Here is a 55,524-nt window from a genome sequence, read left to right as displayed (position 1 = left end):
CCATTCGTCCATCATTTCTGTTGCAGTTCCTCCGGGCATCAGACCGTTGACACGGATACCCTCAGGGGCCCAGGTGACCGCTGCGGTTTCGGTGATGCTGTTGAGCGCCCGCTTCATCGCCCCGTATGCCGGAAGCGGCGGAACGGCACGGCGGCTGCCGATGCTCGAGGTGTTCACGATGGCACCGCCGCCACTCCGACGCATAAGGGTGGCTTCGGCATTCATCGCGGTCCAGTGGGCACGGAAGTTGACGGTGAACTGCTCGTCGAGGTCGTCTTCAGTGGTGGTGTCGAGGGGACCTATTTGCTGCTGATTGACGCCACCGTTGTTGAACGCGCCGTCGAGTCGTCCGTGCAGCTGCTCGACGCGGTTGACGGCGGCGCGGATGCTGTCGGAGTCGGCGAGGTCCATGACGACGGCGTCGGCATTGCCCCCGGTCACTCGGATCGTCGTGACGAGCTGGTCGAGCGCGTCGACGTTGCGGGCGCTGAGCACAACAGCCGCCCCCTCAGCGGAGAAGAGGTGAGCCGCAGCAGCACCGATTCCTCTACTTGCGCCGGTGATGAAAATGACTTTGCCGGACAGGAGGCCGGCTTTACGGGATGCTGATTTGTTGGTCATGGTGCAAGCATCGATGCTCCTCGGCACCGGAGACAGGCACAAGTGGTACCAGGATCCGACGGTCTACCTGCGGCACAATCGAACTCATGGACAAGCAGGAACTCGGGGCGTTTCTCCGTAGCCGCCGCGTAAAGCTTCAACCGCAGGATGTGGGTCTTCCGTCCGGCCCTCGCCGCCGGACCCCGGGTCTTCGCCGTGAAGAAGTTGCCGTGCTCGCGCATATTTCGACGGAGTACTACGTGCGCCTCGAACAAGGCCGCGCACCACGCCCGTCGGCAGAGGTGCTGGCGGGGATCGCGGCTGCCCTGTGCCTTGACGACACCGAGTCGGAACATCTGCACGCGCTGGCGGGCACCGCACCCGCGAGATCAGGTCTGCACCGGCGCGATGTTCGGCCCAGCATTCTGGCGCTCCTGGAACGACTCCCTCAGACCGCCGCAATTGTCATGTCGGCTGCGTTCGAGGTTCTTGCCTGGAACGATCTCGCCGCAGCGCTCATGGAAGACTTCGGCAGCCTGACCCCTCGTGATCGCAACCTTGCCCGCAAAGCTTTCCTCGGCACCGAGCAGGCAGGTGAGCGGCTCTACGGCATCTCCGACGACGTCCACTTTCGCCGCAGTGCGGTCAACGAACTCCGCACAGCACTCACCCGCTATCCCACCGATGAGACTGTGCGCGAGCTCGTCGCCGAACTTCGCGAGGGCAGCCCCGAGTTCGCTCGGCTGTGGGAACGACACGACGTCGCAGTCTCCCCTGCCCTGCGAAAGACGTTTCGGAACACAGCCGTTGGAGAGATCACGGTGGACTGCGATTCGCTGAAACTCGTCGAAGTCGACCAGCACCTGATCCTGTACACCGCTGCTCCCGGCACCCCTGATGCCGACAAATTGGCGCTACTGGCAATGATCGGGCACGAGAAATCTGATCACCACGACAGACCAGCCGGCACCCGCTCCGAGTGACAGCAGCCCTCGATCTGTCGGTACCCGATGCTTCGATTGCGGTATGTCACGACTCGACGAGGGGTTCTCGCCACCGGAGGCCTGTGTGCAGTGGTGTCGGCACCGAACCTACGACCTGCACGTCCTCGACGACGGTGTGTTGGTGGACCTGGATTGGTGGAACGGCCACCTCGACAGGGCAGGGCACGATCTACGCCTGCGCGGGCGCAATCTCGACGGAGAAGTCGTCGAGTACGGCAATGCCACAATCCAACGCAACGATCTTCGCACCAGCACTGATTTGGCTGTAGGAGAACATGATTCACTCGGTCTGCTGTTTCTGTGCGCCGCCTGGCAGGGTAGTCACAAACATCGCCGAGCGGCGCGGCGATTCCCCGACGTCATGAACCCGCATCTCACACACCCCGATGAGAATCCCGTCGCCAAGACTCTCGCAGTGCTCGACTACTGCGTCCGAAACCGCGAGGTGCCCGAGCATCCGAGTGAAACTCGCTCGGGATGGCCGGACGCTCCGGGCGTCGGTGTCTCACTGATGGCCACATTTCTGTGGGCGGTGAACGCCTCGGTCTACGGCGGCCCGGCCCAACTGATCGACCAATACGGAGTCTCGACTCTCATACACGAAGGATGGCTCGAGGACCCGTCCGTCACCGGCTTCACCCGGCGCCGCTACGACCGCTACATCGACCTCATCACGAGCTGGGCCAACGAGATCGACACCAGTCCCGAACTCGTCGAGATGTGGCTCGTGCAGCGCTGGAGCGCCCGACTCGACGACGCACGATTCGGCAGCTGCAACGCACCCACCTTGTTCTGAAAAGTCCACCACAATCGCGTTGGTAGCTTCAGCGGATGATCGAACTACCGACTCCGCCGTCGTTGACCACGCCGCACACTCGGGTCAAGACGTCGTATCTGGTCGGTGAACTCGCCGACTCGATTCATCGCGGTCGGAGCACCGACTGGCTGCGAGCCGCGAGTATCGACTTCGAGAGCTTTGCCGCCGATCGCGTCGGAGTCCGCGAACGCTGGGGTGTTCCCTCCCAAGTCTTTTGGTACACCTCGGGCGAGTACTACATCGGCTCTCTCGTGCTGCGTCACCGCCTCACCGAGGACGAAGGCGGTGGTCACATCGGCTACCACGTCGTGTATCCCTGGCAGCGCAACGGCCACGCCACCCGAATGCTGCGACTGGCCCTGGACGCGTGCGCAGACCTGGGAATCCCGCGCGCACTGCTGACGGTCTCACCCGACAACCCAGCGTCCGTCATAGTCGTCGAACGCAACGGAGGCATCCCCGATGGCCTGAACCACGAGGGCGAACTGCGCTTCTGGATCGACACAACCAAGCACTGACGGGCACGGCTCGTGCGAGAGCGAACATTCGAGGGTTGTGAGATCACGATACCTCTTCTATGGTTATCCGTAATTACGGAATAACGGATGGGAGAACTCGATGCGACGCTCGACCTGGATCTCGACCGCCTGCACAGCCGTCCTGCTGGTGGGCGGATGCGCCACCGACAACGACGCAACTGCACCGACCACCACTACCCCGACGCCGGAGAACTGCGCCGCCGTCACCTCGACGGACCTCGCCACCGAGGACGGGTGGATCGGACTGATCGATCAGGCACCCGACACCGTCAGCCTCGTCATCGACGACGGCCGCGGCCGAACCGTCGAACATCGGGCCGACCAAGAGCAGGTACTCGCATCCGCAATCAAAGTGGTGCATCTCGCCGCCTACGCCCAGGCAGTCGCGAACGGCATCATCGACCCGAACCAGCAAGTGCCGCTCAGTGATTGGGAACGCTGGTACGTACCTGGCACCGACGCCAACGCTCATCCGAGTGCTTTGACCCGGCTGGGCATTGCCAACACCGGCACCAACGCAACCGACCCCGACGCCACGGTTCGCATCGACGACATGGTCTCGGCCATGATCCAGGAGAGCGACAACTCGGTTCCCGACTACCTCCGCTACCGACTCGGCGATCAAGCCCTCGTCGACGCCGCAGCAACCGGAGGTTGGGAGAACTTCGAGGCACCGAGCATGGTGGCCGACATGCTCTCGATCTTCGATCCCGAACTCGCCGATGCAGATACCTGGGAGATCGCCCAGAAGTGGGCATTCGACCCGCAGTTCCGGGCCCAGGTCGAGGCGTCCGTGCAAGTGCCGACCTACGAGGACCAGGTCGCCCGGGTCGAGAGCAGTTTCCGCGGCGGTTCGGCCGAAGAATTGAACGGAATGTATCGCGCCTTCACGGATGGGACATACGGCGCAGCATCCGACACCATTGTGCGCCAATTGGAATGGCAGCCCGCAGGTGACGGCGTTCTCGGTGTCGGGTTCAAAGGTGGCAGCCTCCCCGGTGTGCTGACCCAGGGTTTTGAGCTGCGCCGCAACGACGGAACGGTCGCGACCGCGGTGTGGCTCACCGATGGTCTTTCTGCAGACAGATTCGAGCAAGCGTATGCAGGAGCCGGCGCGCAACAGCAACTCATCGTCGAGGCGATGCTCTCGCCCGAGGTTCTCGACCGGATAGCCTGCGTGGTGTGAGCACAGAGTTCGAATCGAGACTGGCAGAGCTGGAGGCCCGCGTCGCCGAGCTGGAGCGACGCGACACTCCCCAGCAGCTCGAGGCCGCCCCGTCGACAGGCGGCATGATCGCCTACCAAGGCGACGTGCATCTGCACGGCACCGTCCGCTGGGACATCGGCTACTCCCCCGACGCCATAGTCGAACTACCGGTGCCCTCCGCGTCGGAAGTGCTTGCCGCTTTGGGACATCCGGTGCGACTGCAGATCGTGCGAACGCTGCTACGAGGACCGGCGAACGCTGCGGATCTCCTCGCTGCAGTGGGACTCGGCTCGTCCGGCCAGATCTATCACCACCTCAAGACGCTGAGTTCGGCGAATATCGTGGAGCAGCACGGTCGTGGAGACTATCGAATCGCCGCCAAACGAGTTGTGCCGCTCCTGGTTTCGATGCTCGCTGCCGCCGATATCGCAGGCGATCTGGGTACCTGACCGCCTACAACACCGCGTGTCAGGGTACGAACAACACACCCAAGCCGGGGATGAGAGCGTTCGACGCATCGGGATTCTCGCGGTCGTGGGTCACCGTCACGAATACCGGACCCGCGCCCGTCCGAGCCGTCACCTCGGTCGGCAGGCGGTAGGCCTGCGGACCACCCTGATTGGCCGGCTGAGTCCGATCGATGTCGTCGTTCCAGTGCCGCAAGCCGGCGGAGCCCGCCTCACCGGTGGACAGGTTGCGCCAGTTGACCGTCAGGTGCCGGTAAGCGAACTGGTAGTAGTACGGCCGGATGTCGGCGGCCGAGAAGCGCACCTCACCCGGCTTCTCGCCGACCACCGCGCGAATCGGAATGGTCTGAACAAGTCCGCCGGGAACGCCCGCAGGGACGAATTCCGGCCCGGTCACGACAGGCACCTGCAGTACCGACTCTTGCGGCGCAGCGGTTGCAGTTCCGGCACCCATGCCGAAGACCAGGGGGACGGTCAGCGCCAGGGCGGCGACACCGCCGCGGATCGATTTCCGCATCGAGTTTCCTTTCGGTTGGACGATCAGGGCACGTAGATCAGGCCTTTGCCCGGGATCAGCGTGTCGGCGTAGGGCTCGCCCTCGTAGTAATCGCGGTAGTGGGTCACGGTGATCTCGACCCATCCACTTCCGGTGGGCAGAGCTACTTCGCGCGGGTACTGCTCACTGTGTAGCGGCGGCAGGTCGTTGGGCGGGCCCGGGTTAGGGTTGTCCTGCCAATGCCGCAGTCCCGCGCTTCCACGGAAGCCGATGTCCCAGTTTCGCCAGTTCACACCGAGACTTCGATACGGATACTGGTCTGCATACGGCGCGATATTCGCCGCGGACAACAGCAGAACACCCGGCTCGGTACCGACCGTGGCCTTCATCGGAATGGTCTGGAACAGCCCACCGGGCACGGCACCGGGTGCGATCTGGAAACCGGTGACGACCGGAATCTGGAGCAGCGTGGTCTGCGGCGCTGCCACGGCCGTTCCCGCGCCGATGCCCAGTACCAGGGGGATCGTCAGTGCGATCGATACGACCGCTCGCCGCAATGACTTTCGCATACAGCATGCCTTTCGCTCATGTCGCACAACGAGATACCGGATCGCACGTGACACCGGACCAAGAACCCCAGGTTGAACCTGGAACATCAAGTGGTTCTTGAGTCTTTACCCGACCCACCCTCGCAGCCACAGCGACAAAAGGACCGCCCGAATACCGATTCGTGACTGGGTCGTGACACTAACGACGTTAACAGACCACTTGGCCGGTTCGATTCAACATTCAGAGGTGATGCACTCCGCAGCCACCGGTGAGGACCATCGAATGAGGCAAGTCCGCACAATCGTGGCCACAGGCGCGCTGATCGCCGTTACCGCTCTCGCATCCACCTCCTGCGACTCCGACGAGCCGGTGAGCGACCCACCCACCCCGGTCACCAGCGCAGCGGCTGCTCCGTCGGCAAACGGATACTCCGACTCCGACGGTGGTAGCGGTTCAGGCGGAATCGGACAGGCTCCCGACATAGTCACCCCAGTACAAGCAATTCCCACCGCCGCGGGCACACCAGCCATACCGCCCGCCCCGAATCGCGACGATGTCACTGTGGATGCACGCGACTTCGAGCAAGCCGGAGGACAGTACTTCTTCCAATCCCCCAGCGGGAACGTGTTCTGCGGATTCAACTCCTCCAATGCGCCCGGGACCATCGTGGGCTGTCAGGTCCGCTACTCGGTGCCGGGCAACACCGGCCGCGAGTGCCTCAACACCGAGAACAACACCTACGGGGTGAAGATCAACCAAGACGGCACCGTCGAACAGATCTGCACCAATCAGGGCATCTTCGTCGGCGGACCTGAACGCCCACGAGTCTTGGAATACGGCCAGGTCATCGGAGTGACGGGCACCTTCTGTCGCTCCACCGAGGCCGGCATCACCTGCTACGACGGCGACCGAGGCTTCATGATCTCCCGCGACGTCAACATCGCATTCTGATGAAGCAGTTCTGGAAACTCACGCTGACCGCAGTTCTCACCACTGCGGCACTGACGGCATGCGGGAATCAGGATGCACCCGCCGCCGCTCCCCCGACGAGCGCTGCCGCACAGATACCCGCGCCTCCGCAGGTGACCATTGCCGCGCCGACCGACTCCACCGATGGCGACGCGGAAGGTGGGACAGAAGCGCCACAGGCCACCGAATCGAACCCGACCGCTGCCGATCCCGCGAACAACACGGCTCCCATCACCCCCGTCGACCCGGCTCGATACAGCGCGTACGGCAATCAGGTGGGCTGGAAGTCGCCGTCGGGCAACATTTATTGCAAGATCGGCGACAGTGAATTCTCGTCCGGGTGCCAGGCAGCAGATGCTCCGATACCCGACGGCGCGAACTGCGTCACCCCGTCGTTCACCATCGACCAACTCGGCAAGGGCTTCTACATGACTCCGGGGAAGGTGACGCCGACGTGCTTCAACCAAGGCGAATTCGGGGTCGAGAACGCACAACCGTTGGAATACAACACATCCATCACCTTCAACGGCTTCACGTGTTTCTCTCGCGTCGAAGCGATGATCTGCGACGCGGGCGGCGGACACGGATTCGTGTTGTCGATGCAACAGGCGACGTCCAACTGATCACGCTCAGCGAGCCCTGTCCAGACCGGCCTCGATGACGAGGTCGCGGCCCGCCTCGTCATGTCCCAGAGGTCGATCTACCCGACCGCGGTGCCCTCGAGTTCGACCAGCAAACTGGGAATCGCAAGCCGGGTGACCCCGAGCAGGGTGCTGGTCGGCTTGACGCCCGCCGCGCCCAGCCGCGCCGCCAAGTCTCCGTAGTGCGGCAGCAACGCGTCGACGTCGGTGGTGTAGACGTTGAGCCGGACTAGGTTTGCCAAGGACATATTCGCTTCGGCAAGAACGGCTTCCATGTTGTCGAGGCACAGGGACAATTGCGCGCCCATGTCGTCGGGGTGCTGAGGTGAGCCGTCATCGCCCGTCGCTGTTTGGCCGGAGAGGTAGAGCGTCCGAGCCTGCCCCGAGACGATCTCCCCCTGGTTGAATCCCATGTCCACCGACCACCGCACCGGGTTGACTGCCGTTCGTTCCATCGACGCGCGCTCCATTCGATCGTTCGGGTGTGTGTGCACCGTCGAGCCTTGCATGGAATCCGGACGTCTTCTGTCGTATGAGTACAAACGGTCTTCGGTGCCAGTGGCGTTCAGGCGGCATCCAACTGATCAGCGAGCCTCATCCCGTCGAGGCTCCATGACGAAGTCGTCGAGATCCGCCCGTCGCGTCATTTCCCAGTAGTCGACGATGCGCCATGGCAGTGTCGAGACCACGCGTCCGGCGTCGTTGCGGTACCAGTTGTCCATGCCACCGTGCGACCAGATCATCTTGGCGTGCGCCTCGTCGTGCTTGCGGACGTATTCCGCCTCCACGCCGGCCTTGCACTCGATGGCTCCGATTCGCTTGTCCACCATGTCGATCAGCACATCGACGATGTACCGCACCTGGCATTCGGCGATGGTGATATAACTGCCGCCGTGGCCCAGTACCGTGCCTGGACCGCAGGTGATGAAGAAGTTCGGGAAGTCGGGAACAGTGATGCCGAGGTACGCGTGCGCATCCTCGGGGCCCCAGATATCGCGGATGGACTCCCCCGATCGTCCGCGCACGTCGATCGGCGTCAGCAGCTTGTGGGTCTCGAAGCCCGTCGCGAGGATCACCACGTCGACCTCGGTCTCCGAACCATTCTGCGCGACAACCGAGTTAGCGGTGATGGACGAGACTGCGTCGGCGATGAGGGTGATGTTGTCGCGCTTGAGCGCGGCGTACCAACCGTTGTCGAGCAGCATCCGCTTACCGAAGGGCGGGTAATCGGGAAGCGATTTCTCGATCAAGTCGGGTCGGCCGTCGAGCTCGGCTTCGATGTAGCGAGTGAATACCCGTCGATGGGCGTCGTTCATCGGGTTGATCGAGCGCTGCGGATGCTCCCACTCGGGATCGACCTGCAGCGAACTGTGCACGCGGTCGTTGAAGTTCCAGGCCAACCTGGTTCGGTACCAAAGCCGATACAGCGGAACGACATCCATCAGGTAATTGGCATCGTCGCCCATCTCGGTGAAGTACACGTCGCTCGACGACACCCACTGCGGCGAACGCTGAAAGACCGTCGCATGCCCCACCGTCGACGCGATGGCCGGCAGCACCTGCATGGCGCTGGCCCCAGTTCCGACGATGGCGACGCGCTTACCGGCCAGATCCAGATCGCCCGGCCAGTTCGCGGTATGAAAGATCGGCCCGTCGAACGACTCGAGCCCAGGAATATGGGGCACCTTCGGCCGATTGAGCTGACCGGTCGCGGTGATCACCACGTCGGCGGTCAGCGAGTCGCCGTCGACCGTCGTGACGGTCCAGCCCTGCCTCTGCGCGTCGTACTCGGCGGTCGCCACCTCGGTGTCGAAGCGAATCCGTTGCCGCAGATCGTGTTCGGACGCGACATCGCTGAGGTACTGCCACACCTCGTCGCGCTTGCCGAAGTGGGTGCTCCAGGCCCGCGGGGCGAAGGAGTAGGAGTACAGGTGACTGGGGGTGTCGACGCCGGCACCGGGGTAGGTGTTCTCGAACCAGCCGCCGCCCACGTCGGAGTTCTTCTCGAGCACCGTGTGGCTGATGCCCGCCTCATGCAGCTTGATGGAAGCGAGCATGCCGGAGACGCCGGCGCCGATCACGATGACCGACAGATCGTTCGGTGCGGCCACCGGAGTGTCCAAGGCGGTGAAGCCCATGTCCTCGGCGACCATCACGCCGAACTCGGGAGGAACCTGCTCACCGACAGCGACGCTGATCATCTCGACGAGGTGCTCCGAGTCCGGGGAGGGCACCGCCATGGGCGCACCGTCGTGGAACGCGCAGATCGCATCGAGCGCTGCGGAACGGATGTGGTCGGCAACGGCGTCGTCGAATCCGCCGGTGTCGTTGTTGTCCATGCCCCGACTACGCGTCGGGCGATACGGATCGGCGAGCCACACGGGATCGCCGGTCAACTGATAGAGCACCGCCACCAGCGTGGGCAGGTTGGCAGCAGTAAGAGCCCGCGAGAGCCGGCCCCGATCTACTCCACCCACGGTCTCCGCTGCCGTTGCTGCGTCTGTGGACACCGGTACCTCCTGTTGCGAGCTGCTCCATCCGACTCCGACAGCTCAACTAACCACGGTTAGGCAATTTTGCGCAAGGGATTCGCGATCTCGAGATTCACAGCTTTTTGACTCTTGACAATGTGGCCCACGCCACACGATGCTTCATGGCACTACCTAACAGCGGACAGGCGAAGGGAAACACCCATGGAACTCACCGAGGCGATGCGCACCACCGGCACCTGCAGGCGGTACCTCAGCGATCCCGTTCCCGACGAGGTGTTCAAGGCCGCGTTCGACGTCGCCCGCTTCGGTCCGCAGGGCGGCAACCGTCAGCCCGTGCGGTGGATCGTCGTACGCGACGCCGCCCGCAAGCAAGCACTCGCCGATCTCTACCTCCCGATGTGGGACGCCTACTTCGCCGGTATAACCGGCGGAACCGTCGCCGTCGGAGCTCTGCCCAAGACCGTGCAGGACGCCGACTACTTCGCCCGCCACCTCCACGAGGTACCCGCCATCGTGGTGGTCTGCGCCGCGTTGGACGGACTGCACCCCACCGACCACGAACTGGGCCGACTCTCCGTCGTCGGCGGCGCATCCATCTACCCCACCGTGCAGAACCTGTGTCTGAGCCTGCGCGATCAGGGCGTCGCGACCGCGGTGACGACGTTGCTGTGCCACGAGGAACCCGCCATTCGCGAACTGCTCGGCATCCCGGACGACTACATCACGGCCGCGCACATCGCTGTCGGATACCCCGAGAAGTCGTTCCCGCGCAAGCTCACCCGTGATCCCGTCGAGCAGATCGTTGCGGCAGAGACGTTCTCGCAGCCGATGTTCGATTCCGCTGCCCTTTCCCCCGCCCTCTAACAGCTCGCACCTCGAGGAGTCCGCCGTGCCCGGTACCGCCATCCACCATCGCTCCCCCATCGGCCGCGCCACCATCGGCGATCAACTGCGTCGCCACGCGCGGACTCAGCCGAACAAGGTCGCATTCATCAGCTACGCGGCGGACGGCACCCGCGAGGTCACCACGTACGGCGAACTGGATTCTCGGGCAAACCAGTTCGCCAACCTGCTGGTCGATCTCGGGGTGACCTCGGGTGACCGCGTCGCATCGATGGCTCGCAACAGCGTCGATGTGGTGGTGGCGTACTACGGAACCCTCAAAGCCGGTGCGGCCTTCACCGGCATCAACGTGATGTATCGCGCCGCCGAAGTAAAGCACCAACTCGAACACGCGGAACCGACTGTGGTGGTGGCCGATCCGGCCTACGCCGAGATCATCTCCTCGGTGAAGCCGGACACCACCACTCTGGTGACCTACGGCCCCGAGTACGCCGCACTGACGGCGAACACCCCGTCCACCGAGCCGGACGTCGAGATGGACGAGAACGACGTCGCGATGGTCATCTACACCTCCGGAACCGAAGCGGCTCCCAAGGGCGTGATGATCCCGCACCGCAACTTCCTCATCTCCACGGCACCCGCGTGGAGTTGGGGCCTGCGCACCGGGCCGGAGGACACCTGGCTGTTCGTCATGCCCTTCCACACCATCGCCGGACTCGGCTCGATGACGACGCTGACTCTGATGGGTGCCACCCTGGTCCTGCCCGCGACGGTCGACCCGGCTCAATCGCTGCGCATCATTGCCGCCGAGAAGATCTCCGTCATCGCACAGACTCCCACGTTCTACCTGGCCTTGGCCCGTGACGAGCAGTTCGGCCCCGGGGCCGTCAGCCAGGTCAGGCGCTGCCTCACCTACGGTGGCCAGGTGTCACCGCACACGATCAGCGCCTGGGCCGCCGCGGCACCCGAGGCCATCTGGGGTACCTACTGGGGACAGTCGGAACTCTCGCAGCTCGGTTCGGTCGGCTGGTTCACGACACTCGACGACATTCCCGACGGCGACGCGTCGTGGATCGGCAAGCCCGTCACCCACCTCGAGATCAAGGTCGTCGACCCTGCGGGCAACGAGAGCGAGATCGGTGAATTGCTCTGCCGCACTCCATCGGTGATGCTCGGCTACTTCAAGGACGACGAGCGCACCGCCGAGGTATTCAGGGACGGCTGGGTACACACCGGCGACATGGTGCGCATCGACGCCGACGGCAACCTGTTCTTCTACGATCGGATGAAGGACATGATCAAGTCGGGAGGGATGAACGTGTCGTCGCAGGAAGTGGAACGCACCATCCACACGCACCCCGACGTGCTGCGTGCCGCCGTCGTCGGAGTACCCGACCCGTACTGGTCCGAGGCCGTCACGGCCTTCGTCATCGCACGCGACGGGATCGCCGCCGACCCGGCCGCCATCATCGAGTACTGCCGCACCGAGTTGGCGTCGTACAAGGCACCGAAATCGGTGCACATCGTGGCCGAACTGCCCGTCGACCCGCAGGGCAAGATCCTCAAGCGTGAACTGCGACTGCTGGCGGCGGTGGAGGAGACCGTATGACGCAGCCCTCCGAGGTCACAGCTTTACCCCGTCAGGTCCGCACCCGCCAACGACGGGACGACATCGTCGCCAATGCCGCGAATATCTTTGCGCGTGAGGGCTACTCGAACGTGGGCATGCGCGATATCGCCGACGCCGTCGGCATCAAGGGTGCCAGCCTCTACCACCACTTCCCGTCCAAGGAAGACATCCTCTTCGCGATCTGCCTGACGGTCACGCAGGAGCCGGCCGAGGAGAACCTGCCGCTGCTCGACGCGGCCGGAACCCCCACCGAACGCCTGTCGTCTCTGGTGCGTGCGCACCTGGTGCATCTGAACCGGCGACGGGTGGAGTACATCGTGGGCCTGCACGAGCTGGCCTCGCTGACCCCTGAGCACCGCACTGTCATCGAGGATTACCGTCGCCAGTACCAACGACGCGTCCGCGACGTGATCACCGCCGGAATGCGCAGTGGTGAGTTCACCGTTCCGGATGCGCGGCTGGCGTCGTTCGCGCTGACCGACATGCTCAACGGCATCAGCAACTGGTTCCACGACGGCGGCGAACTGAGCATCGACGACGTCGCCGACAACTACGTCGAATTGGCCGTTCACCGCGTTCTCGGTGCATCACATGGGGATTGACGGTCACTGCGACCCCCGCTTCGTGGGCGTGCGCGACGCGATGGCGGCCAACCTCGACAGCGGTGCCGAACTGGGTGCATCCATTGTGGTCGACATCGACGGCCACACCGCCGTCGACCTGTGGGGTGGCTACCGCGATACCGAGCGCCGCCTGCCGTGGGAGTCGGACACGATCACCAACGTGTGGTCGACGACGAAGATGGTGACGTGCCTGGCGGCGCTGATGCTTATCGACCGCGGACAGCTCGATCCGGATGCGCCGGTGGCTACCTACTGGCCCGAGTTCGGGGCCGCAGGCAAGCAGGACATCGCGGTCCGAAACCTGCTGTCGCACACCTCCGGCGTTTCGGGCTGGGACCGACCGTTCAACGAAGACGACCTCTACGACTGGGACCTGTCGACCTCGCGTCTGGCAGCGCAGGCTCCGTGGTGGGATTCGCGCACCACATCGGGGTATCACGCGGCCAGTCAGGGCCACCTGATCGGAGAAGTCGTCCGCCGAGTCACCGGAAAATCGTTGCGGCAGTTCGTGGCCGACGAGATCGCCGGTCCCCTCGGAGCCGACTTCCAGATCGGTGCCGCCGAACGCGACTGGGTCCGGATCGCCGATGTGGTTCCGCCGCCCCCGCCGACCGATGACGCCGTGCCCGATCCGACGATGGTGCGTCGCAAGACGTTCCTCGGCCCGTTGGTGCAGGCCTCGTCCGCGAATACGCCGGCATGGCGCGGCGCGGACATGGGCGCGCTGAACGGGCATGGCAATGCGCGATCGGTCACGAGAATCCTGTCGGTCATCTCCCGAGGCGGGACAGTGGACGGCGTACGGCTGCTGAGCCCGGAGACCATCGACTCGATCTTCGAGGAGCAATCCAACGGAGTCGATCTGGCCCTGGGCATTCCGTTGCGCTTCGGCCTGGGCTTCGCTCTGCCACAGCAAGAATCGATGCCCTATATCCCCGTCGGGAAGATCTGCTTCTGGGGTGGTTGGGGTGGATCGCTGACCGTTCTGCACCCGGAATCGAAGCTCACCATCTCGTACGTGATGAACCGAATGGGTCCCGGAATCATAGGCTCGGACCGGGCGGAGCAGTACGTGCACGCGATTTACGACGGAATGTCATCCACTGATTAGTGAGGACGTCCGAGGGCTACACCCGGCGCGCCGGAACCGTGATTCCCCGCGCATCGAGGATAGGTCGCACTCCCTCGGCGAAGTGGTACGCCTCCTCGAGGTGCGGGTAGCCCGAGAGGATGAACTCGTCGAACCCGGCGTCGTGGTATTCGCCGATCAGGTTCGCGACTTCCTCGTGTGAGCCGACCAACGCCGTGCCCGCGCCGCCACGAACGAGTCCGACTCCTGCCCACAGGTTCGGATAGATCTCGAGCGAATCCTTGCTGCCACCGTGCAAGGCGGCCATTCGACGCTGTCCCTCGGACTGCGAAGACGAGTGCAGCGCGTGTGCCGCAGATACCTGCTCCTCGGGGAGCTCGTCGAGGAGCTTCTGCGCGACGGCCCAGGCCTCGTCGGACGTGTCGCGGCTGATGGTGTGCAGCCGGATTCCGTACGTGAGTTTGCGGCCCTCGGCGTCAGCGAGCGCCTGCACTTTCTCGATCTTGGCGCGAGCATCGGCCGGCGGTTCGCCCCACGTCAGGTACGTCTGAACCCGCTTGGCGGCGACGGCCAGAGCCGGCTCGGAGGAGCCACCGAACCAGAACTCGGGCACCGGATCCGGAGCCTCGGACACCCGCGCATCGGCAACCTTGAAGAACTCACCCTCGTGGTCCACCGAGGTCTCGGTCCAGATGCGTTGGACGAGTCCGAGGAACTCGTCGGTGCGGGCGTATCGCCGGTCGTGGTCGATCCAGTCCCCGAAACGGCGCTGCTCGACGTCGTCTCCCCCGGTGACGATGTTGAACAACACCCGCCCTTCCGAGAACCGCTGCAGCGTCGCGGCCTGCTGCGCCGCCAATGTGGGCGGCGTGAGGCCGGGGCGGAAGGCAACGAGGAACTTCAGCCGTCGGGTGCTCTGCAGAAGAGCGGCCGTGGTCAACCAGGCGTCCTCGCACCACGTTCCCGTAGGAGTCAGCACACCTTCGAAGTCGAGCCGGTCCGCGGCCTGGGCCACCTCGGTGAGGTAGCGCAGCGACGGGCGACGAAACCCGGTGGGTTCGAGGAGATTGCCGGATGCGTGGGACGCGCCGACGATGGAGCGGCCGTCGCCTGCGGTGGGAAGGAACCAGAAGATGCGTGCGGTCACGAGTGGAACTCCTACGACGTGGTGGGTGATCAGTTGGTCGAGGCGGTCGCGTCGGCGATGGCGTCGTTGTAGCGCGTGTCGATGAAGTCTGCGAACGTGTTGCCGCCGGGGATACTTCCGCTCTCGACGAACGCATCGAAGAGCGCCTGCTCGGACTCGATCACAGTGTCGTCCAACGCAATTGCGGGTCGCTGACTTCGCCCCTGCGCCAATTCACCCGCAGCCGGGTCGATTCCGACGGCCGCGGAGTAGGCCGCCGCCCACTCGGCCGGATTGGCGTCCGCCCATGCGGATGCCTTGGCGAGACGAACCACGAAGTCCTGCAGGGCAGTGTTCTTCGCGGGATCGTCCAGGGCCTGCTGCGAGGCGATGCCGAAGCCGTAACCATTGGCGACCCCCTCGGCGGTGGTCAGCGTCTTCGAGCCGTTCTGCACCTGCGCGATCGCAGTGAACGGATCCCAGATCGCCCAGGCATCGACCTCACCCGAGGTGAATGCCGTCAGCGCATCGGCGGGCTGGAGGAACACCAGCTGAACGTCGTCGGTGGTCAAGCCGGCCTTCTGCAACTGCAGCAGCACATGGCCGTGCGCGGAACTTCCCTTGCCCACTGCGATCTTCTTGCCCCGCAGGTCTGCAAACGACGCGAGAGTCGAATCGGCAGGCACAAGGATCTGATCGCCACTCGCATCGTTGGTGTAGGCGGAGACGACCTTGATACGCGCATTGGCTGCGACGCCGAACACCGGAGGCGTATTGCCCGTGACCGCGAAGTCGATCTGGCCTGCCGTTGCGGCCTCCACCTGAGGCGGGCCGGAGGTGAAGGTGGAGAACGCGACATCGTAGGGAGCAGAGTCCAGCTCCCCGGATGCGCGAAGCAGTGCCTCGGTGCCGCCCTTCTGGTCGCCGACGTCGAGGGTGACCGTGGCGAGCTGGTCGTTGGAGACGAGTTCGGGCGCTTCGGTGGCTGCGGTGTCGCTGCCACGGGAGACACAACCGGTGAGCCCGACGACCGTCAGAGACAGGGCAGCGAGTATCCCGACGGCGCGCAGCGATCGGGAACGAGCGTGTGACGACATGCGTGAAAGATCCTTCTTATCAGTGAAATTGATGGCGTCAGCGGACGCCGAGGGCACCGAGCAAGTGAGTGCGAATGCGAGAGAATCCGGCTGTTCCCCGGTCGCGGGGACGAGGCAGGTCGACGTGGACGGTCTCGGCCACAGCACCCCCGTCGAGCACCACCACCCTGTCCCCCAGAGTGATTGCCTCGTCGACGTCGTGGGTGACCAGCAGGATGCCGAAGCCGTGCCGCCCCCACAGGTCGAGCAGGAGGGACTGCATGGTCAGTCGAGTGAGTGCGTCGAGCGCGCCGAACGGTTCGTCGAGGAGGAGCAGTTCGGGCTCCCCCACCAACGCCCGCGCCAGCGCTGCGCGCTGAGCTTGCCCACCGGACAACGTCATCGGCCACGCGTCTCGCTTGTCCGCGAGCCCGACTTCGTCGAGGGTCGCATCCGCCGCGGTCAGCGCGTTGTTGCCGGTGACGCCTGCGGTGTTGAGACCGTAGGACACATTCTGGCGAACCGACCGCCACGGAAACAGCCGTGGTTCCTGGAACGCCACCGCGGGATTCCCGGCGACGTGCCGCTCACCGGTGTGGTCCGTCGACAGCCCGGCCAGAACGCGCAGGATCGTCGACTTGCCGGAGCCGGAGCGTCCGACCAGCGACACGATCTCACCGCGTTCGATGGACAGGTCGACGCCCTTCAACACGTGACTGGGTCCGTAGAACTTGTCGATGCCGTGCAGGGTGGCGACCGAAGTCGTCGTCGTAGTCATGAATCAGGCATCCAATCGGTAACGGAGGGATCGTTTTTCGAGGATTCGTACGATGCCGTCGGTGGCGATTCCCATCAGCGCGTAGACGACGAGCCCGAAGATGATGGTGTCCACACGCAGGAAGTCCCGCGCGTTGTTGATGATGTAACCGAGCCCGGATTCCGCATTGATCTGCTCGGCCACGATCAACGACAACCAGGCGATGGCCAACGATTGCCTCAGTCCCACCAGAAGTTGCGGGGCGATGCTGGGCAGGATGATCGTGGTGAACCGCTGACGCCACGAGAAACCGAGTACGACGGCCGTGTCGAGGAAGTCGCGATCGATCTGACGGATGGCCGAGAACGTGTTGAGGTACAACGGAAACGCGACTCCCAGAGCGACGAGCAGGATCTTGGGAGTCTCGCCGATCCCGAACCACAGAATGAACAGCGGGATGAGGCCGAGGTGCGGGAGTGCGCGCAGCATCTGTAGCGGTGGGTCGACGGTTGCCTCGGCGAGCTTCGACAGTCCGACGAGCGCTCCGAGCGCCACCCCGATCAGCCCGCCGAGCAGGAGTCCCTGAACAACGCGCGTTCCGGAAATGGCCAGAGCGTCGGCCAATTCACCGTTGCGCAGCAATTCCAGACCGGCGTCGAAGATCAATGACGGTGCGGGCAGTACTCGTTCGGAGAGAACTCCGGCAGCACTGGCGATCTGCCAGAGGACGAGGAGGACGATCGGCGACAGGGCGCGCAGGACGGTCCATCGGTACCGCTGCCACGCAGAGTCTTTCGACGAGACGGGTGCGGAGCCGACTTTGGAGGCGTCGCCGTCGCGCGTGTCCACGGGTCCCGCGGGAGCGGCGTACGACGTCATGACCATGGGTACAGGCCTTCCGGTTGAGTGTGAGCAGGTTCGACTACTCACACTCGGTCACACCGGGGTCTACGACCAGGGTTCGAATCAGCGTGAATACAAGTCGGGCAGAATCGGACTTATGACCGTCGAGCCCATCCACACCGAGCGCCTAACCCTTCGCCTGTACGAACCCGACGACGCAGACCGGATTCTCGCGTACTACAGCGACCCGGAAGTCTGCCGTTACCTGCTCCACGAAGCGTGGACACACGCCGATGCGGTTGCTGCGGTAGGCAAACGGATGAAGCGAATCGGACTGCACACCCAGGCACTCGCGATGGTGGTCGAACACGAGGGGACGGTGGTGGGCAACGTCGAGGCGTGGTTGGTCGACGGTTCCCCGGCTCTCGTCGAACTCGGGTGGACGTTCTCCCCCTCCGTCGCCGGTCGGGGTTACGCCACCGAGGCGGTGAACGCGTTGGTCGAGCACGTGTTCTTGCTACCCCAAATCCACCGGATCAGCGCACAGCTGGACGGCCGCAACGACGCGTCGGCCCGGTTGGCGGCGCGGGTCGGGATGCGTCAGGAAGCACATTTCCGCCAGAACTGGTGGTGCAAGGGTGAATGGACCGACACCCTCGTCTACGCGATGTTGCGCGAAGATCGCTGAGTCGGCTGGGTGGAGGCTTCGTGAGCAGAACCCATGACTGACGTCTCGCCGCCGTACCGTCGTTCGTCGTTTCGCCGGTTTCTGACGGCCGCAGTGATCAGTTCGGCCGGCTCGTCGGTGACAGCGGTAGCGATGCCCATCTTGGTAGTGCAGTTGTTGAACGCGACACCCTTCGAAGTCGGTGTCGTGAACGCGGCGCAGTTCATCCCCTATGCGGTACTCGGGTTGGTCGCCGGTGTGTTCGTCGATCGGTGGCGTCGCAAGCCGATTCTGGTGTGGGCCAGCGTCGGCCGTGCAGTGACGCTCGGCGCGGTTCCGCTCCTGTGGCTCGCCGGCCTTCTCCACATTTGGGTTCTGATCATCGTGTTGCTCTTGTTCGGATCCTTCTCGGTGTTCGGATTCGCTGCGACGCAGTCGTTGCTGCCCCGGTTGGTGCCACGCAGTCAACTGGTGCAGGCGAATGCTCGACTCGACCAAGCCGACGCGGCCGCAACGACATTGGGGCCGACGATCGGAGGCGGACTCGTAGGAGTGCTCGGCGCGCCCCTGGTGATCGCCGTTGACGCCATCAGCTATGTCGTCGACGCAGCGCTCAATCACAGCCTCGATGTGGACGAGCCTCGACCTACTGCTCACGCCCGCAACCTGATCGGCGAAGTACGTGACGGTCTGAAGTTCACGTATCGTCACCGCACGCTCAACCCGCTCGCTGTCTCGACACACGTGTGGTTCCTCGCCAACGGAGCCGCATTGACCGTGCTGTCGCTCTTCGCGCTCCGCTCGCTCGGGTTCAGCGCCTACAACTACGGATTACTGCTGACGACATTCGGTGCCGCCAGCCTGCTCGGAGCGTCCATTGCCCACACGCTCGGCAAGCGAATCGGCTCGGGTCGAGCAGTCATCCTCGCCCGCACGCTCTATCCCCTCGCCTGGATTCTCGTGGCCTTCGCAACCGACACAGCGGTCGGCCATGTCTTGCTCTTCGCAGCCTTGGGCCTACAAGGTCTGGCGGCGGGCGCGGAGAACGCGAACGAGATGGGGTACTGGCAAGCGCTCACCCCGGATGAGATACTCGGGCGCGTCAACGCTGCCAGGCGCTCCGTCAACCGCACCATGGCCGCCCTCGGTGCCGTGATCGCGGGCCTGTTGGTCAGCGTGATCGGTGAACGACCGACCCTGATCGGCGTCATCGTCGTATTCGCCATCGCCGCAGCCATAGTGGCGTTCTCGCCACTGCGGCACCCTGAAGCCGAGTTCTGACACCACCATCCCAGGGCTGCGTACGCGACGTGGCGCGTTCATCTCCGGACCATCTCTGGTTCGGTTCCGCGACATCGGCCGGTGACCGGAGTGCGGCAGTCTCCGGGGATCTTCACTCGAACTCATAGGAGTTGCACGAATGGCCTCGCTTCGTAGAGCTGCCCTACTGGGCACACTCGCACTGGTCTCTGTCGTCTCCGCGTCGATGGGCGGCGTTGCCACTGCCGCGCCAGCACGGACAGCGTCGCCGTTGTGTCAGGTCGCGGACCTGCTCCCCTCCGGATCGTCTTCGGGGCTCGGTTACCAATGTGCCGAAGCCGGTGAGCTTCTGGATCTCCCGATCGGTGAGGTGCGCGCGACACAACCGTCACTCGGGTACGACGAGGTGTACTACAAGCTCGGTCGATACACGCTCGGCAAGGACGAGATCAACAAGAAGTTCGACGACTGGTGCGAGGCAAACGGTCAGGAAGAGGCCGCATCCGCGTTACCCGATGCGCGACTGGACAATCCGTCCTCGTTCACCTGCACCGTCCCCGTCGGTCAGGAAACGCCCGACACCATCGCGCCCATGAAGACTGTCGTCATCGGGCCGGGCGGTGTGCCGTACCTGACCGACGGACACCACACACTCACCTCGTTCTACGAAACGGCCGACGGCGGACCGAATCTGCACCTCCGCCTGCGGGTGGTCGCGAACCTCAGTGACCTGAGCACCGCCGATTTCTGGGCGCGAATGAAAGCCGAGAAGTGGGTGTGGAACTACGACGTCGACGGCAACGAGGTTCCGGTGGAACAACTGCCGTCGGGAGTCGGCCTCGCCAAGTTCCAGAACGACAAGTACCGCAGCCTGACGTACTTCGCCCGCGACATCGGCTTCACCCCCGGAACCATCCCGTTCCAGGAATTCTATTGGGGTGCATGGGTTCGCGACTCCGGCGCAGTCGACATCAGCGGCTGGGACAGCAACAACCTCGCGAACTACCTGAGCACCGTCGAGTCGGTGTCGCGCGCCCAGGTCGCCGCACCGAAAGACGCGGTGATCGACAGTGGCCGCACCGCAGCGGAACTCGGTGCCTTGAGCGCGTGGAACGACGGCAAGGCAGCCACCAAGGGTGAATTCGGAAAGCTGTCGGCCCCGTACTCCGACGACAAGCCGGGCAAGCTGGCCTACGCCTTGCGGTACAAGATGGCGCTGCCCAGGTAGCTTCTACTCAGACTCGGCGGTGATCGGTCTGCTGATTACCAGCGATCGACGTGCAATACCGTCTCGATCGGATCCCTCGGAGCTACCTTGAACGTTTCACCCGTGTAGTACGCCGTGGGAATAAGCGCACCCTGATGGAAGTCCTCGGGGATGCCCAGCAGTTCGGATATCTCGGCTTCCTTCGCGAGATGAATCGTGGTCCATGCTGTTCCGAGACCACGTGCCCGTGCGGCCAGGGCGTAGTTCCACACTGCGGGTAGCAGCGAGCCCCACAGACCGGCCTGGTTTCCGGCCGGGAGCGTCTTGCCTGCCTGGATGCACGGAATCAGCAGCACCGGAACCTCGCCCATGTGCTCGCCGAGCCAGCCGGCACTGTCGCCGACGCGCTTCTGCACCGAGGCACGTTCCGGGTCGTCGGCGAACAGCGCCGAAGCGGAATGCTTCGACGCCTGATACGCCGCGAACAACTCACCGTAGATCGCACCGATGCGGGCACGAAGATCAGGATCGGTGACGACGATCCACTGCCACCCCTGCTTGTTCGATCCGGACGGGGCTTGCAGAGCGATCTCGAGACATTCCTTGATCAGCTCCATCGGAACCGGTCGCGTCAGGTCCAAGCGCTTGCGGACGGTGCGCGTCGTGGTCAGCAGTTCGTCGGGAGTCAGGTCGACAATCGGGAAAGAAGTCACCTCTCGATCATGCACCATTCGGTCACTTCGAGGCCCGGTCGACCAGTTCCTGGTTCGCTGTGTCCCACTGCACGGCCATGGACCTGCCACCGTGCCCTTCACCCTCGTCGACGAGAAGTGTCGATCCGGGCCACTCCCGGTGCAGACGCCACGCGGTGACGGCGGGTCCGGACACGTCGCGTCTGCCATGGATCAGGACGCCCGGGATATCGCGCAGACCTGCGGCGCGGTCGAGCAGAGGCGGATCGCAAAACCCGTCGTGCGACCAGTAATGCGTGGTCAGTCGGACGAAGGCAAGGCGGAACCGGTCATCGGCCCACCTAGGATCGCGTCTGATACCTCCGGTACCGATCGAGATGTGGACAGCTTCCCACAGTGCCCATTCACGAGATGCGCTGTCCCGCAGCACAAGATCGCTAGAGTTCAGTAGTTGGGCGTAGGCGTCGACTATTCGTCCGTGTCCGCGGTGATAGCCGATGCCGGCCTGCTCGGCGAAGGCGGCGAAACGATCCCACGCTTCGGGGAAGATCGCGCCGACGCCCTCGGTGATCCAATCGACCTCCTCACGACCGGTCGTGGTGACGGCGAACATAACGACGCCGAGGACACGCGTCGGGTGTGCGAGGGCGTAGGCGACGGCGAGGGTGGATCCCCACGACACACCGTTGACGATCCAGGCGTCGACACCGAGGTGCTCGCGCAGGGCTTCGATGTCCGCAATCAGATGGGCAGTGGTGTTGGTGAACAACGACGTCGAGGGATCGGACGCGTGCGGGGTGGACCGTCCACACCCACGTTGCTCGAATCCGACTGCGCGAACACGGGACAGGTCGAAGTGTCGACGAAACTGACTGGCGTTCAGGGTCCCGCCAGGTCCGCCGTGCAAGTAGACCGCCGGCACGCCATCGGACGGACCCCATTGCTCCCAGTAGATGCGCTGACGGTCCCCCACGTCCAACATTCCGTGCAGCGTCGGCTCGTCCTCCAGTGTCATGCCGCCATCACATCATTCGAGAGGCAACATCTGTCGGATCACTGCCCACGCGGAGGCGTCGACCCACGAGGGGTTGGACTGCTGCGGCGATCGGAACACCTCGAGTGTCGACAGTGCTGCGATGGACTGAATGCTCGACGCGAGGATCGGCTCGTCGAACAGCGTGATGTCCGTCGAGACCTTCCACTGCGGGCCGGGAACCGGGGTGCCGGTCAAGGTGCCGGCACCCCAGATTCCGCGTCGCGGATGGCTACTGACCCAGAACAGCACTGGTTGCCCGGGTGCCATCAGGCGCGTTCGGTAGTTGTCGGCGACGCACCAGTTCTCGTGCGCGCGACCGTCGTCGACCATCGGTGCGAGATCGGTCTTGTGCGGGTTGCACTTGATCACCCACGCACCGAGCGTCTGGTCGGTTATCGCGCGCGCCGTCACCGCAACCAGCGTACCGAGTGTCAGGCCACCGCGTCGTTGCCCTGCGCTGCCGAGACCACCAGATTGTTTGCAACGAGCCCATTTCCGTTCTTGACGGCGTCCACCCACTGGTCAGTGGACGCCACTGCTGCGAAGTTCGACTGCAGGAGCACCATCAACGCCTTGTGCAGTTGCTCCGCCGAGACGGTGCCCGCCTCGTTCGAGAGATTGATCGCGCCGGTGGCGTCGGACAGAATTTCGACGGTCAGGTCCAGTACCTCGGCGTCGGCGCTGGAGGCGAGGTCGCAGTTGTTTGTCATGTAGCCGACGATCGTGACGGTGTCGATGTCGTTGCTCTGCAACCACTTCGCGACGCCGGTCCCGGCGAACACGCTGCTGTACTTCTTCTCGACTCGCTCGAAGGACGGCTGCACGAGCGCCTGAACGTCGGGGTGCAGTTCGTAGGTCGGGGTGCCCTTCACGAACGCGGGTGCACCGTCGGGCATCTCGTGCTGCACGATCGCAACGGGAAGATCCTGCGCCGCAGCGGCTTCGATCGCCCGGACGATGTTGGCCAACGACTCGTCTCGGGGCGGGTACTGAATCTGCAGCACACCCTCGAAGTACTCCTGCTGGACGTCGATGACGATCAATGCTCTGCGCGGTGCGGTCATGGTGTTCTCCTTCGACTGGCGTTCTCGGTCGCTTCTCATCCTCCGGTGCGCACCTTGCGTTCACGAGTGGCACGGATGCATACTTTCGATTGATTTGCGCCAACATTCGAGATCGGAGACGCCATGCGGATCGCGCTCTACGCGTTCGACGGCATCACCATGTTCCATCTCGCCGCGCCGTTGATGGTGTTCGGTGAGGTGACTCGACTCGGACTCGCTCCGGATTGGGAGACGCGAGTGTGGTCCGACGAAGCCGGTTCGATCCGCACTGAGGAGGGCTTCCCGGTTGGCGACATCGCTGGCCCCGATACCGTCGACTGGGCTGACATCGTCATCGTGACGTCGTGGCCGGAGTCGTTGCCTTACATACGCACTGACCTCTCGAACGCACTCCGTGGGGCACATATGCGAGGCGCAGAGATCGCGGGTCTCTGCCTCGGCTCGTTCGCCGTCGCAGACACCGGGTTGCTGGCCGGCCGGCCCGCCGTCACGCACTGGACCAAGATGCCCGAACTGCGCGAACGCAACTCGCAGAACGTCCTCGAAGAGTCGGTGCTCTACATCGACCACGGTGACGTGATGACCTCAGCGGGCACTGCTTCGTCGATCGATTCCTGCCTGCATATCGTGCGCAAGCACCTCGGTTCGGCCGCCGCGACGCGGGTAGCGCGCAGTCTGGTGGTCGCACCCCATCGAGACGGCGGTCAGGCGCAGTACATCGAACGTCCGGTCATCGAGGCGTCGGGAGATACTGCGATCGCCGACGTCCTGAGCTGGGCACTCGAACGACTCGACGAGCCGTTACCCATCGAGAGACTTGCCGAACATGCGCGCATGAGCCGACGCAGCTTCATCCGTCAGTTTCAGCTCGAGACGGGGTCCACCCCCGCTCGCTGGGTGCTGGACAAACGCCTCGAGGAAGCTCGGAGTCTGCTCGAAACGACCGACCGCAGTATCGAGAACATCGCTACCCTGTGCGGATTCGGCAGCGCCGTTACCCTGCGTCAGAACTTCCGCTCTGCATTCGCGGTGACACCGACGGCCTATCGACGGCAATTCGCCGTCGGATGTGCGCCCGCGGATGCGGTCGACAGGCAAGGATGAGCGACGTGATCCTGTGGATAGTTGCCGGAGTCGAGCTCGCCGCCATCATCGCTCTCGGTGTGGTCTTGATCGTCTCGCGTCGAAAGTTGAAGCACACACGTCGGGCACTCGACCGTGCACTCGAATCGCAACAACGTCGCAAGCGACGCGGTCTGGTGCCCTTTGCGATCAGAACTGCCTTCCACACCACGGACCTACTCATCACCAAGGGCTTCGGCGCAACGGTCCGCAACTCCGTCGAGGATCTGGCCGGCTGGGCCAAGGTCGAACGCCCAGACTTGGCGCGCATGACCGCCGACGGCGACATCGTGGTGATGTTCTCCGACATCGAAGGATCAACCGCACGCAACGAGGAACTCGGCGACCGCGGCTGGGTGAAGCTGCTCGAGAAGCACAACAAGCTCATCCGCAAACACGTCGACGACCACGGAGGTCACGTGGTGAAGAGCCAAGGCGACGGTTACATGATCGCCTTCTCCGACCCGGCCCAGGCGGTGCGCTGCGGAGTGAAAGTCCAGGAAGCACTGCTGCAGAACCCCGATCGGTGGGACCGCATCCGCGTCCGAATGGGCGTGCACGTCGGCAGCTCGGTGCGACGCGGCGACGATCTGTTCGGACTCAACGTCGCCATGGCGGCACGCGTCGCGGGACAGGCCGACGGCGGCGAAATTCTGGTCAGCGAACCGGTTCGAAAGGCAATCGGTGCGGCTCACGATCTGACTCTCGGTACGCCCCGCGACGTCGAACTCAAAGGAATGAGCGGAAGCTACCAGTTGTATCCGGTGGCGCTGCCGGTGCTGCCCAGTGCGCAGGTCGCACTGAACGAATGAATGGTCCATTCACCCGGTCCTTTCAGCCGGCTGCTATTCACAGACCCCCCTGCGCCAAGCCTCGGGTGCTTGACAAGCGCCAACGAAATTGACAAGGCAGCGCTCGCCAAGCGTCCAAGAGCTGTTTCACTCAAGACCGAACAGTTTCGAGTAGGTGACCGCCGCGCGTTCTCTGAGCTGTTCGCCCGACAGATCCTCCGGGCTATCGCGCAGCACCGGATCCGAAACATAATCACCTACATCGAAAAATAGATTTTCGAGAATTATGAACTCACTACCCGGCATTTGACTTTTATCGTTGGTGAAGATGCGAATAAAATTGGTCTCGAAATCATCTGCCGAAATCTCTTCTTGGACAAATGCCTCGATCAGCTCCCTGTATTGGCTCAGCATTGCTTCGACCGATATCTGATGCTTCGTCATTATCCACCCCCAAGATTTCCATGTCAGAGCGCATTGCTGACTTATGAACTCAGATCAACGAGAGATCGACATTATCCATCTCGACTCAATTGACGAAGTTTTTCCAAGGCCCCAGTCGCACAGACAAGCAATTGTCCTGCGTCCAGATCGTCATCGCCACGCAACCTGTCCTTGGCGACGTAAGCGTCCACGTCGCCGAACAGATCGTTGACGATCTCGGACACCTCCCTTTCGAGTATCCCCGGAGTCCGCTTCACCAGCCTCAAATATGCCTTCTCGAAGACATCGGTGGTGTGACTCCCATCTACGAGAGCCTCGATAGTGGGGATAAAAATCAGTGCCTGCTCGGCCGCCCTCCCGGTAGCACTCATCAGTACAGTCTCCCCTCACTGAGAACCGACGCCATCTGATCCTCACTCATTTCCCAGCCGTCTCGGTCGTCCGACATATGCCCCCTGCGCCGCCGTTGTTCGCCGGAAGTCGACGCTCATAGCCTTGGACGTTGCCCAAGCCCAGTCGGTTCCATCGAACCGCAGTAAACACAGCCGAGAATCTAGCCTCCGGCGGAGGGCTGAGGGCGTGGGAGTCGGGAAGCACGGTCAAAGAGATTCGGGCACAGTCATACTCAGCAGGTGGTAGCTCAGACATTTGCCGTGTCCGTCGAGCACCGGGCTACCCGTCACTCCCCCACCGAGCACGCCGGGTAGCTCGAACACCAACCCTGAGACCAGAGGCATGTCGGTTCGACGGACTTCTCCCGTGACCAGCGGCGCGAAATGCGCACCGACAGCCTCGGCGGTCAGCACACGACTGAGCAACGCGTAGTGCTCGTCGGTCCGCGGGAAGACAGCGAGAATAAGGGTGTCACCCTTGTCCCCGGTTCGCACGTCGGAGAGATCGTCGACGGTCCTCATAGCGTCACCTCCGTGGTGTGTACGGCGGTCGTCACAAGTGCACGTGGAATCAGACACGACCTGATCGCGAGCACCTCGGCGCTACTGCTCCGTGCCCCACCTCCGCCGGCCGGACCGTTGGTGTAGAGGCTTTCGACTTCCCACCCCACGAGTGCCGCGGTCTCCGCGTTGGGCACCTTCGCGGTCACGCGCAGTCGCACTTCAGGGACATCGGTCATCGGCGCAAGTCCGCGGAATGCTGCGCCCGCCCCGATGAACTCGATGCCGACATTCTCCGCCGGAATGCCGTGCACCTCCCACAGTCGTTGCTGCACTATCTCTCCGGCGAGCTCGGCACGTTGCAGTGCGCGTGGCCCGGCGTAGCTGATCTGCCCTTCACCGAGCCAACCGCCGCGAAATCCGAGGGTCACCTTCAACTCCTCAGGCCGTGTACTGCCCGTCGCCCCGGACACTGCTACCCGATCGGGTCCGACGGTCTCGAACGCGATTCCGGTGAAATCGGCGGTCACGTCCGGCGTCAAATATCTGGCTGGATCGCCCACCTCGTAGAGCAACTGCTCGGAGCACGTTCGCCGCGTCAATTCCCCACCGGTGCCGTCGACTTTGCCGAATTCGGCTGTGCCGTCAGCACGTACGTCCCCGAACGGGAAGCCCAGATTTGCCAAACCCTGCACAGGCTTGGTGACCGGGTCGGCGAAGTAACCACCGGTCAGTTGGCCCGCGCATTCGAGTAGATGCCCTACTGCCGTCCCCGCACCGAGCGTCTCCCAATCCTGCCCGGCCCAACCGAACTCGTGCATCAGCGGCGCGAGATACAGCGCTGGATCGGCAAGACGGCCGGTGATGATCACGTCGGCACCGACGTCGAGTGCGGGCAGTACCGCATCGGCCCCGATATAGGCGTTGGCCGACACCAGTTCCTCGGAATGCTCCGACAGCGGGCCTCCGGTCTCCCACACCACCGGATCGATGCGACGCACCGCGTCGAGCACGTCGTCGCCGGTGACAGCAGCGACGCGCACCGAACGCGAGCACACCTGCTCCGCCACCTGCGCGACGACCGCGGCTGCCGCAACAGGATTCGCGGCCCCTGAGTTGGTGACGACGGTGATGCCCTGCTCAGTGGTCGAGCCGAGTACTGCGCGCATGCGCGCTGCCAGGAGCGGGTCGTAGCCCGCCGTGGGATCGACCAATTTTCGGGCCTGCCCGGTCGCAACCGTCCGCTCTCCGAGGCACTCGAAGACCAGATAGTCGAGCTTGCCTCGCTCGGCCAAGATCTGGGCGGGGTCGATACGGTCGCCGGCGAAGCCTGCTCCGGCCCCGAGCCGGATCGTGCCGTCGCGACTCATGACGACCACAGCGGGATCGCGCCGGTGGCCATGGCAACGCCGAGCATGCCGAGACTGATCAGCCACGCCCACCCCAGCGTGTGCCGAATGTGCTTACCGATGTCGACTTTCGCGAGACCCACCAGAAGGTAGAACGCACCGGTCATCGGGCTGATCGGGAATCCGACCGTTTCCTCACCGATGATCGAGGCTTGCGCCAGATCGATTGCGCTGACGCCGAATTGGTCACCCACCTCGATGAGGACAGGTAGCACGCCGAAGTAGTAGGCGTCCGGCCCGAAGATGAGGCTCATCGGGACGGCGAACACGCCGACGATAAGCGGTAAGGCGGGGGCCATAGCGTCCGGAATGGCATTCGCTGCGCTGACCGCCATGGACTCGATCATGCCGCTGCCGTCGAGCACACCGAGTAGTACCCCCGCAGCCAACAAGGTGCCGACCATCAGCATGGCACCGACAGCGTGGGCCTCGATGCGGGCGGACTGGTCCTTCATTCCGCGGTAGTTGACCAGGAGCGCCACGATGGTGGCGATGATGAAGCACGTCTCCGGAGGGGCGATGGCGGTGATCAACGCAGCCAACGTCGCGATTACCAGGAAGGCGTTGACCCAGAACAACTTCGGCCGCAGCAGTGCTCGGTCACTCGACGCGGTTGCCGGACCGTCCGCATCGTCGCCACCGGTCAACGGGCTGACGGGCTCCTCGTTCGCCTCACCGACTGCGGATCCGGTATCCCCGGATCCCACGGACATGCGTTCGGCGACTCGCGCCGTCGACTCCTCCACTACGGCCGACGCATCGCCCGCGGCTACCTTGGCCAGGCGGGTCCGCTCACGCCGACCCAGGTAGTAGGCGACGCCCAGTGCGAACACGACCCCGGCGATCTGAGCAGGAATCAACGGGACCCACAGTTCGTTGGCGTCGACACCCAGCGTTGCTGCAGCGCGAGCCGTCGGACCACCCCAAGGGACCATGTTCATCACTCCGGCACCGAGACCGACGCAGGTGGCCAGGACGAGTCTGCTCATACCGAGGCGGTCGTAGATCGGCAGCATGGCGGGCACGGCGATCAGGAACGTTGTTGCGCCGGCACCGTCGAGGTGAGCCACCACGGCGAGGGCAGTGGTCGCGACTGCCACGGTCGGCGGGGCACTGCCTGCCCAGCGCACAATGCGGGCGATGATGGGATCGAACAGACCCGCGTCGCGCATGATCCCGAAGAAGACGATCGCGAACAGGAACATCGCCGCGACGCCGACGACGCCGCCGAGCCCGTCCTTGACGAACCCTGCCACCTCGGACGGCGAGTTGCCGGCCAGGAACGCTGCTGCGAGCGGGACACCCGCAAGAGCAACGATGGCCGCGACACGTTGAGTGAACAACAGCAGCAGAATGACGGCAATCGTTCCGAAGCCGAGCAGTGACAGCATGTGATCTCCTTCATCCGATACGACGAGTGTTGTGCAGATCACTTAGTCAGTCCAACATCAGTTGGGTATACATTCATTCGCTGTGAGCATCAATATCGGTATCGCGCACCTACGGGCCATCGTGGCGCTGGCCGATCTCGCGAGCTTCACCTCAGCGGCGGCGTCCCTCGGGGTATCTCAACCGAACCTCAGCCGCACCGTTGCCGAGGCCGAGCGCCGTCTGGGCGTGCGACTGTTCGTCCGCACCACCCGCAGCGTCGACCTCACCGGCGACGGACACGAGGTGACGGCCTATGCCCGTCGGGTACTGCTCGAGTTCGATGACGGCCTGGAGCAGATCGGACGCTTCGTTTCCGGTGACCGCGGAACCGTCACCATCGCGTGCCTGCCCTCGATCGCGGCGACGTTTCTCCCGCCGTACATCGTGGACTTTCGCAGTAGCCATCCCGACGTCTCGGTGCACATCAAGGACGGTCTGCGCGACGACGTGGTGGCTTCCGTCCGCGACGGTTCCGTGGATTTCGCAGTGGTGGCAGCCTCGGGTCGAGCGAACGACCTGATGCGTACGACGGTCAGCGCCGACGCGTTCGTATGCGCGCTACCACCGAATCACGCTCTGGCGCAGCGGAAGAGCCTGAGGTGGACCGACCTCGCCGACGAGCCGTTCATCGCCTTCGGCTCCGAATCCAGCATCGCCTCGCATGTGCGACTGGCGCTGGAAAACGCGGGAGTCGAAGTCGGACCGTCTGTTCAGGCGCACAACGTAGCCGCCGTGGCGGGCCTGACCGCGGCGGGACTCGGCATCACCGTCATCCCGGAATTGGTAGTGCCGATGATGTCGTTCGCGAACCTGATCTATCTGCCCATCGAGCCAAGCATTCATCGCACCATCTCGGTCGTGCAATTGCCCGGACGACGCCAGAGCGCTAGTTGTTCGGCCTTCCTCGACATCTTGGTGCCGCCACCGTAAGGAATGAATGGTCCATTCAGTACGTCTGAGCGCGTGAAAGTCACATTGATCCGAGCGGGGTGGGCGGTAAACCCCAATTCTGGTGCGCCCCAGAACGAATGAATGGTCCATTCACAACGTCTGAGCGCGTGAATGGACCATTCATTCGATGAGGGGGTGAGCCAGAGAAACTACTGCTTCGCGGACTCCAGAGCCTCGTTGAAGGTCTTGGACGGGCGCATCACTGCAGCGGTGGCTTCGGGGTCGGGGTAGTAGTAGCCGCCGATGTCGACTGCGGTGCCCTGGACCTCGTTGAGCTCGGAGACGATTTTCTCCTCGTTCTCCGCGAGCGTCTTCGCCAGTGCCGCGAAGTGCTTGGCCAGTTCGGCGTCCTCGGTCTGCTCGGCGAGTTCCTGTGCCCAGTAGAGGGCGAGGTAGAACTGGCTGCCACGGTTGTCGAGTTCACCGGTCGAGCGCGACGGGCCCTTGCTGTTCTCGAGCAGCTTGCCGGTGGCGGAGTCGAGTGCCTTGGCGAGGATGGTCGCCTTGACGTCGCCGGTCTTGATGCCCAGGTCTTCGAGGCTCACGGCCAGAGCCAGGAATTCGCCGAGCGAATCCCAGCGCAGGTGGTTCTCCTCGATGAGCTGCTTGACGTGCTTGGGAGCCGAGCCACCCGCACCCGTCTCGTACAGTCCGCCGCCTGCCATCAGAGGAACGATGGAGAGCATCTTGGCGCTGGTGCCGAGTTCGAGGATCGGGAACAGGTCGGTGAGGTAGTCACGCAGGATGTTGCCGGTTGCCGAGATGGTGTCGAGTCCGCGGACCAGACGCTCCATCGTGTACCGGATCGCGCGAACCTGCGACATGATCTGGATGTCGAGGCCCTCGGTGTCGTGATCCTTCAGGTACTTGCGCACCTTGCCGATGAGCTCGTTCTCGTGCGGGCGGTACGGGTCGAGCCAGAAGACGACCGGCATTCCGGATTCACGCGCGCGCGTCACGGCGAGCTTGACCCAGTCCTGGATCGGGGCATCCTTGACGATGCACAGACGCCAGATGTCGCCCTCTTCGACGGTCTGCGTAAGCAGCACCTCGCCGGTGGCCTTGTCGGTGATGTTCGCGACGCCCGCCTTCGGTACCTCGAAGGTCTTGTCGTGCGAGCCGTACTCCTCGGCCTTCTGCGCCATCAGGCCGACGTTGGGAACGGTGCCCATCGTCGTCGGATCGAACTGGCCGTTGGTCTTGCAGAAGTTCACCATCTCCTGGTAGATCCGGGAGAACGTCGACTCGGGGTTGACTGCCTTGGTGTCCTTCGGACGTCCGTCCGCTCCCCACATCTTGCCGCCGGCGCGAATCATCGCGGGCATCGACGCATCGACGATCACGTCGCTGGGCGAGTGGAAGTTCGAGATGCCGCGGGCGGAGTCGACCATCGCGAGTTCCGGACGGGTTTCGTGACACTTGTGCAGATCTTCGATGATCTCGTCGCGCTTGGACGCCGGGAGGGTCTCGATCTTGGTGTAGAGGTCCGAGAGTCCGTTGTTGACGTTGACGCCCAGCTCCTCGAAGAGCTCGTTGTGCTTGGCGAACGCGTCCTTGTAGAACACGCGCACAGCGTGGCCGAACACGATGGGGTGCGATACCCGCATCATCGTCGCCTTGACGTGCAGGGAGAACATGACGCCGGTGTCGTAGGCGTCCTGCATCTCGTGCTCGTAGAAATCGAGGAGCGCCTTCTTGCTCATGAACATCGAATCGATGACGTCACCGTCGGTGAGCGAGACCGACTCCTTGAGCACGATCGGCTCGCCGTCGGCGGGCAGCAGCTCCATCTTGATCTCACGATCACCGTCGACGACCGTCGACTTCTCACCGTGGTAGAAATCGCCCTCGCGCATGTGCGCGACGTGGGTGCGCGACGCCATCGACCACTCGGTCATGCTGTGCGGGTGCTTGCGGGCGAATTCCTTCACGGCCTTCGGAGCACGACGGTCCGAGTTACCTTCGCGCAGAACCGGATTGACCGCGCTGCCGAGGCACTTGGTGTACCTTTCGCGGATCTCGCGCTCTTCGTCGGTCTTCGGATTGCCGGGAAAGTCGGGAATCGCGTAGCCCTTGTCCTGCAGTTCCTTGACGGCAGCGAGCAACTGCGGCACCGAGGCGCTGATGTTCGGCAGCTTGATGATGTTGGTCTCGGGCAGCTGCGTCAGCTTGCCCAGCTCGGCGAGGTTGTCGGTCACTCGCTGGTCTTCGTTGAGGTAATCGGGGAACTCGGCGAGGATGCGGTTGGCAACGGAGATGTCACTCGACTCGACGTTGATCTCGGCCGCGCTGGCGAAAGAACGTATGACCGGCAGAAACGCGTGAGTCGCCAGCATGGGCGCCTCGTCGGTCAGGGTGTAAATGATGGTCGGCTTCTTCGCTGTCATGTTTCGCCTTTGCCTCAGTTTCAACGTCGTCTTTTGGATGCGTCCAACCCCGACTTTAATCTTCGAATCTGCTGCTGTGCGGGGCAGTGGGGTATCACTCCATCCACGCGCCGAAGTTACCGACCAGTAGCAGTTCTGCAGGTCGGCCGACCCGCCTCCCCACGCCCGGATCGACCGACCTGGCGCACCCGTACAAAAAGATGGCCGATTTTTACAATCGGGACACCGCACTGCGCAGGCAACATGGAACGCACACCCCGACGACCGCCCCCGTGAACCGATCGCACGCGAATCCACGAGAAACAATTCCTCCGACAACAGGCCGAGAAAAACAGACCCTGCACCGATCGAAACCCAACTCATCGCGCACCCGTAGGTGGAATTTCAGACATTCACATTCCCGATAAAGCGCCGCACATCTGCCGAACGACACGAGCAGAGTGCGGCTTTTCCATGCCCTTTTCACGACAGCGACCACCGACTCCGATTCATCAATCATGTTGCATCACAGCTGATTCGGATGCCCAACCTTCCTCACTTCCCACGGGCAGTACCGGTGAGGTGATGGAAACGCAACCGATTCCGCGTTTAATGGATGCGACACAAGCGCTGTTTACATTTCTCTCCATGACACGCAATCGAATGATCTTCAATGCATTCCAGATGAATACCGTCTCGCACACCTATCACGGTCTGTGGCGCAATCCGAAAACCACCCAGGTGCACTTCGACACCCTCGATACGTGGGTCGACCTCGCCAAGACGCTCGAACGCGGCAAGTACGACGCCCTGTTCCTGGCGGACGTCGTCGGGATCGATCCCGCGTACGAGGGCAAGTGGAACGCGTACATCGAGGAGGGGCTGCACATGCCCTGCCACGACCCGGCTGCTCTCTGCGCTGCTCTCATCGGGGCGACCGACAACCTCGGACTGACGTTCACCAGCTCGATCCTCACCGAGCACCCCTTCAGCTTCGCTCGCAAGATGTCGACGATGGACCACCTGAGCAAGGGGCGAATCGGGTGGAACATCGTCACCAGCGCCACCCACTCGGCCGCGCAGAACTTCGGTTTCGACAAGATCGTCGAGCACGACGAGCGGTACCGCTGGGCCGACGAGTACATGAAGGTCGTCTACAAACTGTGGGAAGGATCGTGGGACGACGGCGCGGTGCTCGCCGATCGTGAAGCCGGGGTCTACGCCGATGCCGACAAGATTCACCGGATCTACCACCAGGGCGAACGCTACAAGGTCCTCGGCCCACACATGGCGTCCCCGTCCCCGCAGCGCACACCGGTCATGTATCAAGCCGGATCGTCGAAAGTGGGACGTGAGTTCGCATCTCGTCATGCCGAGGCCACGTTCGTCGTGTATCCGACGATCGAGGGAGCGCGCAAGGGCATCGCCGAGCAGCGCAAGGAAACAGTGGCTGCCGGCCGCAACGCCGGTGACCTCAAGTTCATCCAGGGCTTCTCGTTCGTCGTCGGGTCCACCGAGGAGGAGGCCTGGCGCAAGTCCGCCGAGATCGACGAGGACATCAGCTATCGAGGCCTGGCCGCACACATCGGCCGCGACATGGGCATCGACGTGTCCGGTCTGGACCCGGACATGCCGATCGAGCAGACCTCGATGTCGGGAGTGCAGGGCTACGCCCGCATGTTCGAGGACTCCAACAACGGACAGAAGGCCAAGGTCTCCGATCTCGTCGGGGCCCTGTCCTACGCCAGCCGCATGGTGGGCACCCCCGAGCAGATCGCCGATCAGCTCGAGCAGTGGCAGGACGCGGGCGTGGACGGCGTGAACCAGATCATCCAGTACTTCCCGCAGTCGGCGGAGGATTTCGTCGACCACGTGATCCCGGTGCTGCAGGAGCGTGGACTCGCGCAGAAGGAATACGGATCCGGCACGTTGCGCGAACGCATGTTCCCGGAGATCGGCCCTCAGCTCCCCGATCGGCATGCGGCCGCCAAGTACCGAGGTGCCTTCGTGCGCGACGCCGAAGTCAGTGGCACGGGCGGAACACACGTCGACTGGGTCACCGCAGGCGTCTGACACGCCACCGCACACTCTGCACGCATCGCTCTCCCAGGACGGGGGGATGGCCGCACTCGGCGGCCATCCCCCCGCTCGACCACCCCCAGCACTGAAGAACGGCGGTCACACATGACCCGGATGGCAACACCACCCTCACTCACGCTCGTCGACGTCTCCGACGACACGAGCCTGCTTCGCAAGACATTCGCACTGTTCCCGTCGGGCATCGTCATGTTGTCGGCCGTCATCGACGACGTGCCGGTCGGTCTCGTGGCGTCTTCCTTTCAGGTCGGGATCTCCGCCGACCCGCCCCTCGTGCTGTTCGCCGTGCAACACACGTCGACCACTTGGCCCACGCTGCGCAGCGCGCCGCGAATCGGGGTATCGGTGCTCAGTGGACTACACCGATCCTCGATCGGTCAGCTGTCCTCGAAGTCCGGAGACCGATTCGACGGGATCGACTCGTTCACCTCCGAGACCGAAGCGCACTTCATCGGCGGTGCCGCAGCGCACCTCGAGTGCAGCATTCACAGCGAGATTCGAGCCGGCGACCACGACGTCGTGGTGATGGAGGTGCACCGCATGGGCAGCGATCCGAGCACCGAGCCCCTCGTATGGCACGGATCCACCCTGCGGTCCCTGACCCCACCCGAACCCACTCACTGACCTCGACGCGAACGGACCCTTCATGCTCACCACGAATATGGTTGTCGCACTGTCTCTCACACCGACCGAACAGTCGGATCCTCGGTGGCTGACCGACCCACCGGTCGCCGAGACCGTTCACATCCGGGCGGACGATCTCGCCACGGCCCAGCTCGCACGAGCCCGCCTGCGTGCGGCGCACAACGACCGTGGGCACCGGACAGATGCGCCGTCGGTCGTTCTCGACGTCGCGGTTCACGTAGCGCACGACGCGAGAACAGCGCGCACGGAACTGGCCGACGCACGAGTCCACGCCCCCAGGACCGTCTGTTACATCGGCACACCGTCGGGTCTGGCCGGACTCATCGCCGACATCGCGGCAGCACACGTCGCAGACGGGGTGACGATCGTTCCCCTGCTCGACACTCATCGCGTCGAACTCGAACGCTGCCTCCTCGACGAGGTCCTGCCGATGCTGCACACCAGGGCAGCCCACTCCGAATCGACGTACCGCAGAACGGCCTGACGCGCGACGACCGCCACGGTCGAGGTTGTTACGCCGGGAAAATACAGCTGTCGATCAGGCGATCTATCGTCGGTTCCAGTGGAAACGCCGACACCACGGGAGGAGGGCCATCGTGCCGTACTGGTCCACGTCCGGGCTGAGTCCCCAGGAGCAGGTGAGCTACTGGGGCGACGTGGTGTGCGAGGCCTTCACTCCGTTGGCTCCCCATCGAGGCCGCTCGCAACGAGACCGCAGCTCCGTTCCCGACGGCGTCCCGGGTTGGGTCGACTCTCAGGAACTGGCGGTGGTCAACTGCGCCGAGATCTCCTCGGTCACCCAGGTCCTCAAACACGGTCAGCGCGAAGTCACGCGCGCGCCGCTCGACGCAGTGTTCGTCAATCTCCAGTTGGAAGGAACCTGCCTCGCGGAGCAAGACGAACGCCGCTCGCTGATCACGCCTGGTTCGATCACCGTTTTCGACACCACCCGCCCGTACCAGATGGAGTACCGCGAGACCGACAGCAGAGAGATGTGGAAAGTGCTCTCGTTCCGAATCCCGCGGGAGCTGTGGAATCCCGACGCGGTGACGGGCACCAGCATCGACACCACGACGGGTGCGGGTGCACTGGTGGGATCGATGATGTCGGTCCTGTGGAAGGAGAGCTCGACACTCGACCCCGGCGCGCTCGCGACACTCGATCGATCGTTCGTCGACGTGCTGACCGCGGTGGCCGGATCGACGACGACCACCCGCGATTCGGAGACACGCGACAACGCCACCCGAATGATGCTGCGCCACTACATCCGCACCGCCCTACCGTCCGGCCGCGTCAGCGCCGACGCCGCAGCGCGCGAGGCGATGATCTCGACCCGCACGATGCACCGCCTACTGAACGCGGCCGGCACCACCTTCTCCGAATGCGTGCGCCACGAACGCATGAACGGCGCGATACGAGACATCCTCACTGCCGATCCCGCGGTCACTCTGGGCGAGATCGCTGCCCGGTGGGGCTTCTACGACAGTTCGCATCTGACGCGTACATTCCGCCGTCAATTCGATTGCACGCCCATGGAGTACCGGGCGCGTCACCGCGACGGCGGGCATCGGACCCCTTCCTGACCACTGCCGGAGCATCCGTTTTGCCCGAATAGGAACAACGGGCCCCTCCCCGACCGTTGAACAGATCATGACGACCTACAAAACTGTCAATCCTGCCGACGGCACAACTGTCAAGGAATTCGAGACTCTCGACGCGGCCGGCGTCGAGCGCGCACTGACCGACGCACACGCCGGTTTCCAGACGTGGCGCAAGGCCTCACCGAAGCACCGTGCCGAAATCTTGCACAAGGTCGCCGACCTCTACACCGAGCGTTCCGACGAACTGGCCCGAACCATCTCGCTCGAAATGGGCAAGCCGCTCACCGAATCTCAGGGCGAGGTTGAGCTGTCGTCCAACATCTACCGCTACTACGCCGACAACGGCCCCGCACTGCTCGAGGACGAGACGCTCGACGTGCCCGGCGCGGAAGACACTGTGCTGCAGCGCAAGCCGGTGGGTGCCCTCGTCGGCGTCATGCCGTGGAACTTCCCCTACTACCAGGTGGCCCGCTTCGCCGGCCCGAACCTGATGGTGGGCAACACGATTCTGCTCAAGCACGCACCGAACTGCCCGCAGTCGGCTCTGCTGATGGAGGAGATTTTCCAGCAGGCCGGACTCCCCCAGGACGCGTACATCAACATCTTCGCGACCAACGATCAGATCGCCGACATGATCGCCGACCCACGCGTGCAGGGTGTCTCGCTCACCGGCAGTGAGCGGGCCGGCACCTCCGTCGCCGAAACCGCGGGACGCAACCTCAAGAAGGTCGTGCTCGAGCTCGGCGGCTCGGACGTGTTCATCATGCTCGACTCCGACGACATGGACGCCACGGTCGAATCCGCAACCCGGGCGCGGCTGTCCAACGCGGGCCAGGCCTGCAACGCCGCCAAGCGCATCCTCGTCGCCGAGGAGTTCTACGACGACTTCGTCACCAAGCTCACCGCTTCGTTCGAGGCAGTGCAGACCGGTGATCCGTTGGACGCGAACACCACCCTCGGCCCGCTGTCGTCGCAGACCGCCGCCGACACCCTGATCGAGCAGATCGACGACGCCGTCGCCAAGGGCGCAACACTGCTCACCGGTGGCAAGAAGATCGACGGGCCGGGCGCATTTGTGCAGCCGACGCTGCTCACCGACGTCACCCCGGACATGCGTGCGTACAGCGAAGAGCTGTTCGGACCGGCAGCGGTGATCTACAAGGTCGAAAGCCCGCAGCAGGCAATCGAACTGGCGAACTCCTCGGCATACGGACTGAGCGGCTCGGTGTGGAGCGCCGACCTGGACAAGGCTCGCGACGTGGCCGAGCAGCTCGAGGTCGGCATGGCTTTCGTCAACGAGCACGGCACCACCCTGCCCGGCCTGCCGTTCGGCGGCGTCAAGCGCTCCGGCGTCGGTCGCGAACTGGGACCGTGGGGCATGGACGAGTTCGTGAACAAGAAGCTCGTGCGCGTCTCCGCGAAGTAGACCGTCTCATCCAACAGCTCCCCGGGCACGGTGCCCGGGGAGCTGTTGTCGGCCGTGGGCATACTGTTCCGATGATCGTCGAACATGCCCTGCTGCACATCATCCCCCACCGAACCGACGAGTTCGAGGCGGCCTTCGCCGCCGCGACATCGATCATCTCCTCGATGCCGGGGTTCGTGAATCTGACGCTGTCGCGGGGCATCGAGCAGCCGCATGTCTATCTGCTGCTGGTGGAATGGGAACGACTCGAAGACCACACCGAGGGCTTCAGGAAGTCGGACGAGTACCAGGAGTGGAAGACGCTGCTGCATCACTTCTACGAGCCGTTTCCCGTCGTCGAGCATTTCGACCCGGTACTGCAGGCGTAGGCGATAAGTTCGAGTCTCGTCCCCATCGCCGTTTCGAGGAGATATTCGTGGCCAACGCTTCGTCGTTCGTATCCAAGCAGGACGACATCGAGATCAGCACCTACACCTGGGCCACGTCCGCCGATCCGGCTCGCGGCGTCGTACAGATCGCGCACGGACTCGCCGAACACGGCAGCCGCTACGCCCGATTCGCCTCAGCTCTGAACAGCGCCGGATTCCACGTCGTCGCGTCCGATCATCGCGGCCACGGAGAGTCGATCGTCGACACTCCGGGTGACTTCGGTGCCGCCGCCTTCGCCGGGTTGTGGGCCGACATCGAGCAACTCGGCGAATCGTTGCTGAACGAGTACCCGGACCTGCCACTGTTCCTGTTCGCTCACTCGATGGGTTCGTTTGCCGCGCAGCATGTTCTGATCGAGCGATCGGATCTGTACGAGGGTGTGGTGTTGTCGGGATCGACCACGCTGGACGTCCTCGCCGCCGGAATGGCCGACGCCCCCGCCGGTGACCTGAGTGTGTTCAACGCCGCCTTCGAGCACCGCACCGGATACGAATGGCTCACCCGCGACGAGGCCGAAGTGGACGCCTACGTCGCCGATCCTCTGTGCGGCTTCGATCTTCCGGAGTCGACGGTCCCCGCGTTGTTCGGTGAGGCCGACAAGCTGGCCGACCCGCACAACCTCGAGCAGATCCGCTCCGACCTACCGCTGCTCATCACCTCGGGAACCGACGACCCTCTTGCCGGCGGCGGACAGCTGATCGAGACCCTCGCTGCCCGGTACCGCGAGGCCGGGATGAGCGACGTCACCGTCACCCTCTACCCCGGGGCCCGCCACGAGATCCTCAACGAGACCAACAGGGACGAGGTCACCGCGAACATCATCGGCTGGCTCACCGACCGTGCCGGCTAGACCTACCGCTTCCGTAGCTGCACGGGCTGCCCGTCCTCCGGGAAGGGCAGCGACGTGAAGTTCAGCGGCGCAACGTAATCGGGGTCGACCGACCAGTCGAACCGCAGCAGCAGATGATGCATGATGGTCTTGATCTCCGCGCCTGCGAAGAACATGCCGATGCACTTGTGCACGCCTCCGCCGAACGGCTCCCACGCGTAGCGGTGCACTTTGTCCTCGCGACGGTCGTCGGCGAAGCGGCCGGGGTCGAACTTCTCGGGGTCGGGCCAGTACTGGTCCATGTGGTGCGTGAAGTGCGGAGCGACCGACGCATACGTCCCCGCGGGGACGAACTTTCCCTGCACCTCGGTGTCCTTGACGGCTCGGCGCGCGACCACCGGAGTGGGCGAGACCAGCCGTAGGCATTCCTTCATCACCAGGTCGACACTGTGCAGTTCGTCGAGTTGCGCGAGTGTCGGCGCAGCAGTGCCCAGCTCCTCGGACTCCGCGCGGCACTTGTCCTGCCACTGCGGATGTTGCCCGAGATACTGCATCATCGTCGACAGCGTGATCGTCGACGTGTCGTGGGCGGCCATCAGCAGGAAGATCATGTGGTCTATCACTTCGTCGTCGGAGAAACGCTCGCCGTCGTTCCCCTCGATGTGGCAGAGGACCGAGAACAAGTCGTCGGTCTCGGTGGCGCGCCGCGCCGGTAGGTAGCGCCGGAAGAACTGCTCGAGCATGGCGCGGCCGTCGAGACCCCGCTTCCACCGGGTTCCCGGAACTCGATACCGCACGATCGACGTCGCGGCCTGGACGCACGCCACGAAACTCGAGTTGAGCTCGGCAATCTCGGCTTCGGTGCTGCCCTCGGCCCCGCCCATGAAGATGCTCGTCGCCACCTCGAGCGTCAACGCCTTGAGCGCCGGGTAGACCTGGACGTCGCGCCCGCCCTGCCATGCGTCCAAACCGGTTGTGGTGACCGGGTTCAACGCCTCGACGGACTTGGTGAGTCGATCCCTCGTGAAGGCCTGCTGCATGATTCGTCGGTGCTTGAGATGCTCGTCGGAATCGAGCAGCATCAACCCGCCGTGAAAGAACGGGCCGATCAGCAGCGACCAGCCGTCACCGTTCGCGAACGCCTTGTCGGCGTTCTGCAACACCTCCTGGCATGCGTCCGGACCCAGAACGGTGATCCACTTCTGCCCGGCCATGGTCAGCCACGACACCTCGCCGTATTTCTCCCACCGACTCCCGAGCAGTTTCAGGGGGTCTCGGATGTACTCCAGGGTGTGGCCCACGACGGGCATACCGCCGTCGCCGAACACCGGTTGAAGTGCCGAACCTGCAGGTGGAGCAGCCAGAGCGCGTGCCATTGTCGACCTCCATCAATCTGACAGCGCGTCCTGTCAGATGGGATGTAGTCTGCGTCACACTTGCTCCCTCTGTCAAGATCTACCCATGGCTTCCACGACGCGCCGCTACAACGGCATGAGCGCCGACGATCGCACCGCCGACCGTCGCGCACGGTTGCTCGAAGCCGGACTCGAAGTGTTCTCGACGGCCGGTGCCTTGAACACGACCATGACCGCGATCTGCGCCGAGGCGAAGCTGACCGAGCGCTACTTCTACCAGAACTTCACCGGCAAAGAGGACTTGCTCGAGAAGGTGGTGGAGTCGGTATCCGACGAGATTCGGGCCGCTGCTCTGGACGCGCTGCACTCCCCCGCCCCGACCGTCGAGGAACAGGTGCGCAACGCCATCGCCGCGTTCGTCGGCGTGCTCACCGACGACCGACGCAAGGGCCGCGTCGCGATGATCGAGTCGCTCGCCGTCGACTCACTGCGAGACTACCGACGAAAGTCCATGCGCGCGTTCGCCCATCTGGTAGCCGAGCAATCGCGCGAGCTGTTCGGCGAACAAGCTTGGCCGCAACCACAATCCGAAATCAACGGACTGCTGTTCATCGGCGGACTCGCCGAACTGGTCATCGCGTGGTTGAACGGCGAGATCGACATCTCCCCCACGGAAATAGTCGACGCCGCCACCCGCCACTTCGTCGCGACCGCACACCGCTGAAGTGCGCCGAAGGCGCACTCTTACCGGTCGAAGTGCGCTTTGGAGATCTGACCGTGCACGCCGACCGTCTTGTCGACCACCTGCGACACGGTGAAGTTCGCGGCCGCCGAGAGGTACGCATAGGCCGTCGCCCGGTCCATGCCGAGGTCCGTCTCGAGGAAGTCGAGCGCGTTGACCACGGCGCGACGCATGGCAGCGTTCAGGTCCGAGCTCTGGCCGCCGACGGCACCGTCCGGGTCGGACAGGCCGATCGGAATCCACGAGTCCTCGTTCTCGGCAAAGGGATACGAGTACGCAACGGACGGGGCATCACCGCTGCCCGCCTTGCAGACGGTGAGGCGGAAGGTGCCACGCAGAGAACCTTCCATCGCGGTGAGCGCCACCTCCCCGTCGCCCATCGCCATGTGCGGATCGCCGACGTAGAACAACGCACCCTCCGCGAACACCGGCAGATAGAACGTCGATCCGACACCCAGCAACCCGACATCGATGTTGCCGCCGCCGAGCGTCGGCGGAATCGAATTCGCGTTGGGCGAGGTCAGACCCGGGTCGCTGGCGAACGCCACGCCCATCATGCCCATGAATGGACGCAGCGGAAAGCGCACGGCCGCATCGCCGTAACGCATCACTCCCTGCCCGTCCTCGACGGCAGTGAAGGTGGAGACGTTGCCGTACTGCGTCGGGTCACCCGACGGCCTGCCGTCGCTGCCGATCGGCGGCATCACCTCGTCCAGGCTGATACCTGCAGGTGCCTCACCGGACGCGGTCACCGCCAGGGAACCCTTGCCGTGCCGACTCGACACCACTCCGTACGGCACGCGGGGAATCGCCTCGAGCGTCTCGATCTTGAGCACGTCGCCGCGCTGCGCCCCTTCGACGAACACCGGGCCCGTCACCACGTGCGGTCCGTCGACGTCGAAGTTGCGGACCGTTCGGTCGTACCCGCCGGCGATGTCGATGGCGTCCTGCAGCACATCGGATTCCGATACGCCTTTCCTGCCGAAGAACTCGACGGGATCGCGGCCCTGGTCTTCGAGAATTCCTTCATGGCTGAGCGCGTCGATGGTCACCGTCTCGCCGGACTTCATCTGCAACACCGATTCGGACTCGACCGTCGGGACGTACCCCCACAGAACCTTGTCGACTTCGGAACTCAGGTAGTGATCGCCGGAGATGTCGCCTGCGCCGGGCTGAAGAATGCCGACCGGTGCCGGCGCCGACGAACTCGCGGCGGCGGTGCTGGACGACGACGACGTCGAACACGCTGCCGTTCCGGCGATCCCGACACCTGCGCCCAGCGCGGCGACCGCCTGGATGAATCCGCGACGTCCGATCCCCTTGGTGATCGTCTCCGCTGCCTGCTCCGCCATCGACCGCGCCATGATGCCTCCTGAATTGTCCGAATCTCGAACGTAGACCGGAGGTGTTTCTCGGCAGTTACGAACACGCGTCGCCCCAATTGCTCAGCTGGGGTCGCTGCCGCCGATCGCCGACCACCAGAGGGCGGTAGCTGCAGCCAGCAGACTGACTGCGACAAACTGAGCGAATCCGCCTCCGTCGACGACCAGCCACAGCAGACCGATGAACGGGCCGGCGACCGCGGCGGGCGCGTCGAGCATGATCCGACGGGGTAGAGAGGCGAATCGTGAACTGCGCGTGCGCAGATCGGAATCGTTGAGGCGCGGAGCATCCAGAGGTGCGCCGGGAGGCAACGACGTACGACGCCGACCCGACGGCACCGCGAGAATCCCAGGGTCGACGACGAACGCACGACGCCCGAGAATCGACTTGCTCATGCGGGCCTCGGCGTCGGGGACGATCGCCAGCAGCCCGGTGTGAAAGTAGACGGGGTACCAGGCCCGCCCGCCGTTCTCGTTCACCTCCAGGTATCCGCGAGAACGCATACGGTGTTGAAACCGCACTCGCCGCACAGTCGTTCGCGAGGCCGCCGTTCGGGCTGATTGCCCGGACAGGAGGGCGCACCCCACCGACCACCCTGTCCAGACCAGCACGATGAGGCCAACAAACACGCTCAGTGGAGCGATGACGATAACGGTCGATGCCGCGACAACCAGAGTGATTGCCGCGGCACCGACCGGATATCCGAGACCGTGAGCTATTTCAGGAACCCGACCTTCGAGTAGTCGAGATCGCCGAATCCTGGTGCACCGAAGTTGGCGAGATTGGACTTCGTCGCGTACGTCGACGGACGCTGGAACATCGTCAGGCTGTGGCCCTCGGCCCAGATCGCCTTGTCCGCTTCGTTGTAGTCGGCGATACGTGCATCATCGTCGAGTTCGGCTGCGGCCTTGTCGAGCAGTCCGTTGATCTCCTCGGAACCGACCTGGCCGTAGTTCTGCAACATACTCCCGGGCGTCAACCGGAAGATACCGTCACTGCTCGAGGAGTACGGCGTTCCCTCCCAGGTGAAGTGCGTGACATCGAACGCACCGACCAGAATGTACTTCTCGAAGAAGTCATCCGAGGGCACCGATTGGATGATGAGATTGGCACCGACGGCCTTAAGGTTCTGCTGGATGATCTGCGCTTCCTGCGTCGCATTCGGGGTATCGGCCGGAATGATGTCCTGCAGATCGAGCTGCTTACCGTCCTTGGATCGGAACTCCCCGTTCATCGTCCAACCGGCCGCGTCGAGTTCGGCCTTCGCCTTTTCGGGGTCGAAGGTGATATCGCCGTTGTTGGCCTGGTAGCCCTTCTGCCCGTCCACGTAGATGTGGTTGTTCAGGACAGTCGGGCTCGAGGTGATCTGACCGAGCTGTGACGTCGCCAGGTAGTCACGATCGATCGCCTTCATCAACGCCACGCGCACTGCCTTGTCCGAGGTGATGCGTCCCGGGGCTCCGTTGAAGTCGAAGTGACGGTACTGCGGGCCCAGGCTCTGCCGCAGGTCGACATTCGGGATACCGCGGGCAACCTTGAACGCGTCCGCGCTGCTGCCCAATTCGAAGTAGTCGATCTCGCCACTCTGCAACGCACCGATAGATGCCGTCGTATCCAGCGGCAGGTACGTGATGGTGTCGAGCACCGCGGGATTCTCGCCCCACCAGTCCGGGTTGCGCTCGGCCACAATGCGCTTGCCGCCGGGCTCGATCGTGCGGATGCGGAACGGGCCGGCAGTGGCAGGCATGGTCTCGACCGAACCGGTGTTGAACGCCTCGACACTGTTCACGGACTCCGCAGGCATCAGCGGCGAAAACAGGGAGCGCCAATCTGCGAACTTCTCGGCGAACGTCAAGGTCACCTGTTGGTCGTTCTCACCGCGCACAACGGATTCCACCTTGTCCCAGCCCGCGGTGCTGGACGCCTCGTAAGCCGGGTCCTTGCCGCTGTTCGCAGTCCATGTGGCCACGAGGTCGGTGTAGTCCAGCGACCTCCCGCTGCTCCACTTGGCCTTGGGGTTGATGTTGTAGGTGATCACCTGCTTGCCGTCGACCTCGGACTCGGTGATGTCGGTGAAGAAATCGGTCGCCGTCGTGAGGCTTGCGTCCGCAGCAGCCTTGAACGCCGTAGGCATCAACGCGGCGTAGTACCGCGCAGCGTCGACTGTGGTGCCGTCGATTTGGTAGTAGTTGTAGTTGGTCGGCACCTGCGAGAGCGGGAAATTCATGTTTCCGCCCTGCTGCAGATCGCTGATCGGATGCGGATTGATCTGCGCTCCGCTCTCGAAGGACGCAGGGGCATCGGGGTTGGGCCCGGTATCGCCGGAGCTGCAGCCCGCCACCAGTCCCACAGTGGTCACGGCCACCGCGATCGGGACCAGTGCCCGAAATAGCTTGGCTCTCATCAATTCACCTTTCTCAGTGTGCACTTAACCTGCAGGGTCAGATGGCGTCGGCCAGTGCTGCGGCCTCGGCGATTCGGGCTCGTTGAAGCACCGGATCGGGAATGGGAATGGCCTTCAACAGCGCCCGGGTATAGGGGTCCTCGGGTGCGTCGAAGATCTGCGCCGTCGGGCCCTTCTCCACGAACACTCCGTTACGCATCACGGCCACCTCGTCGGCGAGATGACGCACCACCGACAGATCGTGCGAGACGAAAAGATATGCCAGACCAAGCTCCGCTTGCAGATCCTGCAGCAGGTTCAGCACGCCCGCCTGAATCGACACGTCGAGTGCGGACACAGGCTCGTCGAGCACCAGGATCGACGGCTTCAGTGCCAAAGCCCGTGCAATACCGACTCGTTGACGCTGCCCGCCGGAGAATTGCGTGGGATACCGATCTGCGAGTTCAGGACGCATCCCGACGGTGTCCATCAGTTCCCGAACCCGGCGGGTGCGCTCGTCGACCGGGACACCGTTGATCTTCAGCGGCTCGGCGATGATCTCCCCCACCGGCATTCGCGGGTCGAGCGAGCCCATCGGGTCCTGGAACACGATTTGGATGTGAGCGCGGAGCTGTCGCTGCTCTGCACGGCTCAGGCTGTACGGCTCGACGCCGTTGATCCGGATCGAGCCTTGCTGCGGCTTCACGAATTCCATGATCTCGAGCAGTGTCGTGGACTTGCCGCAGCCCGATTCACCGACAATAGCCAGCGTGGACCCGGCGTGCACGTCGAAGCTGATCCCCTGCACCGCAGGCACTTCCCCGGCCCGACGCCGCAGAACGGATCCCTTGAACATCGGGTAGCTCTTGTGCAGATCGGTCACCGACAACACCGGAGCGTCCTTCGATACGGTCACCACCAGTTCCGCCGGAGCCTCCGACCGCGGGGCACCCTCGAACTCGGCCTCCACGGACTCGGCCGTCGCCGCTTCGATGCGGATGCATGCCGCACTGTGGTTCGCCTCGACCTCGACCAGTGGTGGTTCACCTGCGTCACAGGCGTCGATGTGCAACGGGCACCGAGGCCCGAAGGGGCACCCTGTCGGCAGGTTCACCAGTGCAGGCGGGGTGCCTTCGATCGGTACGAGCCGCTCCTGGGCCGGCCGGTCGGGGCGAGGAACCGATCCGAGCAAGCCGACGGTGTACGGCATCGACGGGTTCGCATACAGCTCGTCTACCGGCGCGGTCTCGACGGCGCGCCCTGCATACATCACCATCGCCCGATCAGCGACGCCGGCAACGACTCCCAGGTCATGGGTGATGAACACGACGCCGGCACCGGTGACGTCGCGGGCGGTACGGAGCAGATCGAGGATCTGTGCCTGAATCGTCACGTCGAGGGCTGTCGTGGGCTCGTCGGCGATGATGAGATCGGGGTCGTTCGCGATGGCCATCGCGATGACGACGCGCTGACGCATCCCACCGGAGAACTCGTGCGGGTAGGACTTCGCCCGTGTCCTCGGATCTGCGATGCCGACCAGATCGAGCAGTTCCAGGGTGCGCTCGTGGACCTTGGCCTTGCTCAGTGACGGATTGTGTACGGAGATCGCCTCGGCGATCTGATCGCCGATGCGGTAGATGGGTGTCAGTGCCGTCAACGGATCCTGGGAGATCATCGCCACCGAACGCCCACGTTCACGCGACATCTCACGGTCGGACAGGCCGAGCAGTTGACGGCCGTTCAGTTCGATGGATCCGGTGACCCGCGCGGTCTGCGGAAGAAGCCCCATGACTGCCAGGGACGACACCGACTTTCCCGAGCCGGATTCACCGACGATGGCCATCACTTCGCCCTTACCCACCTGGTAGTCCAGACCTCGGACCGCGGTGACGCGCCCCTCCTCACTCGGGAAGCTGACCTCGAGTCCGCTGACCTTCAACACCGGCACAATCTCAGCCACGTGCCTGTCCCCTCGTCGAGTTCGGATCGAATGCGTCGCGAAGACCGTCGCCGACGAAGTTGGTGGCCAACACGATCAATACCAATGCGCCACAGCAGAACGCGAACAGCCACGGATACGTCAACGCGGACGAGGTACCGTCCGCGATCAGCGTGCCGAGCGAGACGTCGGGTCGCTGGACACCGAAGCCGAAGTAGCTCAGGGACGCCTCCCCGATGATGGCAATACCCACGTTGAGCGTGACGTCGACGATGAGAATCGAGGCCATCGACGGCAGCACATGCTTGCCGATCACACTCGCCGGGGTCGCGCCCATGTACTTTGCGGCGCGGATGAATTCACGCTCACGCAACGACCGCGTCATCGCTCTGATGATCCGTGAGGTGATCATCCACGCGAACGCCGCGAGCAGCAGCACCAGGATGAAGAAGCTCTTGTCGCGAAACAACGGTGAGCAGATGGCGATGACCAGAAAGCTCGGCACCACCAGCAGCACATCGGCCACCCACATCAGGGCCCGATCGGTCCAGCCACCGAAGTAGCCCGCCACCGCCCCGACCACTCCGGCGAGCACCGTGGAGATCAGCGCGACGAGCATCCCGATGATGAGGGACTTCTGCAAGCCGCGCAGCGTCTGCGCCAAGACGTCCTGGCCGATCTGGTTGGTGCCGAACCAATGCCGCGTGGTCGGCGGAGAGTTCAACGCATACGCGTCGAGTTCCTCGTAGGTGAAAGGAATGAAGTGCGGGAGAACGAACGCGCCTACGAACATCGTCACCAGCACCACGATGCCTACCAACGCAGGCCTGTTCCGCAGAAATCGACGAAACACCAACCGTCGCCTGGTGATCGGAGCCATCGTCTCGCCCGGACCGTCCACGGCGGTGATCTCGGGAACCACAGGTGTTGCCATCGCCGATCCTTTCCTCGATCGAAGTGGTGGGTCAGTCCGCGTAGCGAACGCGCGGATCCAGTGCGGCAGTGAAGATGTCGGTCAACATTCCGGAGACCAGCACCGAGAGCGCGGTGAAGAGCGACACCGCGAGCGTGATGTTGATGTCCTGGCTGGTGATGCCGTAGATCAGCCAGTCCCCCATGCCGTACCACCCGAACACGCGCTCGGTGAACGTCGCACCGGTGATCACCGCACCCATACCGAACGCGAAGAGCGTCGCCATCGGGATCAACGCGGTTCGGAAGCCGTGCTTGAAGATCGCGCGACCGCGAGTGAGCCCCTTGCCACGGGCCGTGCGGATGTAGTCCATGTTCAACTCGTCGAGCATGGAACTGCGCATGTAGCGGCTGTAGCCACCGATGGTGAACAACATCAGCACGACGGTGGGTAGCAGCAGATGCTGTGCACGGTCGACGATTTCGTTCATCAAACCTGGCGCGAGCGTTGTCGACGTCTCGCCGGTGTACTGGAAGAACTGACTGCCCGTGCTCTGATTGACCTGCACCGCCAAGTATTTGAGCACCGGGGCAAGCACCAGGATCGGCGTACTGATGAGGATGAACGTCACGACCGTGGCGACATGATCGAAGATCTTGTACTGCCGAACCGCTCCGTACGCACCGATCAACGTACCGAGTACAGCGCCGAGGACGGTGCCGAGCACCACCAACCGCAGCGATACGAGGATACGTCGCCACAGTTCGTCGTTGACCGAGCCTGCAGCGACCGTTTGTCCGAAGTCACCGTGCAACACCGCCCACAGCCACTTCAGGTAGCGCAACACCGGATTGTCGTCGAGGTGCAGCGCCGCGCGCTTTGCTGCAAGCACCGCGTCCGATGGGGGCGGGTTGCGGCTGAGGAGATTCGACAGCGGATCGAACGTGAGCGAGGCCAGGAGGTAGGTGAGGAACGTCGCGATGAGCAGCAAGACGACGTAGTTCAGCAACCTCCGCGCAAGATAACCGCCCACGCGCAACCACCTTCCATCGAGCACCACGGCGGTGCCCACTGGCACTGCTCTCGGCATTGTTCACACCGCGTGTTTCACGCTTGTTTCGTTAGCGGTGGAAACAGACATTCCACAAGATAGCACCAGAAATTCCACACTCGTTCATGGAAGAGAAAATAGTTTCGGCGGAACGGACAAAGCGGAAATAGCGGCGTCAGAACACGTTTGGAGACATTCACCGGTACAGGGAAGGGAACTCCGACAATGCGGACAAGGCGCGGAATAGGTGCTTCCCACTCACGTCGGTAGATTCACAACCATGCCGACAGCTTCCACACCCGACGGATTCGCCTTCGAACGATTCGACGTCACCGACGCCGGATCCATCGCCACGGTCTTTGCGGCCAAGGAACACCGAGCCGGGCTCTACGTTCTGCACTTCACCGACGGCTCGGCCTACGTGGGCTACGCAGATTCGGTCGCCGCGCGTTTCACGGCGGACCTCGACGCGTGGACCGACATCGAGGCACTCGACTTCGCGGCCGGAACCGCAGACCAGCTCGAGCAGTTGCAGGAACTCGTGTCGCGCCTGACCCACCTCCGCGAGCGCCCCTCGGTGCCCGGTGCGATCGGCGAGGCCCCGAGCGCGAAATCCGCACTGCCGAAGGAAAGAGCCAAGCGGGCGACACTGCTCGACACGGCAGTCGGCAAGGCGCGCAAGCAGTTCTGGGAACTCTCCGACCACATCGCCTACCCGGCCATCCGCAGCATCGTGGCCGACTACATCAACTCCTCGATACCCGACCCGGCGAACACCGCGAAGTACCTGTGGCAGATCGCTGCCCTCTCCGACAATCCCGCCGACACCGGGCCTCGACGCTTGGTGACGCTGACGTGCGGCGGCTTCGAGACGCTCCGCGTCGACGAGATCGTGCACGACGACGACACGATAGAACTCGACCTCCGGATCAACACCAACGTTCCGCGCGACCGCACCGACGAGCAACTCGAGGTCTCCAACGAGACGGTCAGCGCCGGGCGCGGACCCTACCGGGACGAACGTGTGTGGTCGTGGTCGATCGACCTCGGCGCGCTGCTGGAAGAGGACGTGGACGTCGACCTCGGCATCGACGACGACACGTTCGACGACCTCGCCTACGGCCTCAACGCCAGATTGATGCGATCCGGAAACTCAACGGGCGCAGCGTCACACAACCACGACCTCGCGGCCGACCTGCTCGCCGAGGCATACCGGCAGCTCTTCGAGACCGAGTGACCGATCGGCTGTGGTACGTCTCGTACGGGTCCAACCTGTTGCGCGAGAGGTTCCATACCTACCTGACCGGGTCGGACGAGCGTTCCGAATTCGGTGCGCACCCGCCGGCACCCACCGCGTCGCCACCCGCCGAACAACGATGGCTGCGGATCGATCATGCGCTGTATTTCGCGGGAGTCTCCCGGCGCTGGACCGGAGCATCCGCATTCGTCTCGACGACGGTCGATCCTGCGAATCATTCTGTAGGGCGCGGATATCTGATCGAGCGAGCTCAGTTCGCTCATCTGGCCGCGGTCGAGAACGTCGTCGCAGCCGTCGATATCGGGGCGACAGAGACACTCGCCATCGGACAGTGGTCGCAGCTGGCAGTGGATCGCGAGGGCGAGAGCTTCCGCGGGAAATACGATGCACTGCTACGGCTTCCGGATATCGACGGAAGACCCGCCTTCACACTGACCAGTTCGACCGTGCGCGAGCCCGGCGAACCGTCGAGCAGGTATCTTTCGACCATTCGCCGCGGACTGCTCGGCGCAGACCTCGATCTGGACGTCGATACCTACCTCGACGCGGCCATCGAACGATCGGCGCAGATCACTTCAGCGCATCGAGGTTCGTCTTCAACAGCAGCACGTTGTAGTCCGACCACCGCGAAGCAGTGAAGTACAAGTCTTTCCCGCTCGACATCGGGTGAATGAACGGTGCGTAGATGCCACCGGCCGTCTGATTGGCGTCGAGGATGGTCCTCGGAGCACTCCACGGACCCTCCGGATTGTCTGCAGTACGAGCGACCAGAGTGCGAGAGTTCTCGTCCCCGTACATCATCACGTACCGGCCGAGGTAGTCGTTCCACGCAACCGACATCTCACTGACCGGGCCCTTGACGATGGCAACTGTGTCACCGACGTTCGTCGACCACTGCTTCGTCGGATCCGGATCCTGCGTCGAGTACTCGTACGCATCGAGATTCTCGATGTCGTTCGGTGCCACTCGCGAGACGAAGGCGTCGCCGAATCGTCCGTTCGGAGTACCGAACTGGTACAGGTACTTGCCATCGCGACCCAGCACGTAGGCACTCTGCTGGAACTTGCCCTGGCTTTCGTGGACGTTGGTGAAGCCCGGGATGGTCACACCCTTGTTGACGCGAATCGTCTTGGGATCCGTCGACCAATTCTGGCCGTTGTCAGTGGATTTGGCCGTCGCAGAGTAGTTCGTGATCCAGCGACCGGGTGTGCCCCAGCTCTGTACCGACATGTAGTTGATGTACTGGGTGTTGCCGATCGCGATGGCCGCCGTCGGGATCGTCGTGTCCTCGACGCTCGGTAGCTTTGCGCTCGAGATGATCTCGGCTGCATAATTCGGACTGCCGGCACGCACGACGGCACCGGAAGTGTTGTCCGCAGGATCGGCCGGCCCGATCTTGATGCCCTGCGCCAAGTTCGTCGACGCCTTGTCCGACCGGAAGAGCGCGTTGCTGCGCCACTGCGCATTGCCGGAGGAGCAGTCGCCGAACGTGTCACCGAACGCCATCAGGATCTGGCCGGCACCGTTGTCCCAACTGATCCCGAGGTCGGTGCCGGACATCGCGAGGTCGTTGTAGGTGTTGTTCACGCTCTGCGGACCGGTGACCCAGGCGATGCTCTGCGTGTTGCCGGTGATCCGAGGAAGCGGCCCCTGAGGGCCCTGCGGGTTCTTGCCCGACATGCCCGCGCTGCCCGACGACCCGAACAGCGGAGACGAGCCCGGCCCGCCGAGCCCACCGCACGGCTCGGCCGACACGGTGGGCGCGGTCAGAGCGCTGAGTCCGCTCACTGCCAGTGCCAGGACAGCCCCGACAGCGATCTGCCGACTACGTACACGCATGGACGAACCCACCGTTTCCCGTGTGACCCACGATACTGATGTGACTGATGGGACGAGTGTTACGCAAATCTACTGATCACGCAACAAATCGGACGTGTCGGTACTTGACAAAACGCCTACGGCGAGAATGACACTCGTGTGATTAGTCGGCGATCATGCGCGCGTGAGTCGTATCCAGCGCGAGCAGCGCAGCGCCCTGCACAACGACGGCAGTGCCGTGGCCCAGCGCCTGGTCAGCAGTGATCCGGCCGCCGAACCGAGGCTTCCTCACCGCGATGTGCGCACCGGTCGCGATGTAGAGGACGTCGAGACCGGCATTGATCCACAGCAGCCGGCTCAGACTCGCAGCCGTCGGGGGCTTCGAGCTCAGCGCGCCCGCACCCGCGATCGCCAGATCGATCGCACCCCACCCTGCCGTCTGCAACCCGAACGCCCGCCGGGCAGGCGACGATCCCCGCAACGCGAACATCGTTCCGGCGAGCACACTTCCACCGCCCCACACCGCGAGAAGACGGCCGAGCCGCTGGGCAACGATGGGCGCTTCGAGTGCTGTCATGGACTCCAGTGTGCCGCGTTCGAGGGAGGAGCCGGTTCGTAACGCGCGGTCGGTTGCAGCCGATTCCATGAGCACTGAGCATTCGCGCTCGAAACGAACGGAGCCACCATGCTGAAGAAGGTCCTCGCCGGAGTCGCGCTGGCGATCGGCGGCGCAGTGCTCGTCGCGCCGACAGCGTCCGCAGCACCCGACGACAACCCGTTCGGACCCATGGACTCGACCGCGAACTTCGTGAGCGCCTTCGACCCTGCGGCATACGGCGCAGCGGGCACGAAGTCGTTGATCGTCAGCCCGTTCGGCACGAGCCGACAGATCGACTGCTCGTCGTTCCACGGCCAGAGCTGGTGCACCCAGAACGGGCAAGCCCTGACTCAGATCCGAATCCCGGCCGGATCGTCGGAATGGGACTACCGGACGCTCTACGTCTACAACCCGTTCTGATGATCGCCGGCCGCGTCCTGTGCGGATTGGCTCTCATCGCTCTTACCGGCTGCGCCGCAACGGGACCCGAGCCGACCGTCGAGGCGGCGGTGAACGTTGCGCCGTTGTCGTTTCCACCCCCGCCTCCCTCCGTCGCGCCCACCGACATCCCGACCCCGGACGAAGCGACCGCCATCTTCCGTTCCGTTTTCGACTGGACCGCCGAACGGGGCGACCGTGCCGATGCGCTCGAGGGATCAGCGGAGGAAAACACCGCGGTCTTCGACAGCGGTGGGATCGTGCCGGAGATCGTTTTCGACCACGTTTCTACCGTTGCGCCCGACAGAGTCGAGGCGACAGGAACATCACAGGGGCAACCGACGACGATCGACTTCGTTGTGTCGGATGGCCGCTGGAAGCTCGAACGATCGACGGCATGCGCTGTCACCGGGGCCTGCTGATCACCAACCGAACGGGTCCGAGTCGGATCCGGGCAGCCAACTGCTGCCGGGCCCGGTCCATCCTCGGGCCTTGATCATCTTCTTCGCGGCCCGCTGATTGCGGCCGATCAGGCGATCGAGGTACAGGTGACCGGCCAGATGGTCGGATTCGTGCTGCAGACACCGAGCCAGGTAACCGTGGCCCTCGACCGACACAGGAGTGTTCTCCACATCGACACCGGTCACGCGGGCCCACTCCGCGCGGCCGGTCGGGTACCGCTCCCCAGGAACCGACAGACACCCCTCACCGTCGTCGGGGTCAGGCATCGTCTCCGGGATCGCCGACGTCTCGAGCACTGGATTGACCACGTGCCCGCGATGGCGGACTCCGCCGTCCTTCAGGTCGTAAACGAACACCGCACGCGGGTCGCCGACCTGATTGGCGGCGAGACCGGCACCATGCGCCGCAGTGTTGGTCTCGAACAGGTCCTCCACGAACGCGGCCAACTCCGCGTCGAACACGGTGACGGGTTCGGCGACCGTCGTCAGCCTCGGGTCACCGGCAATGAGAATGGGTCGAATCGCCATGCGACGAGGTTACTGTCGAAGCATGGCTCACTCCCGTCGCTCCCCCACGGCTCACCCCGCGGACAAGGTCTGTGCATCGTGCGGGCGGCGAATCGAATGGCGCAAGAAGTGGGAGAAGAACTGGGATGACATCAAGTACTGCAGCGACGCATGCCGGCGGCACAAGGTGAGCACCACCGACAAGGAACTCGAAGACAAGATCCGTTCTCTGCTCGACGCCCGATCCCGCGACTCCACGATCTGCCCTTCCGACGTCGCACGCGCCCTGTCCGACGACGGTTGGCGGGAGTTGATGGAACCGGTTCGCCGCGCGGCTCGACGCATGGTCGACGCGGGAGAAGTCGAGATCACCCAGAAGGGATCCGTCGTCGATCCGTCGACCGCGAAGGGCCCGATCCGCATTCGTTGGAAGCGTTGACCGGCGTCGCGGAAACGTGTCGGTGGGTGGGTATAGCTTTCGTGGGGTGAAGACATGGGGGGATGTGTTCGGGCTCGGGGACCAGGAATTGGTCTCCGAGCTGGCCGACG

General features: G+C 63.8%; 59 protein-coding genes and 1 pseudogene (1 of these 60 only partly in view). 31 read left to right on the top strand and 29 right to left on the bottom strand.

Annotated features, from left to right (window positions below; all coding sequences use genetic code 11):
• Positions 1–621 carry the 5' portion of an SDR family NAD(P)-dependent oxidoreductase gene (locus CH302_RS20160; RefSeq protein WP_037190845.1) on the bottom strand. The gene continues 165 nt to the left of window position 1, outside the view, so only the first 621 of its 786 coding nucleotides appear in the window; its start codon is at positions 619–621; its stop codon lies beyond the left edge, outside the window.
• Positions 622–707: 86 nt separating this feature from the next.
• On the opposite strand from CH302_RS20160, the gene CH302_RS20155 reads away from it, so the two are divergent.
• From CH302_RS20155 to CH302_RS20135, 5 genes are all read left to right on the top strand, one after another.
• Complete coding sequence (locus CH302_RS20155; RefSeq protein WP_037190843.1) at positions 708–1,583, top strand: helix-turn-helix transcriptional regulator; 876 nt, start codon at positions 708–710, stop codon at positions 1,581–1,583.
• Between the two features lie 43 nt (positions 1,584–1,626).
• A complete protein-coding gene (locus CH302_RS20150; protein WP_037190841.1) occupies positions 1,627–2,400 on the top strand; it encodes an 8-oxoguanine DNA glycosylase OGG fold protein in 774 nt (257 codons plus the stop codon).
• A 35-nt stretch (positions 2,401–2,435) separates the two neighbouring features.
• Entirely contained in the window at positions 2,436–2,939 is a 504-nt protein-coding gene (locus CH302_RS20145; RefSeq protein WP_037190839.1) for a GNAT family N-acetyltransferase, read from the top strand.
• Between the two features lie 100 nt (positions 2,940–3,039).
• The gene (locus CH302_RS20140) at positions 3,040–4,146 is read left to right on the top strand and encodes a serine hydrolase (RefSeq protein ID WP_037190836.1); all 1,107 of its coding nucleotides are present in this window, start codon (positions 3,040–3,042) and stop codon (positions 4,144–4,146) included.
• The gene (locus CH302_RS20135) at positions 4,143–4,616 is read left to right on the top strand and encodes an ArsR/SmtB family transcription factor (protein WP_037190834.1); all 474 of its coding nucleotides are present in this window, start codon (positions 4,143–4,145) and stop codon (positions 4,614–4,616) included. Before CH302_RS20140 ends, CH302_RS20135 begins: the two co-directional genes overlap by 4 nt.
• 19 nt (positions 4,617–4,635) lie before the next feature.
• Here CH302_RS20135 and CH302_RS20130 read toward each other — a convergent pair whose 3' ends face one another.
• Both CH302_RS20130 and CH302_RS20125 read right to left on the bottom strand, forming a co-directional pair.
• Complete coding sequence (locus CH302_RS20130) at positions 4,636–5,151, bottom strand: hypothetical protein (RefSeq protein WP_052047678.1); 516 nt, start codon at positions 5,149–5,151, stop codon at positions 4,636–4,638.
• Between the two features lie 23 nt (positions 5,152–5,174).
• Positions 5,175–5,699, bottom strand: coding sequence for a hypothetical protein (locus tag CH302_RS20125; RefSeq protein ID WP_052047677.1), 525 nt, complete (start codon positions 5,697–5,699; stop codon positions 5,175–5,177).
• A gap of 262 nt (positions 5,700–5,961) precedes the next feature.
• Between CH302_RS20125 and CH302_RS20120 the strand changes: the two genes are divergently transcribed.
• Together CH302_RS20120 and CH302_RS20115 are read left to right on the top strand one after the other, a co-directional pair.
• The gene (locus CH302_RS20120; RefSeq protein WP_037191125.1) at positions 5,962–6,630 is read left to right on the top strand and encodes a hypothetical protein; all 669 of its coding nucleotides are present in this window, start codon (positions 5,962–5,964) and stop codon (positions 6,628–6,630) included.
• Complete coding sequence (locus tag CH302_RS20115; RefSeq protein ID WP_052047676.1) at positions 6,630–7,271, top strand: hypothetical protein; 642 nt, start codon at positions 6,630–6,632, stop codon at positions 7,269–7,271. Before CH302_RS20120 ends, CH302_RS20115 begins: the two co-directional genes overlap by 1 nt.
• A gap of 77 nt (positions 7,272–7,348) precedes the next feature.
• On the opposite strand, the gene CH302_RS20110 is transcribed toward CH302_RS20115, so the two are convergent.
• Both CH302_RS20110 and CH302_RS20105 read right to left on the bottom strand, forming a co-directional pair.
• A complete protein-coding gene (locus tag CH302_RS20110; protein WP_037191120.1) occupies positions 7,349–7,744 on the bottom strand; it encodes a RidA family protein in 396 nt (131 codons plus the stop codon).
• A gap of 129 nt (positions 7,745–7,873) precedes the next feature.
• Positions 7,874–9,799: a flavin-containing monooxygenase gene (locus CH302_RS20105; protein ID WP_230596277.1), complete on the bottom strand. Its 1,926-nt coding sequence runs from the start codon at positions 9,797–9,799 to the stop codon at positions 7,874–7,876.
• A gap of 183 nt (positions 9,800–9,982) precedes the next feature.
• On the opposite strand from CH302_RS20105, the gene CH302_RS20100 reads away from it, so the two are divergent.
• Genes CH302_RS20100 through CH302_RS20085 form a run of 4 tightly spaced genes read left to right on the top strand, consistent with a single transcriptional unit; the run spans position 9,983 to position 13,988 of the window.
• Positions 9,983–10,645, top strand: a complete 663-nt coding sequence (locus tag CH302_RS20100; RefSeq protein ID WP_027497814.1) for a nitroreductase family protein — start codon at positions 9,983–9,985, stop codon at positions 10,643–10,645.
• A gap of 25 nt (positions 10,646–10,670) precedes the next feature.
• On the top strand, positions 10,671–12,233 hold the full coding sequence (locus tag CH302_RS20095; protein ID WP_037190832.1) for a class I adenylate-forming enzyme family protein: 1,563 nt from the start codon (positions 10,671–10,673) through the stop codon (positions 12,231–12,233).
• A complete protein-coding gene (locus tag CH302_RS20090; protein WP_037190829.1) occupies positions 12,230–12,856 on the top strand; it encodes a TetR/AcrR family transcriptional regulator in 627 nt (208 codons plus the stop codon). Before CH302_RS20095 ends, CH302_RS20090 begins: the two co-directional genes overlap by 4 nt.
• Positions 12,846–13,988 (top strand): EstA family serine hydrolase, encoded by a 1,143-nt coding sequence (locus tag CH302_RS20085; protein WP_037190827.1) that lies wholly within the window; start codon positions 12,846–12,848, stop codon positions 13,986–13,988. The genes CH302_RS20090 and CH302_RS20085 overlap by 11 nt, the downstream gene beginning before the upstream one ends.
• 16 nt (positions 13,989–14,004) lie before the next feature.
• Here the strand turns inward: CH302_RS20085 and CH302_RS20080 are convergent, their stop codons facing one another.
• Genes CH302_RS20080 through CH302_RS20065 form a run of 4 tightly spaced genes read right to left on the bottom strand, consistent with a single transcriptional unit; the run spans position 14,005 to position 17,811 of the window.
• Entirely contained in the window at positions 14,005–15,114 is a 1,110-nt protein-coding gene (locus CH302_RS20080; RefSeq protein WP_037190824.1) for an LLM class flavin-dependent oxidoreductase, read from the bottom strand.
• Positions 15,115–15,143: 29 nt separating this feature from the next.
• Positions 15,144–16,190: an ABC transporter substrate-binding protein gene (locus CH302_RS20075; RefSeq protein ID WP_052047715.1), complete on the bottom strand. Its 1,047-nt coding sequence runs from the start codon at positions 16,188–16,190 to the stop codon at positions 15,144–15,146.
• 37 nt (positions 16,191–16,227) lie between these two features.
• A complete protein-coding gene (locus tag CH302_RS20070) occupies positions 16,228–16,947 on the bottom strand; it encodes an ABC transporter ATP-binding protein (protein ID WP_037190822.1) in 720 nt (239 codons plus the stop codon).
• Between the two features lie 3 nt (positions 16,948–16,950).
• Entirely contained in the window at positions 16,951–17,811 is an 861-nt protein-coding gene (locus tag CH302_RS20065; RefSeq protein WP_230596276.1) for an ABC transporter permease, read from the bottom strand.
• Between the two features lie 115 nt (positions 17,812–17,926).
• Here CH302_RS20065 and CH302_RS20060 point away from each other — a divergent pair, with 115 nt between their 5' ends.
• The 3 genes from CH302_RS20060 to CH302_RS20050 all read left to right on the top strand — a co-directional run bounded on the left by CH302_RS20060 (position 17,927) and on the right by CH302_RS20050 (position 20,924).
• Positions 17,927–18,457 (top strand): GNAT family N-acetyltransferase, encoded by a 531-nt coding sequence (locus CH302_RS20060; RefSeq protein ID WP_037191112.1) that lies wholly within the window; start codon positions 17,927–17,929, stop codon positions 18,455–18,457.
• Between the two features lie 33 nt (positions 18,458–18,490).
• The gene (locus tag CH302_RS20055; protein WP_037190819.1) at positions 18,491–19,717 is read left to right on the top strand and encodes an MFS transporter; all 1,227 of its coding nucleotides are present in this window, start codon (positions 18,491–18,493) and stop codon (positions 19,715–19,717) included.
• A gap of 139 nt (positions 19,718–19,856) precedes the next feature.
• Positions 19,857–20,924 carry a ParB/Srx family N-terminal domain-containing protein gene (locus CH302_RS20050; protein ID WP_037190817.1) on the top strand — a complete coding sequence of 356 codons (1,068 nt, stop codon included), beginning with the start codon at positions 19,857–19,859 and terminating at the stop codon, positions 20,922–20,924.
• Positions 20,925–20,959: 35 nt separating this feature from the next.
• On the opposite strand, the gene CH302_RS20045 is transcribed toward CH302_RS20050, so the two are convergent.
• From CH302_RS20045 to CH302_RS20030, 4 genes are read right to left on the bottom strand one after another with little or no spacing between them, the layout of a single operon-like run.
• On the bottom strand, positions 20,960–21,616 hold the full coding sequence (locus CH302_RS20045; protein WP_037191110.1) for a nitroreductase family protein: 657 nt from the start codon (positions 21,614–21,616) through the stop codon (positions 20,960–20,962).
• Between the two features lie 22 nt (positions 21,617–21,638).
• A complete protein-coding gene (locus CH302_RS20040) occupies positions 21,639–22,610 on the bottom strand; it encodes an alpha/beta fold hydrolase (protein WP_037190815.1) in 972 nt (323 codons plus the stop codon).
• Between the two features lie 12 nt (positions 22,611–22,622).
• Complete coding sequence (locus tag CH302_RS20035) at positions 22,623–23,042, bottom strand: EVE domain-containing protein (RefSeq protein WP_230596275.1); 420 nt, start codon at positions 23,040–23,042, stop codon at positions 22,623–22,625.
• A 20-nt stretch (positions 23,043–23,062) separates the two neighbouring features.
• Entirely contained in the window at positions 23,063–23,695 is a 633-nt protein-coding gene (locus CH302_RS20030) for an isochorismatase family protein (RefSeq protein ID WP_037190813.1), read from the bottom strand.
• A 123-nt stretch (positions 23,696–23,818) separates the two neighbouring features.
• On the opposite strand from CH302_RS20030, the gene CH302_RS20025 reads away from it, so the two are divergent.
• A complete protein-coding gene (locus CH302_RS20025) occupies positions 23,819–24,799 on the top strand; it encodes a GlxA family transcriptional regulator (protein WP_037190810.1) in 981 nt (326 codons plus the stop codon).
• Positions 24,796–25,629 (top strand): adenylate/guanylate cyclase domain-containing protein, encoded by an 834-nt coding sequence (locus CH302_RS20020; protein ID WP_176460738.1) that lies wholly within the window; start codon positions 24,796–24,798, stop codon positions 25,627–25,629. The genes CH302_RS20025 and CH302_RS20020 overlap by 4 nt, the downstream gene beginning before the upstream one ends.
• A 126-nt stretch (positions 25,630–25,755) precedes the next feature.
• Here CH302_RS20020 and CH302_RS20015 read toward each other — a convergent pair whose 3' ends face one another.
• From CH302_RS20015 to CH302_RS19995, 5 genes are all read right to left on the bottom strand, one after another.
• Complete coding sequence (locus CH302_RS20015; RefSeq protein WP_082323669.1) at positions 25,756–26,052, bottom strand: colicin immunity domain-containing protein; 297 nt, start codon at positions 26,050–26,052, stop codon at positions 25,756–25,758.
• Between the two features lie 71 nt (positions 26,053–26,123).
• On the bottom strand, positions 26,124–26,423 hold the full coding sequence (locus CH302_RS20010) for a colicin immunity domain-containing protein (protein WP_037190807.1): 300 nt from the start codon (positions 26,421–26,423) through the stop codon (positions 26,124–26,126).
• A 228-nt stretch (positions 26,424–26,651) separates the two neighbouring features.
• The gene (locus CH302_RS20005) at positions 26,652–26,966 is read right to left on the bottom strand and encodes an AtuA-related protein (RefSeq protein ID WP_037190804.1); all 315 of its coding nucleotides are present in this window, start codon (positions 26,964–26,966) and stop codon (positions 26,652–26,654) included.
• Positions 26,963–28,315 carry an acyclic terpene utilization AtuA family protein gene (locus tag CH302_RS20000; RefSeq protein ID WP_037191101.1) on the bottom strand — a complete coding sequence of 451 codons (1,353 nt, stop codon included), beginning with the start codon at positions 28,313–28,315 and terminating at the stop codon, positions 26,963–26,965. The genes CH302_RS20005 and CH302_RS20000 overlap by 4 nt, the downstream gene beginning before the upstream one ends.
• On the bottom strand, positions 28,312–29,745 hold the full coding sequence (locus CH302_RS19995; RefSeq protein ID WP_037190800.1) for a CitMHS family transporter: 1,434 nt from the start codon (positions 29,743–29,745) through the stop codon (positions 28,312–28,314). Before CH302_RS19995 ends, CH302_RS20000 begins: the two co-directional genes overlap by 4 nt.
• 82 nt (positions 29,746–29,827) lie before the next feature.
• On the opposite strand from CH302_RS19995, the gene CH302_RS19985 reads away from it, so the two are divergent.
• Entirely contained in the window at positions 29,828–30,715 is an 888-nt protein-coding gene (locus CH302_RS19985) for a LysR family transcriptional regulator (protein ID WP_037190797.1), read from the top strand.
• A 170-nt stretch (positions 30,716–30,885) separates the two neighbouring features.
• Here the strand turns inward: CH302_RS19985 and CH302_RS19980 are convergent, their stop codons facing one another.
• Complete coding sequence (locus CH302_RS19980; RefSeq protein WP_037190794.1) at positions 30,886–33,123, bottom strand: NADP-dependent isocitrate dehydrogenase; 2,238 nt, start codon at positions 33,121–33,123, stop codon at positions 30,886–30,888.
• Between the two features lie 627 nt (positions 33,124–33,750).
• On the opposite strand from CH302_RS19980, the gene CH302_RS19975 reads away from it, so the two are divergent.
• The 7 genes from CH302_RS19975 (at position 33,751) to CH302_RS19945 (ending at position 40,150) form a co-directional block, all read left to right on the top strand.
• The gene (locus CH302_RS19975) at positions 33,751–35,175 is read left to right on the top strand and encodes an NtaA/DmoA family FMN-dependent monooxygenase (protein ID WP_052047713.1); all 1,425 of its coding nucleotides are present in this window, start codon (positions 33,751–33,753) and stop codon (positions 35,173–35,175) included.
• A gap of 120 nt (positions 35,176–35,295) precedes the next feature.
• Positions 35,296–35,823, top strand: a complete 528-nt coding sequence (locus CH302_RS19970) for a flavin reductase family protein (RefSeq protein ID WP_037191099.1) — start codon at positions 35,296–35,298, stop codon at positions 35,821–35,823.
• Between the two features lie 22 nt (positions 35,824–35,845).
• The gene (locus CH302_RS19965) at positions 35,846–36,328 is read left to right on the top strand and encodes a hypothetical protein (protein WP_052047675.1); all 483 of its coding nucleotides are present in this window, start codon (positions 35,846–35,848) and stop codon (positions 36,326–36,328) included.
• A gap of 112 nt (positions 36,329–36,440) precedes the next feature.
• Positions 36,441–37,427, top strand: coding sequence for a helix-turn-helix domain-containing protein (locus CH302_RS19960; RefSeq protein WP_230596274.1), 987 nt, complete (start codon positions 36,441–36,443; stop codon positions 37,425–37,427).
• 67 nt (positions 37,428–37,494) lie between these two features.
• Positions 37,495–38,871 (top strand): NAD-dependent succinate-semialdehyde dehydrogenase, encoded by a 1,377-nt coding sequence (locus tag CH302_RS19955; RefSeq protein ID WP_037190791.1) that lies wholly within the window; start codon positions 37,495–37,497, stop codon positions 38,869–38,871.
• A gap of 71 nt (positions 38,872–38,942) precedes the next feature.
• A complete protein-coding gene (locus tag CH302_RS19950) occupies positions 38,943–39,239 on the top strand; it encodes an antibiotic biosynthesis monooxygenase family protein (RefSeq protein WP_037190788.1) in 297 nt (98 codons plus the stop codon).
• A 47-nt stretch (positions 39,240–39,286) separates the two neighbouring features.
• Positions 39,287–40,150 carry an alpha/beta fold hydrolase gene (locus tag CH302_RS19945; protein ID WP_052047674.1) on the top strand — a complete coding sequence of 288 codons (864 nt, stop codon included), beginning with the start codon at positions 39,287–39,289 and terminating at the stop codon, positions 40,148–40,150.
• Between the two features lie 2 nt (positions 40,151–40,152).
• Here CH302_RS19945 and CH302_RS19940 read toward each other — a convergent pair whose 3' ends face one another.
• Positions 40,153–41,505, bottom strand: coding sequence for a cytochrome P450 (locus CH302_RS19940; RefSeq protein ID WP_037190785.1), 1,353 nt, complete (start codon positions 41,503–41,505; stop codon positions 40,153–40,155).
• 85 nt (positions 41,506–41,590) lie between these two features.
• Between CH302_RS19940 and CH302_RS19935 the strand changes: the two genes are divergently transcribed.
• Positions 41,591–42,208: a TetR/AcrR family transcriptional regulator gene (locus CH302_RS19935; RefSeq protein ID WP_037190783.1), complete on the top strand. Its 618-nt coding sequence runs from the start codon at positions 41,591–41,593 to the stop codon at positions 42,206–42,208.
• 20 nt (positions 42,209–42,228) lie between these two features.
• On the opposite strand, the gene CH302_RS19930 is transcribed toward CH302_RS19935, so the two are convergent.
• The 6 genes from CH302_RS19930 to CH302_RS19905 form a co-directional block, all read right to left on the bottom strand.
• On the bottom strand, positions 42,229–43,590 hold the full coding sequence (locus CH302_RS19930; RefSeq protein ID WP_037190780.1) for an acetamidase/formamidase family protein: 1,362 nt from the start codon (positions 43,588–43,590) through the stop codon (positions 42,229–42,231).
• 81 nt (positions 43,591–43,671) lie between these two features.
• On the bottom strand, positions 43,672–44,112 hold the full coding sequence (locus CH302_RS19925) for a hypothetical protein (protein ID WP_052047673.1): 441 nt from the start codon (positions 44,110–44,112) through the stop codon (positions 43,672–43,674).
• A 212-nt stretch (positions 44,113–44,324) separates the two neighbouring features.
• The gene (locus CH302_RS19920; RefSeq protein ID WP_037191090.1) at positions 44,325–46,013 is read right to left on the bottom strand and encodes an ABC transporter family substrate-binding protein; all 1,689 of its coding nucleotides are present in this window, start codon (positions 46,011–46,013) and stop codon (positions 44,325–44,327) included.
• Between the two features lie 37 nt (positions 46,014–46,050).
• Positions 46,051–47,952 carry an ABC transporter ATP-binding protein gene (locus tag CH302_RS19915; protein ID WP_037190776.1) on the bottom strand — a complete coding sequence of 634 codons (1,902 nt, stop codon included), beginning with the start codon at positions 47,950–47,952 and terminating at the stop codon, positions 46,051–46,053.
• Complete coding sequence (locus CH302_RS19910; RefSeq protein WP_082323666.1) at positions 47,945–48,865, bottom strand: ABC transporter permease; 921 nt, start codon at positions 48,863–48,865, stop codon at positions 47,945–47,947. The genes CH302_RS19915 and CH302_RS19910 overlap by 8 nt, the downstream gene beginning before the upstream one ends.
• Positions 48,866–48,896: 31 nt before the next feature.
• Positions 48,897–49,877 carry an ABC transporter permease gene (locus tag CH302_RS19905; protein WP_037190774.1) on the bottom strand — a complete coding sequence of 327 codons (981 nt, stop codon included), beginning with the start codon at positions 49,875–49,877 and terminating at the stop codon, positions 48,897–48,899.
• Positions 49,878–50,175: 298 nt separating this feature from the next.
• Here CH302_RS19905 and CH302_RS30665 point away from each other — a divergent pair, with 298 nt between their 5' ends.
• On the top strand, positions 50,176–51,132 hold the full coding sequence (locus CH302_RS30665; RefSeq protein ID WP_230596273.1) for a hypothetical protein: 957 nt from the start codon (positions 50,176–50,178) through the stop codon (positions 51,130–51,132).
• Positions 51,129–51,791: a hypothetical protein gene (locus tag CH302_RS19895; RefSeq protein WP_037190772.1), complete on the top strand. Its 663-nt coding sequence runs from the start codon at positions 51,129–51,131 to the stop codon at positions 51,789–51,791. The genes CH302_RS30665 and CH302_RS19895 overlap by 4 nt, the downstream gene beginning before the upstream one ends.
• Here CH302_RS19895 and CH302_RS19890 read toward each other — a convergent pair.
• Entirely contained in the window at positions 51,724–52,992 is a 1,269-nt protein-coding gene (locus CH302_RS19890; protein WP_037190770.1) for a DUF4185 domain-containing protein, read from the bottom strand. The two genes, CH302_RS19895 and CH302_RS19890, sit on opposite strands and share 68 nt — an antisense overlap.
• A gap of 142 nt (positions 52,993–53,134) precedes the next feature.
• Positions 53,135–53,548 (bottom strand): DUF6992 family protein, encoded by a 414-nt coding sequence (locus CH302_RS19885; protein WP_052047710.1) that lies wholly within the window; start codon positions 53,546–53,548, stop codon positions 53,135–53,137.
• Positions 53,549–53,656: 108 nt separating this feature from the next.
• Here CH302_RS19885 and CH302_RS19880 point away from each other — a divergent pair, with 108 nt between their 5' ends.
• Entirely contained in the window at positions 53,657–53,989 is a 333-nt protein-coding gene (locus CH302_RS19880; protein WP_037190768.1) for a hypothetical protein, read from the top strand.
• The gene (locus tag CH302_RS19875; RefSeq protein ID WP_037190765.1) at positions 53,989–54,429 is read left to right on the top strand and encodes a hypothetical protein; all 441 of its coding nucleotides are present in this window, start codon (positions 53,989–53,991) and stop codon (positions 54,427–54,429) included. Before CH302_RS19880 ends, CH302_RS19875 begins: the two co-directional genes overlap by 1 nt.
• On the opposite strand, the gene CH302_RS19870 is transcribed toward CH302_RS19875, so the two are convergent.
• Positions 54,430–54,996 carry a peptide deformylase gene (locus CH302_RS19870; protein ID WP_037190763.1) on the bottom strand — a complete coding sequence of 189 codons (567 nt, stop codon included), beginning with the start codon at positions 54,994–54,996 and terminating at the stop codon, positions 54,430–54,432.
• On the opposite strand from CH302_RS19870, the pseudogene CH302_RS30660 reads away from it, so the two are divergent.
• Both CH302_RS30660 and CH302_RS30655 read left to right on the top strand, forming a co-directional pair.
• Positions 54,974–55,147: pseudogene (locus CH302_RS30660) on the top strand (DUF2256 domain-containing protein); the annotation flags it as partial. The gene CH302_RS19870 and the pseudogene CH302_RS30660 sit on opposite strands and share 23 nt — an antisense overlap.
• A 15-nt stretch (positions 55,148–55,162) precedes the next feature.
• Positions 55,163–55,414 carry a DUF3253 domain-containing protein gene (locus CH302_RS30655; protein WP_230596286.1) on the top strand — a complete coding sequence of 84 codons (252 nt, stop codon included), beginning with the start codon at positions 55,163–55,165 and terminating at the stop codon, positions 55,412–55,414.
• Positions 55,415–55,524 lie beyond the last annotated feature (110 nt).

It is taken from the genome of Rhodococcus sp. 15-2388-1-1a, from assembly GCF_002259145.1.
Taxonomy (GTDB): domain Bacteria; phylum Actinomycetota; class Actinomycetes; order Mycobacteriales; family Mycobacteriaceae; genus Rhodococcoides.
Note: the sequence above shows the minus strand (reverse complement) of the source record. Positions and strands in the feature narration are given on the sequence as shown.

What these genes read in the sequence shown, in the direction of transcription:
- CH302_RS20155 (WP_037190843.1), top strand. Translation starts at nt 708, where the DNA reads ATGGACAAGCAGGAACTCGGGGCGTTTCTCCGTAGCCGCCGCGTAAAG.
- CH302_RS20150 (WP_037190841.1), top strand. Translation starts at nt 1,627, where the DNA reads ATGTCACGACTCGACGAGGGGTTCTCGCCACCGGAGGCCTGTGTGCAG.
- CH302_RS20145 (WP_037190839.1), top strand. Translation starts at nt 2,436, where the DNA reads ATGATCGAACTACCGACTCCGCCGTCGTTGACCACGCCGCACACTCGG.
- CH302_RS20140 (WP_037190836.1), top strand. Translation starts at nt 3,040, where the DNA reads ATGCGACGCTCGACCTGGATCTCGACCGCCTGCACAGCCGTCCTGCTG.
- CH302_RS20130 (WP_052047678.1), bottom strand. Translation starts at nt 5,151, where the DNA reads ATGCGGAAATCGATCCGCGGCGGTGTCGCCGCCCTGGCGCTGACCGTC.
- CH302_RS20125 (WP_052047677.1), bottom strand. Translation starts at nt 5,699, where the DNA reads ATGCGAAAGTCATTGCGGCGAGCGGTCGTATCGATCGCACTGACGATC.
- CH302_RS20120 (WP_037191125.1), top strand. Translation starts at nt 5,962, where the DNA reads ATGAGGCAAGTCCGCACAATCGTGGCCACAGGCGCGCTGATCGCCGTT.
- CH302_RS20115 (WP_052047676.1), top strand. Translation starts at nt 6,630, where the DNA reads ATGAAGCAGTTCTGGAAACTCACGCTGACCGCAGTTCTCACCACTGCG.
- CH302_RS20110 (WP_037191120.1), bottom strand. Translation starts at nt 7,744, where the DNA reads ATGGAACGAACGGCAGTCAACCCGGTGCGGTGGTCGGTGGACATGGGA.
- CH302_RS20100 (WP_027497814.1), top strand. Translation starts at nt 9,983, where the DNA reads ATGGAACTCACCGAGGCGATGCGCACCACCGGCACCTGCAGGCGGTAC.
- CH302_RS20090 (WP_037190829.1), top strand. Translation starts at nt 12,230, where the DNA reads ATGACGCAGCCCTCCGAGGTCACAGCTTTACCCCGTCAGGTCCGCACC.
- CH302_RS20085 (WP_037190827.1), top strand. Translation starts at nt 12,846, where the DNA reads ATGGGGATTGACGGTCACTGCGACCCCCGCTTCGTGGGCGTGCGCGAC.
- CH302_RS20075 (WP_052047715.1), bottom strand. Translation starts at nt 16,190, where the DNA reads ATGTCGTCACACGCTCGTTCCCGATCGCTGCGCGCCGTCGGGATACTC.
- CH302_RS20070 (WP_037190822.1), bottom strand. Translation starts at nt 16,947, where the DNA reads ATGACTACGACGACGACTTCGGTCGCCACCCTGCACGGCATCGACAAG.
- CH302_RS20065 (WP_230596276.1), bottom strand. Translation starts at nt 17,811, where the DNA reads ATGGTCATGACGTCGTACGCCGCTCCCGCGGGACCCGTGGACACGCGC.
- CH302_RS20060 (WP_037191112.1), top strand. Translation starts at nt 17,927, where the DNA reads ATGACCGTCGAGCCCATCCACACCGAGCGCCTAACCCTTCGCCTGTAC.
- CH302_RS20055 (WP_037190819.1), top strand. Translation starts at nt 18,491, where the DNA reads ATGACTGACGTCTCGCCGCCGTACCGTCGTTCGTCGTTTCGCCGGTTT.
- CH302_RS20050 (WP_037190817.1), top strand. Translation starts at nt 19,857, where the DNA reads ATGGCCTCGCTTCGTAGAGCTGCCCTACTGGGCACACTCGCACTGGTC.
- CH302_RS20040 (WP_037190815.1), bottom strand. Translation starts at nt 22,610, where the DNA reads ATGACACTGGAGGACGAGCCGACGCTGCACGGAATGTTGGACGTGGGG.
- CH302_RS20030 (WP_037190813.1), bottom strand. Translation starts at nt 23,695, where the DNA reads ATGACCGCACCGCGCAGAGCATTGATCGTCATCGACGTCCAGCAGGAG.
- CH302_RS20025 (WP_037190810.1), top strand. Translation starts at nt 23,819, where the DNA reads ATGCGGATCGCGCTCTACGCGTTCGACGGCATCACCATGTTCCATCTC.
- CH302_RS20020 (WP_176460738.1), top strand. Translation starts at nt 24,796, where the DNA reads ATGAGCGACGTGATCCTGTGGATAGTTGCCGGAGTCGAGCTCGCCGCC.
- CH302_RS20015 (WP_082323669.1), bottom strand. Translation starts at nt 26,052, where the DNA reads ATGACGAAGCATCAGATATCGGTCGAAGCAATGCTGAGCCAATACAGG.
- CH302_RS20010 (WP_037190807.1), bottom strand. Translation starts at nt 26,423, where the DNA reads ATGAGTGCTACCGGGAGGGCGGCCGAGCAGGCACTGATTTTTATCCCC.
- CH302_RS20005 (WP_037190804.1), bottom strand. Translation starts at nt 26,966, where the DNA reads ATGAGGACCGTCGACGATCTCTCCGACGTGCGAACCGGGGACAAGGGT.
- CH302_RS20000 (WP_037191101.1), bottom strand. Translation starts at nt 28,315, where the DNA reads ATGAGTCGCGACGGCACGATCCGGCTCGGGGCCGGAGCAGGCTTCGCC.
- CH302_RS19995 (WP_037190800.1), bottom strand. Translation starts at nt 29,745, where the DNA reads ATGCTGTCACTGCTCGGCTTCGGAACGATTGCCGTCATTCTGCTGCTG.
- CH302_RS19980 (WP_037190794.1), bottom strand. Translation starts at nt 33,123, where the DNA reads ATGACAGCGAAGAAGCCGACCATCATTTACACCCTGACCGACGAGGCG.
- CH302_RS19975 (WP_052047713.1), top strand. Translation starts at nt 33,751, where the DNA reads ATGACACGCAATCGAATGATCTTCAATGCATTCCAGATGAATACCGTC.
- CH302_RS19970 (WP_037191099.1), top strand. Translation starts at nt 35,296, where the DNA reads ATGGCAACACCACCCTCACTCACGCTCGTCGACGTCTCCGACGACACG.
- CH302_RS19965 (WP_052047675.1), top strand. Translation starts at nt 35,846, where the DNA reads ATGCTCACCACGAATATGGTTGTCGCACTGTCTCTCACACCGACCGAA.
- CH302_RS19955 (WP_037190791.1), top strand. Translation starts at nt 37,495, where the DNA reads ATGACGACCTACAAAACTGTCAATCCTGCCGACGGCACAACTGTCAAG.
- CH302_RS19950 (WP_037190788.1), top strand. Translation starts at nt 38,943, where the DNA reads ATGATCGTCGAACATGCCCTGCTGCACATCATCCCCCACCGAACCGAC.
- CH302_RS19940 (WP_037190785.1), bottom strand. Translation starts at nt 41,505, where the DNA reads ATGGCACGCGCTCTGGCTGCTCCACCTGCAGGTTCGGCACTTCAACCG.
- CH302_RS19935 (WP_037190783.1), top strand. Translation starts at nt 41,591, where the DNA reads ATGGCTTCCACGACGCGCCGCTACAACGGCATGAGCGCCGACGATCGC.
- CH302_RS19930 (WP_037190780.1), bottom strand. Translation starts at nt 43,590, where the DNA reads ATGGCGCGGTCGATGGCGGAGCAGGCAGCGGAGACGATCACCAAGGGG.
- CH302_RS19925 (WP_052047673.1), bottom strand. Translation starts at nt 44,112, where the DNA reads ATGCGTTCTCGCGGATACCTGGAGGTGAACGAGAACGGCGGGCGGGCC.
- CH302_RS19920 (WP_037191090.1), bottom strand. Translation starts at nt 46,013, where the DNA reads ATGAGAGCCAAGCTATTTCGGGCACTGGTCCCGATCGCGGTGGCCGTG.
- CH302_RS19910 (WP_082323666.1), bottom strand. Translation starts at nt 48,865, where the DNA reads ATGGCAACACCTGTGGTTCCCGAGATCACCGCCGTGGACGGTCCGGGC.
- CH302_RS30665 (WP_230596273.1), top strand. Translation starts at nt 50,176, where the DNA reads ATGCCGACAGCTTCCACACCCGACGGATTCGCCTTCGAACGATTCGAC.
- CH302_RS19890 (WP_037190770.1), bottom strand. Translation starts at nt 52,992, where the DNA reads ATGCGTGTACGTAGTCGGCAGATCGCTGTCGGGGCTGTCCTGGCACTG.
- CH302_RS19885 (WP_052047710.1), bottom strand. Translation starts at nt 53,548, where the DNA reads ATGACAGCACTCGAAGCGCCCATCGTTGCCCAGCGGCTCGGCCGTCTT.
- CH302_RS19880 (WP_037190768.1), top strand. Translation starts at nt 53,657, where the DNA reads ATGCTGAAGAAGGTCCTCGCCGGAGTCGCGCTGGCGATCGGCGGCGCA.
- CH302_RS19875 (WP_037190765.1), top strand. Translation starts at nt 53,989, where the DNA reads ATGATCGCCGGCCGCGTCCTGTGCGGATTGGCTCTCATCGCTCTTACC.
- CH302_RS19870 (WP_037190763.1), bottom strand. Translation starts at nt 54,996, where the DNA reads ATGGCGATTCGACCCATTCTCATTGCCGGTGACCCGAGGCTGACGACG.